The sequence below is a fragment of the Actinomadura sp. 6K520 genome (genome assembly GCF_004349245.1).
Taxonomy (GTDB): domain Bacteria; phylum Actinomycetota; class Actinomycetes; order Streptosporangiales; family Streptosporangiaceae; genus Spirillospora.
Genome location: NZ_SMLC01000011.1, coordinates 1 through 57671, shown reverse-complemented (window position 1 = coordinate 57671; position 57671 = coordinate 1). Strand labels below are relative to the sequence as shown.

The 57671-nt window shown below is 72.6% G+C and carries 49 protein-coding genes (1 of these 49 running past the window's edge); 22 read left to right on the top strand and 27 right to left on the bottom strand.

All coding sequences use genetic code 11. The features are described from left to right. Positions 1-507, bottom strand: partial view of a histidine kinase gene (locus tag E1289_RS05410; RefSeq protein ID WP_131975907.1) — the start only. It extends 606 nt beyond the left edge of the window; only the first 507 of its 1113 coding nucleotides appear in the window; the start codon lies at positions 505-507; the stop codon falls past the left edge of the window. Between the two features lie 127 nt (positions 508-634). On the opposite strand from E1289_RS05410, the gene E1289_RS05405 reads away from it, so the two are divergent. Beyond that, a complete protein-coding gene (locus E1289_RS05405; RefSeq protein ID WP_131975905.1) occupies positions 635-1552 on the top strand; it encodes an ABC transporter ATP-binding protein in 918 nt (305 codons plus the stop codon). Further along, positions 1549-2334 (top strand): ABC transporter permease, encoded by a 786-nt coding sequence (locus E1289_RS05400; protein ID WP_131975903.1) that lies wholly within the window; start codon positions 1549-1551, stop codon positions 2332-2334. Before E1289_RS05405 ends, E1289_RS05400 begins: the two co-directional genes overlap by 4 nt. 77 nt (positions 2335-2411) lie before the next feature. On the opposite strand, the gene E1289_RS05395 is transcribed toward E1289_RS05400, so the two are convergent. Both E1289_RS05395 and E1289_RS05390 read right to left on the bottom strand, forming a co-directional pair. Continuing rightward, on the bottom strand, positions 2412-4103 hold the full coding sequence (locus E1289_RS05395; RefSeq protein ID WP_243712624.1) for a class I SAM-dependent methyltransferase: 1692 nt from the start codon (positions 4101-4103) through the stop codon (positions 2412-2414). A gap of 166 nt (positions 4104-4269) precedes the next feature. Next, the gene (locus E1289_RS05390; RefSeq protein ID WP_131975901.1) at positions 4270-4887 is read right to left on the bottom strand and encodes a TetR/AcrR family transcriptional regulator; all 618 of its coding nucleotides are present in this window, start codon (positions 4885-4887) and stop codon (positions 4270-4272) included. Between the two features lie 89 nt (positions 4888-4976). Between E1289_RS05390 and E1289_RS05385 the strand changes: the two genes are divergently transcribed. After that, positions 4977-5897 (top strand): oxygenase MpaB family protein, encoded by a 921-nt coding sequence (locus E1289_RS05385; RefSeq protein ID WP_243712623.1) that lies wholly within the window; start codon positions 4977-4979, stop codon positions 5895-5897. A 103-nt stretch (positions 5898-6000) separates the two neighbouring features. Further along, the gene (locus E1289_RS05380) at positions 6001-7548 is read left to right on the top strand and encodes an AMP-binding protein (RefSeq protein WP_131975899.1); all 1548 of its coding nucleotides are present in this window, start codon (positions 6001-6003) and stop codon (positions 7546-7548) included. 63 nt (positions 7549-7611) lie between these two features. On the opposite strand, the gene E1289_RS05375 is transcribed toward E1289_RS05380, so the two are convergent. The 3 genes from E1289_RS05375 to E1289_RS05365 all read right to left on the bottom strand — a co-directional run bounded on the left by E1289_RS05375 (position 7612) and on the right by E1289_RS05365 (position 9968). Continuing rightward, a complete protein-coding gene (locus E1289_RS05375; RefSeq protein ID WP_131975897.1) occupies positions 7612-8226 on the bottom strand; it encodes a hypothetical protein in 615 nt (204 codons plus the stop codon). 115 nt (positions 8227-8341) lie between these two features. Next, positions 8342-9487, bottom strand: a complete 1146-nt coding sequence (locus E1289_RS05370) for an NDMA-dependent alcohol dehydrogenase (RefSeq protein ID WP_131975895.1) — start codon at positions 9485-9487, stop codon at positions 8342-8344. A 217-nt stretch (positions 9488-9704) separates the two neighbouring features. After that, the gene (locus E1289_RS05365; RefSeq protein WP_131975893.1) at positions 9705-9968 is read right to left on the bottom strand and encodes a hypothetical protein; all 264 of its coding nucleotides are present in this window, start codon (positions 9966-9968) and stop codon (positions 9705-9707) included. Between the two features lie 210 nt (positions 9969-10178). Here E1289_RS05365 and E1289_RS05360 point away from each other — a divergent pair, with 210 nt between their 5' ends. Next, the gene (locus E1289_RS05360) at positions 10179-12236 is read left to right on the top strand and encodes a serine/threonine-protein kinase (RefSeq protein ID WP_165970351.1); all 2058 of its coding nucleotides are present in this window, start codon (positions 10179-10181) and stop codon (positions 12234-12236) included. 12 nt (positions 12237-12248) lie between these two features. Continuing rightward, positions 12249-14408 carry a PQQ-binding-like beta-propeller repeat protein gene (locus E1289_RS40040; protein WP_131975889.1) on the top strand — a complete coding sequence of 720 codons (2160 nt, stop codon included), beginning with the start codon at positions 12249-12251 and terminating at the stop codon, positions 14406-14408. A gap of 213 nt (positions 14409-14621) precedes the next feature. Here E1289_RS40040 and E1289_RS05350 read toward each other — a convergent pair whose 3' ends face one another. Then, entirely contained in the window at positions 14622-15473 is an 852-nt protein-coding gene (locus tag E1289_RS05350) for a universal stress protein (RefSeq protein ID WP_131975887.1), read from the bottom strand. 421 nt (positions 15474-15894) lie between these two features. On the opposite strand from E1289_RS05350, the gene E1289_RS05345 reads away from it, so the two are divergent. Continuing rightward, on the top strand, positions 15895-17256 hold the full coding sequence (locus E1289_RS05345; protein WP_131975885.1) for a M28 family peptidase: 1362 nt from the start codon (positions 15895-15897) through the stop codon (positions 17254-17256). A gap of 102 nt (positions 17257-17358) precedes the next feature. Here E1289_RS05345 and E1289_RS05340 read toward each other — a convergent pair whose 3' ends face one another. Together E1289_RS05340 and E1289_RS05335 are read right to left on the bottom strand one after the other, a co-directional pair. Next, the gene (locus E1289_RS05340) at positions 17359-17562 is read right to left on the bottom strand and encodes a cold-shock protein (protein ID WP_067460243.1); all 204 of its coding nucleotides are present in this window, start codon (positions 17560-17562) and stop codon (positions 17359-17361) included. Positions 17563-17775: 213 nt separating this feature from the next. After that, positions 17776-18375 carry a hypothetical protein gene (locus E1289_RS05335; RefSeq protein ID WP_131975883.1) on the bottom strand — a complete coding sequence of 200 codons (600 nt, stop codon included), beginning with the start codon at positions 18373-18375 and terminating at the stop codon, positions 17776-17778. 354 nt (positions 18376-18729) lie between these two features. On the opposite strand from E1289_RS05335, the gene E1289_RS05330 reads away from it, so the two are divergent. Continuing rightward, complete coding sequence (locus tag E1289_RS05330) at positions 18730-19263, top strand: DUF5994 family protein (protein WP_131975881.1); 534 nt, start codon at positions 18730-18732, stop codon at positions 19261-19263. A gap of 53 nt (positions 19264-19316) precedes the next feature. Here the strand turns inward: E1289_RS05330 and E1289_RS05325 are convergent, their stop codons facing one another. From E1289_RS05325 to E1289_RS05310, 4 genes are all read right to left on the bottom strand, one after another. Next, complete coding sequence (locus E1289_RS05325) at positions 19317-19613, bottom strand: hypothetical protein (RefSeq protein ID WP_131975879.1); 297 nt, start codon at positions 19611-19613, stop codon at positions 19317-19319. Positions 19614-19785: 172 nt separating this feature from the next. After that, positions 19786-22341, bottom strand: coding sequence for an NACHT domain-containing protein (locus tag E1289_RS05320; RefSeq protein ID WP_131975877.1), 2556 nt, complete (start codon positions 22339-22341; stop codon positions 19786-19788). After that, positions 22338-23009 carry a hypothetical protein gene (locus E1289_RS05315; protein ID WP_131975875.1) on the bottom strand — a complete coding sequence of 224 codons (672 nt, stop codon included), beginning with the start codon at positions 23007-23009 and terminating at the stop codon, positions 22338-22340. The genes E1289_RS05320 and E1289_RS05315 overlap by 4 nt, the downstream gene beginning before the upstream one ends. Before the next feature lie 12 nt (positions 23010-23021). Beyond that, on the bottom strand, positions 23022-26612 hold the full coding sequence (locus E1289_RS05310) for an AAA family ATPase (protein WP_131975873.1): 3591 nt from the start codon (positions 26610-26612) through the stop codon (positions 23022-23024). Positions 26613-26808: 196 nt separating this feature from the next. Between E1289_RS05310 and E1289_RS05305 the strand changes: the two genes are divergently transcribed. Further along, the gene (locus E1289_RS05305; RefSeq protein WP_165970350.1) at positions 26809-27591 is read left to right on the top strand and encodes an AfsR/SARP family transcriptional regulator; all 783 of its coding nucleotides are present in this window, start codon (positions 26809-26811) and stop codon (positions 27589-27591) included. Between the two features lie 174 nt (positions 27592-27765). Next, positions 27766-29331 carry an Nramp family divalent metal transporter gene (locus E1289_RS05300; protein WP_165970349.1) on the top strand — a complete coding sequence of 522 codons (1566 nt, stop codon included), beginning with the start codon at positions 27766-27768 and terminating at the stop codon, positions 29329-29331. A gap of 8 nt (positions 29332-29339) precedes the next feature. Here E1289_RS05300 and E1289_RS05295 read toward each other — a convergent pair whose 3' ends face one another. Further along, complete coding sequence (locus tag E1289_RS05295) at positions 29340-30131, bottom strand: NUDIX domain-containing protein (protein WP_131975869.1); 792 nt, start codon at positions 30129-30131, stop codon at positions 29340-29342. A 225-nt stretch (positions 30132-30356) separates the two neighbouring features. Here E1289_RS05295 and E1289_RS05290 point away from each other — a divergent pair, with 225 nt between their 5' ends. The 3 genes from E1289_RS05290 to E1289_RS05280 all read left to right on the top strand — a co-directional run bounded on the left by E1289_RS05290 (position 30357) and on the right by E1289_RS05280 (position 33125). After that, positions 30357-31637, top strand: coding sequence for a hypothetical protein (locus E1289_RS05290; protein ID WP_131975867.1), 1281 nt, complete (start codon positions 30357-30359; stop codon positions 31635-31637). 433 nt (positions 31638-32070) lie between these two features. Next, positions 32071-32649, top strand: a complete 579-nt coding sequence (locus tag E1289_RS05285) for a DUF5994 family protein (protein ID WP_131975865.1) — start codon at positions 32071-32073, stop codon at positions 32647-32649. A gap of 77 nt (positions 32650-32726) precedes the next feature. After that, positions 32727-33125 carry an STAS domain-containing protein gene (locus tag E1289_RS05280; protein WP_165970348.1) on the top strand — a complete coding sequence of 133 codons (399 nt, stop codon included), beginning with the start codon at positions 32727-32729 and terminating at the stop codon, positions 33123-33125. Positions 33126-33150: 25 nt separating this feature from the next. Here E1289_RS05280 and E1289_RS05275 read toward each other — a convergent pair whose 3' ends face one another. Then, positions 33151-34389, bottom strand: coding sequence for a PP2C family protein-serine/threonine phosphatase (locus tag E1289_RS05275; protein WP_243712622.1), 1239 nt, complete (start codon positions 34387-34389; stop codon positions 33151-33153). Positions 34390-34684: 295 nt separating this feature from the next. Here E1289_RS05275 and E1289_RS05270 point away from each other — a divergent pair, with 295 nt between their 5' ends. Beyond that, entirely contained in the window at positions 34685-35599 is a 915-nt protein-coding gene (locus E1289_RS05270) for a LysR substrate-binding domain-containing protein (RefSeq protein WP_207928800.1), read from the top strand. 72 nt (positions 35600-35671) lie between these two features. On the opposite strand, the gene E1289_RS05265 is transcribed toward E1289_RS05270, so the two are convergent. From E1289_RS05265 to E1289_RS05235, 7 genes are all read right to left on the bottom strand, one after another. Beyond that, a complete protein-coding gene (locus tag E1289_RS05265) occupies positions 35672-36202 on the bottom strand; it encodes a TetR/AcrR family transcriptional regulator (protein WP_243712621.1) in 531 nt (176 codons plus the stop codon). Between the two features lie 98 nt (positions 36203-36300). Then, positions 36301-37884, bottom strand: coding sequence for a GMC oxidoreductase (locus E1289_RS05260; RefSeq protein WP_131975855.1), 1584 nt, complete (start codon positions 37882-37884; stop codon positions 36301-36303). Between the two features lie 186 nt (positions 37885-38070). Then, the gene (locus tag E1289_RS05255) at positions 38071-38886 is read right to left on the bottom strand and encodes a glycerophosphodiester phosphodiesterase family protein (RefSeq protein WP_207928799.1); all 816 of its coding nucleotides are present in this window, start codon (positions 38884-38886) and stop codon (positions 38071-38073) included. 77 nt (positions 38887-38963) lie between these two features. Beyond that, positions 38964-39335, bottom strand: a complete 372-nt coding sequence (locus tag E1289_RS05250; protein WP_131975853.1) for a CBS domain-containing protein — start codon at positions 39333-39335, stop codon at positions 38964-38966. 173 nt (positions 39336-39508) lie between these two features. Continuing rightward, positions 39509-40036 carry a PH domain-containing protein gene (locus tag E1289_RS05245; protein ID WP_131975851.1) on the bottom strand — a complete coding sequence of 176 codons (528 nt, stop codon included), beginning with the start codon at positions 40034-40036 and terminating at the stop codon, positions 39509-39511. Between the two features lie 79 nt (positions 40037-40115). Further along, entirely contained in the window at positions 40116-40688 is a 573-nt protein-coding gene (locus tag E1289_RS05240) for a hypothetical protein (RefSeq protein WP_131975849.1), read from the bottom strand. Then, complete coding sequence (locus E1289_RS05235; RefSeq protein ID WP_131975847.1) at positions 40685-41701, bottom strand: hypothetical protein; 1017 nt, start codon at positions 41699-41701, stop codon at positions 40685-40687. The genes E1289_RS05240 and E1289_RS05235 overlap by 4 nt, the downstream gene beginning before the upstream one ends. 137 nt (positions 41702-41838) lie before the next feature. Here E1289_RS05235 and E1289_RS05230 point away from each other — a divergent pair, with 137 nt between their 5' ends. The 4 genes from E1289_RS05230 (at position 41839) to E1289_RS05215 (ending at position 45089) form a co-directional block, all read left to right on the top strand. Further along, positions 41839-42153: a hypothetical protein gene (locus E1289_RS05230; protein ID WP_131975845.1), complete on the top strand. Its 315-nt coding sequence runs from the start codon at positions 41839-41841 to the stop codon at positions 42151-42153. A gap of 451 nt (positions 42154-42604) precedes the next feature. Continuing rightward, entirely contained in the window at positions 42605-43771 is a 1167-nt protein-coding gene (locus E1289_RS05225; protein WP_131975843.1) for an NAD-dependent epimerase/dehydratase family protein, read from the top strand. Positions 43772-43788: 17 nt separating this feature from the next. Continuing rightward, the gene (locus E1289_RS05220; protein ID WP_243712620.1) at positions 43789-44571 is read left to right on the top strand and encodes a methyltransferase; all 783 of its coding nucleotides are present in this window, start codon (positions 43789-43791) and stop codon (positions 44569-44571) included. Then, entirely contained in the window at positions 44571-45089 is a 519-nt protein-coding gene (locus tag E1289_RS05215) for a GtrA family protein (RefSeq protein WP_131975841.1), read from the top strand. The genes E1289_RS05220 and E1289_RS05215 overlap by 1 nt, the downstream gene beginning before the upstream one ends. Here E1289_RS05215 and E1289_RS05210 read toward each other — a convergent pair. Together E1289_RS05210 and E1289_RS05205 are read right to left on the bottom strand one after the other, a co-directional pair. Next, positions 44987-45805, bottom strand: a complete 819-nt coding sequence (locus E1289_RS05210; RefSeq protein ID WP_131975839.1) for a glycosyltransferase family 2 protein — start codon at positions 45803-45805, stop codon at positions 44987-44989. The two genes, E1289_RS05215 and E1289_RS05210, sit on opposite strands and share 103 nt — an antisense overlap. Continuing rightward, entirely contained in the window at positions 45802-46752 is a 951-nt protein-coding gene (locus tag E1289_RS05205) for an NAD-dependent epimerase/dehydratase family protein (protein ID WP_131975837.1), read from the bottom strand. The genes E1289_RS05210 and E1289_RS05205 overlap by 4 nt, the downstream gene beginning before the upstream one ends. Before the next feature lie 118 nt (positions 46753-46870). Here E1289_RS05205 and E1289_RS05200 point away from each other — a divergent pair, with 118 nt between their 5' ends. Both E1289_RS05200 and E1289_RS05195 read left to right on the top strand, forming a co-directional pair. Continuing rightward, positions 46871-48103 carry a hypothetical protein gene (locus E1289_RS05200; RefSeq protein ID WP_131975835.1) on the top strand — a complete coding sequence of 411 codons (1233 nt, stop codon included), beginning with the start codon at positions 46871-46873 and terminating at the stop codon, positions 48101-48103. Positions 48104-48193: 90 nt separating this feature from the next. Further along, positions 48194-51838: a hydantoinase B/oxoprolinase family protein gene (locus E1289_RS05195; protein ID WP_131975833.1), complete on the top strand. Its 3645-nt coding sequence runs from the start codon at positions 48194-48196 to the stop codon at positions 51836-51838. A 29-nt stretch (positions 51839-51867) separates the two neighbouring features. Here E1289_RS05195 and E1289_RS05190 read toward each other — a convergent pair whose 3' ends face one another. Then, the gene (locus E1289_RS05190) at positions 51868-53259 is read right to left on the bottom strand and encodes an MFS transporter (RefSeq protein WP_131975831.1); all 1392 of its coding nucleotides are present in this window, start codon (positions 53257-53259) and stop codon (positions 51868-51870) included. 147 nt (positions 53260-53406) lie between these two features. Between E1289_RS05190 and E1289_RS05185 the strand changes: the two genes are divergently transcribed. Then, complete coding sequence (locus tag E1289_RS05185; RefSeq protein ID WP_131975829.1) at positions 53407-54540, top strand: DUF1254 domain-containing protein; 1134 nt, start codon at positions 53407-53409, stop codon at positions 54538-54540. Next, positions 54541-55695 carry a serine hydrolase domain-containing protein gene (locus tag E1289_RS05180; RefSeq protein WP_131975827.1) on the top strand — a complete coding sequence of 385 codons (1155 nt, stop codon included), beginning with the start codon at positions 54541-54543 and terminating at the stop codon, positions 55693-55695. Positions 55696-55718: 23 nt separating this feature from the next. On the opposite strand, the gene E1289_RS05175 is transcribed toward E1289_RS05180, so the two are convergent. Together E1289_RS05175 and E1289_RS05170 are read right to left on the bottom strand one after the other, a co-directional pair. Beyond that, entirely contained in the window at positions 55719-56954 is a 1236-nt protein-coding gene (locus E1289_RS05175; RefSeq protein WP_131975825.1) for an alkyl sulfatase dimerization domain-containing protein, read from the bottom strand. Between the two features lie 112 nt (positions 56955-57066). Beyond that, positions 57067-57671, bottom strand: a 605-nt coding sequence (locus E1289_RS05170) for a TetR/AcrR family transcriptional regulator (RefSeq protein WP_207928798.1), incomplete at its 5' end; no start/stop codon positions are given.

Below are 57671 nucleotides of genomic sequence, written 5' to 3'. Positions count from 1 at the left end.
GTTGGCCACGGCGAGACGTCGCCGGGCCGTGGCCTCGCGCTGCTCGCTGCGCACCGCCCACACCGTGCAGACCTGGAGCATCGTGTAGAGGGCCGCGGTGAGCGACACGTCCATGACGCCGCCGTCGCGCAGCAGCGGCGCCGCGCCGGCCACGGCGCTGTTGAACCCGAGCAGCGCGATCGTGTTGCGCAGCGTCGTCCGGTGGGCCGTGACCGCGGTGACGAACACCAGCAGGATCGCGAGCCAGGCGGCCTGCGCGCCCAGCAGGACCGTCGCGGCGCCCGCCGCGGCGAGGGCGAGCAGGAGCGCCCACCGGCCGGTGCGGCGCGGCGCGTCGTCCAGGAGCGCCGACGTGAACAGCGCGAGGAACCCGAGGTAGCAGCCCCACCACAGCCAGGCCGGTCCGATCGTGACGTCTCCCGCGGAGAACGCCACCGGCGCCCCGACCAGCAGGCACACCGCCAGGACGCTCACCGCGCCCCAGACCGCGAGATGGGACTTGGCCATGCTCGAAGGTTACGGGCCTCGCGCCGGGGCGGACCGTGCCGGAAGTCATGGGTGCGGTCCATGACCTCCGGCACGCGCGTGCGGGCGCGGCGGCCGCCTAGCGTTTGCGGCCGGAAGGGGCGTGACGATGGCTGTTGTCGAGGTCGAGGGGCTGTGCAAGCGGTACGGCGAGACGGTCGCCGTGGACGACGTGTCCTTCACGGTCGAGCATGGGGAGATCTTCGGGATCGTCGGTCCCAACGGCGCCGGCAAGACGACCCTGGTCGAGTGCGTCGAGGGGGTGCGGCGGCCCGACCGGGGCCGGATCAGCGTGCTGGGCCTGGACCCGCTGCGGGACCGTGCGCGGCTCAGGCAGGTGATGGGGGCGCAGCTGCAGGGCGGCGGGCTCCCCGAGAAGCTGCGGGTCGGCGAGGCCGTCACGCTGTACCGGTCGTTCTACGCCGACGGCGCCGACCCCTGGCGCCTGCTGGACGAGCTGGGGCTGGCCGGCAAGCGCGACACGGCGTTCGAGGACCTCTCCGGAGGCCAGGCGCAGCGGCTGTCGATCGCGCTCGCGCTGGTCGGCAGGCCCCGGATCGCGGTGCTGGACGAGCTGACCACCGGCCTCGACCCGCGGGCGCGCCGGGACACCTGGGAGCTGATCGAGCAGATCCGCGACACCGGCGTGACGGTGCTGCTCGTCACGCACTTCATGCCCGAGGCGGAGCGCCTGTGCGACCGCGTCGCGGTCATCGACCGGGGGCGGCTCGCCGCGCTGGACACCCCGGGCGGCCTGATCGCGCGGGCGGGCGCGCCGCAGCGCGTCCGGTTCCGGGCGGCGGGCCCGTTCGACGCCGCGCTGCTGGACGGGCTCGACGGGGTCGGCGAGGTGCGCACCGAACGCGGCGAGACGGTGGTCACCGGGACGGGCGACCTGCTGCGGACGGTGAGTTCGGCGCTGGCGCGGCACGGCGTCCCCGCCACCGAGACCCGCCTGGAGACCGCCACCCTCGAAGACGCGTTTCTCGCGCTGACCGGGCGGGCGCCGGAGGAGGAGACCGCATGACGGACCATCGACCGCCCCACCGGACGACCCACCGGCCGCCCGCGCGGGCGTGGGCGATGCTGACCTGGACCGAGGCCAAGCTGGTCGCCCGGGACACCGCCGGGCTGGTCATCCCGCTCGGCCTGCCGATGCTGATCATGGTGATGTACGGGCTCGGCTCCGACGGCGCGGGGACGGAGCGCTTCCGCGGGCTGCCCGCCCTGGACGCCTTCGTCGTCCCGATGGCGATGGTGATGGTGGTGGCGCTCATCGGCCTGGTGAACATGCCGGCCGTCCTCGCCACGTACCGCAGGACGGGCGTGCTGCGGCGGCTGGCGGTGACGCCGGCCCACCCGCTGATGGTCCTGGCCGCCCAGGTGCTGGCGAGCCTCGCCCAGGTCCTGGCCGGCGTGGTGGGCGCCCTCCTGGTGGCGCGGCTGGCGTTCGACGTGTCGATGCCGCGCGGCGCGTTCCCCGCGGTCGGCGTGTTCTGCCTGGTGACGGCCGCGATGTACGCGCTCGGGATGCTGGTCGCGGCGATCGCGCCGTCCGCGAACGCGGCCGTCGCCATCGGTCTCGTGGGGTTCTTCCTGACGATGGCCGTCGGCGGCGGTTTCGGGCCGCGCGACAACCTGCCGGACCCGGTGGCGACGTTCGGCGAGTACCTGCCGTACGGGGCGGGCGTGGAGGCGTTGAGCGACGCCTGGACGGGCGTGTCACCGGACCTGGCGCATCTCGGCGCGCTCGCCGCGACGGCGGTGCTGGCCGGCGCGGTCGCGGCGAAGGTGTTCCGCTGGGACTGACCCCGGGACGCCGGCGGGGCCGGGAGAGGACCGCCCTCTCCCGGCCCGCCGGTGTCGCGCCCGGTCCCGTCGCCGCGTCAGGCCCTACAGCGGAAGATGCCCCACTTGAGGTTGCCGGACTCGCCGCCGCGGACCCAGTTGCCCAGGCCCGCCTTCATGCGCTCCAGGTACTCGGCGCTGATCTGCCCGGAGAACTCCGCCTCCCGTGCCTCGGTCTCCTGGAGGACCCGCCCGTAGTGCGTGGTGAGGTGCGGGGTGAGGTCCTCGAAGGCCGGCGTCAGGCCGAGCCGGGCGATCTCGCGGAGGTAGAAGCCGGGAGACCCCATGGTGTCGAGGTGCAGGCGGTCGAGGATGGGCCGCAGGACATCGCGGGTGCAGTCGTCGGCCGCCATGGGGTCGGTGAAGACGAGCTGACCGCCCGGCTTGAGGACCCGGGCGATCTCCTCCAGTGCCCGGATGCGGTCGCCGCCGTGCAGCAGCGCGTCCTGTGACCACACGACGTGGAACGAGTTGTCGTTGAACGGGAGGGACTCGAAGGACCCGTCGACCACGTCGATGAGGTCGGCGAGGCCCTGCTCCTCGTTCATCGCCCGGTTGCGCTCGTTCTCCACCTCGCTGAGGTTGAGGCAGGTGACGCGGCAGCCGTAGGTGCGGGCGAGATACCTTGCGGAGCCGCCGTATCCCGCGCCGAGGTCGATGACGTGCGAGTACGGCGTCAGGTCCAGGCCGGAGGCCATCCGCTCGACCGTCCGGGCGCTGGCCGCGTCGATCGTGTCGCCGTCCTCGTAGATGCCGACGTGGATGTGCTGCCCGCCCCAGACGGAGTGGTAGAAGGCGTCGGCGTCGCTGGAGTTGTAGTAGTCGCGGGCGGTGTTGACCGCGGTGGAGTAGCCGGTGTTCACATCGTCTTCCAGGTACTTTTTCTCCGCCACGTGGATGAAGAAGTCCGGGTCGTCGTCATCGTAGGTCGACTGGAAGTCCCCATACGTGTCGATCCGCTGGAACCCGACCTCGCGCATGAGCCGCCGCATGTAGTTCTTGCGCAGCGGATACATGTTGAGGCAGTACTCGCTGTCGTCGGGGAACCGGTACCGGAACCGCGCGAGTCCTTCGTCGACGTACTCGGGCTCGGCCGTGACCTCCTCGCCGCAGTAGTAGTAGGAGTGCTTGCTGGAGAAGCCGTTGTCCAGGATCGAGTCGTAGTTGCGCTGGTCGATGATGAGCACGCCGTCGTGCTTGAGCATGGCGTAGAACTCCGCCAGGGCCTTACGCCGGTCGCGTTCCGAGAACAGATGGGTGAACGAGTTGCCCAGGCAGATGATGGCGTCGAACTCGCCGTGGACGTCGCGGTTCAGGAAACGCCAGTCGGCGTGGACCACGCGCAGGATGTGGCCGCCGAACGTGAAGCCGTTCTCGAACGCCTTGCGCAGCATCTGGGGGCTGCCGTCGACGCTGACGGTCTCGAAGCCCTCCTGCAGCAGCCGGACGGAGTGGAAGCCCGTCCCGGTGGCGACGTCGAGCACCTTCCGGACGCCGCGTTCCCTGAGCTGGTCGATGAAGAAGCTGCCTTCGCTCTCGTAGCGCCTCTTCCAGTCGATGAGTTCGTCCCACTTCTCGACGAAGCCTTGGACGTACTCCTCCGTGTAATGGTCGGTGTCGCGAACCTCGGTCGGATTGTCCCCGAACTCTTGGCGCTGAATCGGTCTGCCTCCTGTTGGACGAGCTTCCCGGTGACCGTTCGCGGCTCCGGAGAGACGCACCGTGGTCACCGATGGTCGGTCATATCACCACATTGGGTGATGAACTGGGGCGGACAGGACGGACAGGGCGAACGTTAGCCCTGCGCACGGCCGGGGATAAGGGGTGGGCACGGTAGATCTTGCTAACAGGTGATGTGATCGTCACCACAGTCCGCTTGCGCGGCCGGCCCCCGGCTCAGCCGCGGATGTAGCCGATGACGAGTTCGGCGAGCTCGTCCACCATCCGGTCGTGCGGGATGGCCGGCCGGTCCAGCACGTACTTGATCGACAGCAGCCCGGCGGTCTCGGCGAGGATCCACACCGTCGCCTCGACGTCGAGGTCGTCCCGGAACTCGGCCCGGTTGACCAGCAGGTAGACCCGGACGAGATCGGTCAGCCGGCGCTGGAGCGCGGCGAGCTTGTCGAACGGCCCGAGCCGCGGGATCTGCTCCACGATGATGCGCAGCAGGTCGGCGTTCTCCTCGAACAGCCGGATCTGAACGTCGAGCAGCGCGCGCCCCGCCTCCTGCCACGGCAGCCGCATGGTGGCCTCGATCTCGGCGCCGAGGCGGTCGGCGAGCCGGTCGGCGAAGCGGTCCAGCACCGCGATGACGATCGCGTCCTTGTTGGGGAAGTACTGGTACAGCGACCCGTTGCTGATACCGGCGGCCTTGGCGATCCGGTTGGTCGACGCGCCGTCGTAGCCGCGCTCGGACAGAACGCGAGTGGCGGCCTCCAGGATGCGCTCCACGGTCTGCCGGGAGCGGTCCTGGCGCGGGATTCTCCGGGGTGAAAGCCCAGGTGAGCGGCTCATCGGCGGATCACCTCCGAACGCGACTTGTAAGCGACTCCTTATTCGCGTTTACCTTACAGGGAGAGCCGTGTCGTCAGGAGGTCGCGCACATGACGGTGACCGATGGAATGCCCGAGAGCCCCGCAGCCGGGCAGGAGCGGGAGAGCCCCCCGGAGCCCGTCCCGTTCGGGCCGGGTTCGCTGCTGTGGGACACGATGGGGCTGTACACGTCGGCGATCGCGGGGAACGGCGTGTTCATCCTGCAGGTCATGCACCCCGCGATCGGCACGGTCGTCGACCGGCTGTCCAGCTTCCGCACCGACCCGCTCGGCCGGGCCGCCCGCAGCTTCGCGTCCGTGCAGACCTGGGTGTACGGCGGGCGGACCGCGATCGAGGAGGGCAGGCGGCTGCGCGAGATGCACAAGCCGCTCAGCGCGGTCGACGAGGACGGGAACCGCCACCACGCGCTGTCGGCCGAGCCGTGGGCGTGGGTCCACCTCACCGGCTTCTACGCCGCCGTCACCGCGTCGAAGTACTTCGCGCCCGCGCCGCTGACGCCCGAGGAGGAACAGCGGGTCTTCGACGAGTTCCTGAACCTCGGCCGGATCCTGCGGGTGCCCGAGCGGATGCTGCCCAAGACCATCCCCGACTACTGGGACTACTTCGACGACATGGTCGCGAACACCCTCGTCCCCCACAAGGTGGCGCACGAGGTCCTCGACCAGATGGGCCGGGTGCCGCCCAACGTGCCGGGACCGCTGCGGCCGGCGGTCGCCCCGCTCAGCACGGCCGGCGGGCGGCTCGGCCGGCTGATCACGGTCGGCACCCTCCCGGCGGAGGCGCGCCGGAAGCTCGGGGTGTCGTGGACCGCGTCGGACGAGCGGCGGCTGAAGGTGGCCGGGCAGCTCATCGGGCGGAGCACGCCGCTGCTGCCCGAGCGCGTCCGCTACATGCCGATCGCCTACCGCGCCCGGCAGGCGGCCCGCGCCCAGGAACGGCTGGAGCGCACCCTGGCGGAGCGCCCCATGTGACAGCGGAGCGCCCCATGTGACACCCGAGTGACGGGGACCGCGGCCGCCGCCGGGCGGCCGCCCGAACCGGCCGCCGGAGCGGCCGCCAAGGAGGTCGATCACCGTGACCGCACCGCCCGGGGACCCGCTGTCGCTGCTGGCCGCCGCCGAACCCGCGCGGACCGCGGTCATCGAGGACGGCCGGCACCTGACCTACGCCGAGTTCAACGCGCTGGTGAACCGGTACGCCAACCTGCTGGTGGACCACGACGTCCGGGCGGGCACCAAGGTCGTCTGGTGCGGCCGCAACGGCACCGAGGTCGTCGCCCTGATCGCGGCCCTCCGCAAGTGCGGTGCGGTCGGCGTCCCGCTCAACTACCGGCTGACCCCGGAAGAGGCGTCCTACGTCATCGAGAACGCCGACGCCGCCCTGGTGGTGTTCGATGCCGAGCAGGCGCCCCAGCTGGAACCGGCGTCCTGGCAGGCCCAGGGCGTCCGCAGATGGCTCGCCTTCCGTGGGAACGCGCCGGACTGGGCGTCCTCCCTCGATGCGCTGGCCGCGAAGAGCCCGGTGACCGAGCCCGTCCCCCGCGGCGCCGACCCCGCGGCCGGCAGCTCGATGTTCTACACGTCGGGGACCACGGGCAAGCCGAAGGGCGTGGTGCGAGGCGAGATCGACCAGGCGATCGTGCTCGGGCTCGTCGGGGAGATCGGCTTCCAGCCCGGCGACGTCTACCTCACGACCGGCCCGCTCTACCACTCCGGCCCGCTGAGCTTCATGCTGATCGTCCAGCTCATGGGCGGAACCGTGGTCGTCCTGCGCGACTTCGACCCCGAACGCTGGCTGGACCTCGTCGAACGCCACCGGGTGACCACCACGTTCTCCGCCCCGACACCGATCCGCCGGGTGCTGGACCTGCCGGACGAGGTGATCGAACGCCGGGACCTGTCCTCGCTGCGGCGCATGATCGCCAACGCGGCGCCGTGGCCGTTCGAGCTGAAGCGCCGCTACGTCGACAGGATCGGCGAGGGGTCGCTGTTCGAGGTGTACGGCTCCACCGAACTCGGCGTGGACACCGTGCTGCGGCCCGAGGACCAGCTCCGCAAGCCCGGCAGTTGCGGCCGGGCGGCCCCCGGCGTCGAGATCGCGCTGTTCGACGCGGAGGGCCGGCCCGTCGAGGAGCCGCACGTGCCCGGCGACCTGTACGTGCGCGGCGCCGCCGTCTTCCGCGACTACTACAAGGCCGAGGGCAAGTACCGCGACGCCAGCCGCGGCGAGTGGCTGACGGTCGGCGACATCGCCTACCGCGACGAGGAGGGCTTCTACTACATCTGCGACCGCCGCACCGACATGATCATCTCGGGCGGGGTGAACGTCTATCCGGCCGAGATCGAGGCGGTGCTGACCGCGCACCCGGCGGTGGCGGACGCGGCCGTGTTCGGCGTCCCGTCCGAGGAGTGGGGCGAGGCCGTGCACGCCGCGGTCGTGCTGCGCGACGACGCCGTCACCGACGAGGAGCTGCGCGACTTCTGCCGGGAGCACCTCGCCGCGTACAAGACGCCGCGGGGCTTCGACCGCATCGCGGAGATCCCCCGCAACCCCTCGGGCAAGACGCTGAAACGCCGCCTCCGCGACCCCTACTGGGCGAACCGGGACACCCGGATCGGCTGATCTCCCGGCCGGTGCCCACACGGACCGGTGCCCACACGGACCGCTGCTAACGCGGACCGGTGCTCACACGGAGAGGAGCCCGCTCGCCGAGAGGAGGCGCGTCCAGCGGTCCCTGTGCCGCCCCTTCCGGTCGGTCGCGGTGACGGCGTGCGCGCCGAGCACGCCTTCGACCAGCCGCGGGTAGCGCTCGCCGAGGACGTAGTGGTTGAAGAACGTGACGACGTCGTCCGCGAAGTCCTCGCTGTCGATCTCCTCCACGTCGACGTGCTTGTACATGAAGACGTAGTCGTCCGGGTCGACGTAGTAGACGCTTCCGTCGTTCAGGTCCAGCCGGATGGGGGCGCCGCCGTCGATGTCCTCAAGGGAGGCGGCCGGAATCCCTTTGATCTCCCAGCCGATGACGAGGGGATCGCCCAGCGGGCAGTTCTCGATCCACCGCCGCTTCGCCCAGGCTTCCGGGTTCTGGATCTCCTCGGGCTGCCGGAAGCGGAAATAGTCGCCGGCCAGGTGGGAGAACAACCGGAACACGTCTGTCACCCCGGCGGGCAGCTCCGGGACGTCCGACAGCTCCCGGGGCCGCTCGATGGTCGCCCCGAAGCCGTGCTCGGCCTCCGTCCGCCGCAACAACTCCAGCTTGGCCTCGATCTCGGCCAGCCCCGCGCGCATGTCGTCGTTCATCAGGCCCCCGGATCAACGTCGGTGTCGCCGGAGATGATGCCCGGACGGTCTGACGTTCCGCCCTCGCCCGCACCGCGGCGGGCGCCGGCCGGAACCCGGCCGGCGCCCGGACGGGTCAGTACTTGATCATGCCGCGGATGTTCTTGCCGTCGCGCATGTCCTGGTAGCCCTGGTTGACCTCGTCGAGGGTGTAGGTCTTGGTGACCAGCTCGTCCAGCTTGAGCTTGCCCTCGTCGTAGAGGCGCAGCAGGCGCGGGATGTCGCGGCGCGGGTTGGCGTTGCCGAAGATGCAGCCGACCAGCTCCTTGCGCTGCATCGCCAGGTCGAACAGGTTCAGCTTGACGTCTTCCTGGGCGATCGGCGCGACCGCGACGACGACGCCCCGGCCGCCCTTGGCGACCAGGCCCATCATCGGGCCGACGAGGTCGCCGGTGGCGACGCCGGTGGTGAGGATGGCCTTGTCGGCGTTGGCGCCCCAGGTGAGCTCGCCGACCTGGGCCGTGGCCTCCTCGATGGACGCGGCGGTGTGCGTGGCGCCGAAGACACCGGCCTTCTCCCGCTTCCAGTCGACCGGGTCGACGGCGATGACGTGCCGGGCGCCCGCCATGGCCGCGCCCTGCACCGCGTTCATGCCGATGCCGCCGAGGCCGATGACCACCACCGTCTCGCCCGCCTGCACGTCGGCGGCGTTGACGGCCGCGCCCCAGCCGGTGGTCACGCCGCAGCCGACCAGCGCGGCCTTGTCGAGCGGGATCCAGTCGTCGATCTTGACGGCGGACGCCTCGTTGACCACGCTGTACGGCGAGAAGGTCCCGGTGCAGCACATGATGCCGAGGTCCTTGCCGCTCTTGGAGCGGTGCCGGCTCGTCATGTCGCCGATCTGCCGTCCGGCCAGCAGGACGGCGCCCATGTCGCAGATGTGCTGGCGGCCCCTGGCGCACGAGGGGCAGCGGCCGCAGGCCGGGATGAACGACAGGACGACGTGGTCGCCCTCCTGCAGGCTGGTGACGCCGGGACCGACCGCGACGACCTCGCCGGCGCCCTCGTGCCCGCCGATGACCGGGAACTGCTCGAGTTGCAGCAGCGCAGCGATCTCGGGGTCGAGCACCATGTCCCCGGTGACGAGGTGCTCGTCGGAGTGACACAGCCCGGACGCCGCGAACTTGACCTTGACCTCGCCCGCCTTGGGATCGTCGAGCTCGATGTCTTCGATGCTCCAGTCGGTGTGCGGTTCCCACAGGACCGCCGCTCGAGTCTGCACTGATGCCTCCTGATGGACGTACTGGAGCCAGTTGTGCTCTCTTGAATACTAGAACTTGATTCGGAACTCCAGGGTTCGGCGGATGTCGATCCGTCCCTGACCGCATTCGGTTTCCCCTGGTCGGACGCTCCGCCGGGCCGTCCACGGGCGCGAGGCGCCGCCCTGACCGGCTGAACGCCGTGCCGTCCCGCCTGAACGGGAGGCGGGCCGCGCGGTCCTACCGGCCTTCGGCCGCGGCCGCGGCGGCGCGGCGTTCGGCGGCGGCCGCGGCGGCGCGGCGTTCGGCGCCGGTCTCCTCGTAGTAGCCGATGTCGTCACCGGCGATGCGCCCCACGAAGGTCTCGTTGGGCGTGGTCCCGGTGGTGCTGTGCTGGTCGGGATGGGAGGGGTTGGACTCCCCGCCCACGGCTCGCGTCCACGCCACCGCCTTGTCGAGCGGTACGTCGGACTCCGGGCCGTTGCGGTGGACGAAGGTTCCCATGGCCGTCCTCACGATCGCTTCGCCCCCGGCCTACCCCCGCCTGCGCGGACCATGCGTCCGGGACGCGGTGCCGGGACGCGGTGCCGGGACGCAGGTCGCCGCCGTGGCGGCGGCCGGAAGTGCCGGCGGTTGGATCAAAATCCCGCGCAAGATCGGAACTCCGTGTTCGATTGGTCCTGGCAGAGGGGTCCGGGACGGGGAGGCGGTGCCATGGAGGCTCTGCGGTCCGGTGATCCCCGGCGCGTCGGCGGCCACCGGCTCCTGGGCAGGCTCGGCGCCGGGGGCATGGGCCTGGTGTACCTGGGGCGCTCGCCCGGGGGGATGCTGGTCGCGGTCAAGGTCGTCCATCCGCACCTGGTCGAGGACCCCGACTTCCGGGCGCGGTTCCGGCGGGAGGTCGGGGCGGCGCGGGCCGTCAGCGGCGCCTTCACCGCGCCCGTCGTGGACGCCGACCCCGAGGCCGCCCTGCCGTGGCTGGCCACCGCCTACCTGCCGGGCGTGCCGTTGGACCAGGCCGTCCCGCTGCCGGTGCCCGCCGTCCTCGCGCTGGGCGCGGGGCTCGCCGAGGCGCTCGTGTCGATCCATCGCGCGGGGGTCGTGCACCGCGACCTCAAGCCGTCCAACGTCATCCTGGGGCCGGACGGCCCACGGGTGATCGACTTCGGCATCGCGCACGCCGCGGACGCCGCCGTTGTGACCCGGGCGGGCTCCACCGTCGGGTCGCCCGGCTTCATCGCCCCCGAGCAGGCCCGGGGTGCGCCGGCCGGGCCCGCCGCCGACGTGTTCTCGCTCGGCGCGGTCCTGGTCTTCGCCGCGACGGGCGCCGGCCCGTACGGGCAGGGGCCGCCGCACGTCCTCATCTACCGGGCCGTCCACGAACGGCCGCGGCTCGACGGCGTCACCGACCCGGCGCTGCGGGCCGTCGCCGAGGCGTGCCTGGACCCGGACCCGGGCCGCCGCCCGAGCCCCGACGAACTGCTGCGGAGGCTCGCCCCCCACGTGCCGGCGAGCACCGGCCTGCACGGCGTCGACTGGCTGCCCGCTCCCCTGGGAGAGCGCATCGCCCAGGCGGGCACCGACATCCCGGAGCCGCCGCCCACCGGGATCGGGGCGGTCGCGGCGCCGGGCCGCCGGCGCTTCCTCGTCGTGGGCGGCGCCGCCGCGGCCGTCGCGCTCGGCACCGGGGGAGTCGCGGCGCTGGTCCGGGTGCTGGGCGGACCGGACGCCGAGCCCGCCGCGCGGACCCCCGCCGCGTCGCCCGCCGCGTCCGCCGCGCCCCCGCCGATGCGGGACGGCAAGGTCCTGTGGAAGCGCCCGTCCGGCGACGAGTACCTCGTCTCCAGCCCCGTGGTGGCCGGAGGGGCGGTCTTCGTCGGCAGCGAGAAGGGGAACCTGCTGGCGTTCGACGCCGAGACCGGCAGGCCGCGGTGGACGTACCGGGCCGCGCGGCGGATCGTCACGGGCCCGGCCGCCGCGTCGGGCCTCGTCTACGCCCTCTCCCAGGACGGCGTCCTGCACGCGGTCGACGCCCGCACGGGCCGGCTGAGATGGCGGCGGACGGTCGGAGGCACCCAGGCGGACCCCATCGTCGCGGACGGCCTCGTCTACTGCGGCGGCGACGCCGTCAACGCGCTCGACGCGGCCGGCGGTTCGGTCCGCTGGCGGGGGAGCGGCGCCGCCCGGACCCCGGCCGCCGCCGGCGGCACCGTCTACGTCCCGGGCGAGAAGAAGCTCGTCGCCTACGACGCGTCCACCGGCCGGGCCCGCTGGAGCTACCGGTCGCCCGGGGGCGTCCAGGACACCGCGGCGGCCGGCGGCCTGGTCTGCTTCGCCGACTTCCAGGGCGAGCGGGTCCACGCGGTCGACGCCCGCACCGGCAGGCGCCGCTGGACGTTCGACATCGGCGAGACCGCCACGTCCCGGCCCGTGATCACGGACCGGCTGGTGTACGCCGCCGACTACGGCGGCAAGGTGTCCGCCCTCGACCCGGCGACCGGGACCATGCGCTGGCAGGTCCAGCTCGAAGGCCAGATCCAGGACAACCCCGTCGTGGCGGGCGGCACGCTGTACGTCCCGAGCGGGATCTACTCCGGCGGCGGCGTGTACGCGCTGGACGCCGCCACCGGCCGCAAGGTGTGGCGGTTCCAGGCCGGCGAGGGCGTCGAGTCGAGCCCGGCCGTCGCCGGCGGGATCGTGTACACCGGCTGCAAGGACGGCTACCTGTACGCCCTCGACGCACGCGGTGGCTCGGGCACCGCGACCGGCTGAGAACGGAGAGCGATGTCCGCGACACGTCCGGGAGATCCGCGGCAGGTCGGGCCCTACCGCGTCGCGGGGCGGCTGGGCGCGGGCGGGATGGGCCAGGTCTTCCTCGGCCGGTCGCCCGCCGGCCGCACGGTCGCCATCAAGGTCATCCACCCGGCCATGGCGGAGGACGGCGACTTCCGGGCACGGTTCCGGCGCGAGATCACCGCGGCCCGCGCCGTCGGCGGTGTGTACACCGCCCCGGTGGTCGACGCCGACCCCGACGCGTCGCCGCCCTGGCTGGCGACGACCTACCTGCGCGGCATGTCCCTCCAGGAGGCCGTCGCGACGCACGGGCCGCTGCCCCCGCCCGCGGTGCGGGCGCTCGGCGCCGGGCTCGCCGAGGCGCTGCGGTCCATCCACGCCGCCGGGATCGTGCACCGCGACCTGAAGCCGTCCAACGTGATGCTCACGCCCGAGGGGCCGCGCGTCATCGACTTCGGCATCGCCCGCCCGAGCGAGGCCACGACGCTCACCCGGACCGGTGCGACCCTCGGCACCCCCGCCTACATGTCCCCCGAGCAGGCGTCCGGCCTCCCGGCCGGCACGCCGACCGACGTCTTCTCGTTCGGCTCGGTCCTGACCTACGCCGCCACCGGTACCGGTCCGTTCGGGGTGGGCGCCCTGCACGAGATGGTGTACCGCGTCATGCACCTGCCGCCCTACCTGGACGCCGTGCCCGACCCCGGCCTGCGCGCCCTGATCGCGGCGTGCATGGAGAAGGACCCGGACCGCCGTCCCGGCACCGACCGGCTGCTGGCGGAGCTGTCCGCCGACCCCGCCGCCGCCCCGCAGGGCACGCGGTGGCTCCCGCCGCACGTCGCGCAGGACGTCGGCCGGCGGGGGGAGGCGACCGTCCCCGGCGGCCCGAGCCGCCGCCGGCTCCTCGCCATCGGCACGGCCGGCGTCGCCTTCACCGCGCTGGCGGCGGGCGGCACCGGCGCCAGCCTCCTCCTGCGCCGCGGCGACGACCCCGTCCGCTGGACGTTCACGCTGCCCGACGAGATGTACGTCAGGGCGCGGCTGGTCGCGCACGGCGGCACCGTGTACGCGTTCGGCTCCGCCAGGCTCACCGGCGCGACGTTCGCGATCGACGCCCGGACCGGGAAGCAGCGGTGGCGCGGGAGCTTCACGGCCGCCCGCGACTCGTCGGCGGCCCTGCTCGACGGCAGGGGCTTCCTCTACGACTCGTCCGGCGACCTGCTGACCGGGTTCGACCTGGCGACGGGCAAGACCCTGTGGACCGAGCGGCTGCGGACATTCGGGCTCGCGCCCGCCCCGGTCGCCGGCGCCGGCGTCGTCTGCCTCACCGGCAGCTCCGGCACCGGCGAGTACGGCCTGTACGGGTACGACGCGGCGACCGGCCGGGCCCGCTGGCGGTACCGCTCGGACGATCTGCTGCAGAGCCGGGCGGTGCTGTCGGGGAACACGTGCTTCTTCGGGACGCGGGAAGGGTTCGTCTACGGGATCGACGTCACCACCGGCAACGCCCGCTGGCAGCGGCGGACGGGCGCGCCCGCCACCACGACGCCCATGGTGGCGGGCGACGTGGTGGCGGTGCTCACCGGGAGCGGCTCCGTCCTCGGCCTCGACGCGGCCACCGGGCGGCAGCGGTGGCGCACCGACCTGGGGGACGGCGCGGCGGCCGACGCCCCCGAAGGGCTGCCGGTCGGCGTCGCCGGCGGCCTCGCCTTCGTCGGCGGCCTGAACGGCACCCTGCACGCCATCGAACCGGCGACCGGACGCGTCCGGTGGAAGCGGCAGGGGGCGGGCGCCTCCGAGCGCGGCGGGCAGCGCGGCTTCTCGATCCCGGCCGTGGGCGGCGGGCTGGCCGTGGTCACCGACAACGAGGGACGGGTCGCCGCCCTGGACGCCGCCACCGGCGAACCCCGCTGGGAACGCGACGTCGACCGGGGCCTCGGCGAACGACCGCTGATCTCCGGCTCCCTGGTGTACTACGGCGCCGTGGGCGGCATGTCAGTCTTCGACCTGGCGACCGGCCGCACCCGCCACCGGTTCGAATTCGAGGACGTCCAGCGCGTGGTGGGTTCTACGCAGCACTACACCGCGGCGGGCGGAACGGTGTACTGCGTCGTGGACAGCGTCGTTGTGCAGGCGATCCGCCTCAGCGCGTAACGCGAATTCCGGATCCCGCGACTACCCCCGCCATTCGAATTCGCGAGTCCATTCCGGCGGGCACGCTGTGCTGGATCTGCGCGACCGTGTCCAGGCGGTCGTCTACGCCTACCGCAACGGACTGGTGATCTGAGTCGCGGGCGGAACCGGTAAGCCGTTGACGCGATGAAGGAGCGGAGGCCCCGCCCCTTCATCGCAGAGACGAACCGGGCGTCATGTGTAGGAGCGGACGACGGCGACCGGGCCGCGGGCGTGGTGGAGCACGCCGTGGCTCACCGATCCCAGCGGGATGTTGCGCTCCCGGGAGCCGACGACTACGAGGCCCGCGTTCGCGGACGCGGTCGCCAGCGCGTCGACGGGGTGGCCGACGAACACCTCTTCGGCGACCTTGACGTCCGGGTAGCGGTCCCGCCAGGGCGCCAGGACGGAAGTCAGGTGCTCGCGGGTGGTCTCTTCCGCGTTCCGCCGGTCCACCCGCGCCTCGACGGCGAGCGGTGCGGGCTGGCGGGCGTGCACCACGCGCAGCGGGGCTTCGCGGGCGGCGGCGGTGGCGAACGCGTAGTCGAGCACGGGCGCGGGGTCCTCGACCAGGTCGACGCCCGCCACGACCTCGTCGGCCGTGATGTCGGCCCGGTCGCGGACCACGACCACCGGGCCGGGGTAGGTGCCGGTCAGGCGCAGGCCGGTGGAGCCGAGCAGCAGCCCCGTGAAGCCGCCCCGGCCGCGATGGCCGACGACCACCGCCGCGGACTCGCCGGCGAACCGCCGCAGCCCGCTCGGTACGTCCGGCTCGTGGACGGCCTCGGTCTCGACGACGAGCCGCGGCTGCCGGCGCAGCGCGAGGGCCTCGGCGTCCCGCAGGATCCGGCTGCCCGCCTCGGTGAGTTCCGCGACGATGCCGTCGGTCGTGCGGGCGGGGACGTCCAGCATGGCCGTCTCCACGACGTGGACGAGGCGCAGGGACCTGCCGGTCCGCGCCGCTTCGTCCGCGGCCCAGGCGACGGCGAGGTCGGAGGGGGCGGAGCCGTCGGCTCCGACGAGGACGGCTCTTCGTTCCGTTGACATTTTCTCCTCCTTTATGAGGCGTATACGGTTAGTCTCCGTAATGGACGGCAGTGCGGCTCATCCGGCCACTGAACCTGTCAATATGAGGGTCCATTGGATATTCGCGGGCGAATAGCGACCTTGGTCCCGCGGCCGGCCGCCGTTGGTCCCTTTCCGGGTCTCCGGGTCAACGGGAAGGCCCGCACATGATCACGCCGTGCGGCCCCCGGCCGTGCGGCGGCGACCCGCGGTCGAACCCGGCGTGATCATCCCGACCGGTCTTGATCACGATTGAGTTGCGGAACGGTATGCCTTTCTTGCCGCTATAGGGCCCTTTTCGTAGGTTCGTGCAAACGGGGGCAAAGATCCTTGTCAGGTCGTCGCCCGGCACGCTTGAGACCCGAGCGGACGGGCACGGCCCCTATCTCCATGAGGAGACGCCATGTCCGAGGTCAAACGCCGCGACCTGCTGGCCGGAGCCGCGGCCTTCGCCGGGTTCGCGACCGTCGGCCTGCTCCCCGGCACCGCCGCCGCCGCGACCCGGCAGCGCCCCGGCGCCGCGCTGCCGCCCTCCCTCACCGTCGGCGACCGGGCCGTGGTCGCCCGGGTCGACGCCCGCCGCGCGCTGCGGCACCTCAGGGTGCTCAGCGACGAGATCGGCTGGCGTATCGCCGGCACCCGGTCCGAGCACCGCGCCGCCCGCTACATCGCCGGGACGCTGCGCGAACTCGGCTACCAGGTCGAACTGCAGCCGTTCCCGGTCGCCGACAAGTACCTCGCGGAGATCCGCGCCCGCGGTGAGCGGCTCTGGCAGTGCAGCGCCGCGCCACAGGGCGCCGTCGGCTCGGTGGACGGCAAGGTGGTGGACGTCGGCCGGGTCACCGAGATCACCGGCGACGTGCGGGGCAGGCTGGTGCTGTTCGACCGCGTGACCGGCATGGAGACCGAGCAGGCCAAGGCCGCCGCGGCCGCGGGCGCCAAGGCGGCGCTCATCGTCAACGCCCGCTCGGAGACCTACCCGGAGCGCAAGCCCGGCTCGTTCACCCCGAACCTGGGGGAGCAGGTCGCGATCCCGGTGCTGGGCCTGGCCGAGTACCACGGCGAGCGGATCCGCGCGGGCGCCCGGCGGCTGTCGTTCGAGGTCACGCACTACTCGGGGCTGACCTCGTACAACGTCCTGGCCGAGCGGAAGGCGACGCTGCCCAACCCCGAGGGCAAGGCCGTCATCGTCAGCGCGCACTACGACAGCGTCCCGGGCTCGCCCGGCGCCAACGACGACGGCAGCGGGACCGTGCTGTGCCTGGAGCTGGCGCGCGTCCTGCGGCGGCTGCCCACCCAGCAGGCGATCCGCATCTGCCTGTGGGGCTCGGAGGAGTACGGCCTGATCGGTGCCCGCCACTACGTGCGGGAACTCGACGAGGCGGGCGTCGCGCAGATCACCGGCTGCTTCCAGAACGACATGGTCGCCACCAGCCACCCGCCCGCGGACACCTACTGGCTGCTGTCCGTGGACGGCGCCGACAACACCACCACGGCCGCGGTGAACGCCGCCGCGGGCCGGCTCGGCTACGCCGGGCAGGTCCAGGGCCCCACCGCCCGCGGCTCCAGCGACCACGAGGCGTTCTACGAGCGCGGCATCGCGGCGGGCAACTTCAGCTGGCGCGGCGGTGAGGCGCCGAGCCAGCTCGAACCGCTCTACCACACCCCCGAGGACACGATCGCCCAGAACATCAGCCTGAAGCGGCTCCAGGTGTCGCTCGAACTGGTCGGCTGCGCCGCGTACGACGTGGCGCGCCGCCGGTAGCGGACGGACACCGGCCGGCGAAAGGACACCGCGGGCGAAAACGAGCGTGCCCGCCGCTCCGGGGAGACCCCGGGGCGGCGGGCACGCCCGCGCTGTCGCCGGTCAGGCGGGAACGATGTTCTCCGCCTGCAGGCCCTTCTGGCCCTGGGTGACGTCGAACGACACCTTCTGGCCCTCCTGGAGCTCACGGAAGCCCTGGGCAGCGATGTTGGAGTAGTGGGCGAAGACGTCGGCGCCGCCGCCGTCCTGCTCGATGAAGCCGAAGCCCTTTTCCGCGTTGAACCACTTAACGGTACCGGTGGCCATATTCGTTTCCTTCTGGGTCTATCCCGACCGCACACCGTGCGCGACCGAAACGCCGCGATGGCCCCATCCGGAAGATCCAGAACAACAAAAAATGCGCCTGAGGTCAGATCCGACAGGCGCACGAGAATGTCTATGGGAACCGCAACTACTCGTCACGGTATCACATGCTTCGCGGTACGGACCGGGGCGTGTCGGATTTCCGCCCCGTCCGGGTCACGAACGCGGGGTGTGCGGCGGCTGGAGCGGGATGACGTCCGCGTCCACCGGGCCCCGGGGGACGGCCGCGCGCCGGTCCTCGGCGAGCTGGATGAGGCGGGCGGCGGTGTCGGCGAACAGCAGCAACTGCCGGGCGGTGGACGGGCTGCACGGCGCCGCCCCGGGCGGCCCGAGCGCGGCGAGCACCCCGCGCGTCGCCTCCCCGGTGTCCAGCGGCAGGATCAGGATCGGGCCGGGCGGCAGCGTGCTGAGGGTCTGGTCGGCGACGATCCGGGCGGACAGCGCCCGGTGGGAGCTGAACACCCGGCCGAGCATCGACCGCCCGCGCCGCACCGTCAGCCCGCGCACCCGCTCGCTCCCGGCGCCGACCGCGATCTCGATGCGCAGCATGAGGGCGTCTTCGGCGGGCAGGGCGATGAACGCCAGCGGAACGGCCGCCATGGCGCGGGCCTGCTCCGCCACCAGGGTCAGCAGGCCGTGCAGCGGGGTCCCGTCGAGGACCGCCGTCATCAGGTCGAACGAGGCCGCGAGGCGCCGGGCGTCCGCCGCGCCGCTGGGCGGCCCCCAGGCGTCCGGCCGCAGGTCGTCACCGGTCATGCCGCACCCCGTCCCCCTGCTGCTCGGAGCCAGGGTCCCGGCGCGGGTCCGCACGGCCGGCCGAAGGGCCGCGCCGCCGGCGTTCGGCGGGGGAGGGCGGGGAGGTGCGGTGGCGTCACGGAGGCGGACCCGTCTGGCCCGGTAGCGAGCCGAGTGGCGAGATACCAGGGAGACGCGGGCTCGGCCGCCCGCGATGAGAACTCCTGGTCACCGCGAGTCTACGCCCTGAGCCGTGCACGTCGCGTGACGTAGACTGGCGGGCGCCGTGGGCATTCCCGCGCGCCGGCCGTCCTGCCGCGCCGTCCCCGGCGGTATACGTACCGGTCCCGTACGGACCGAGAATGGGGCCCGTCCATGGCCCGAGAAGCAGCGCAGCTCGCCTCCCCGGGCGCACCGCTCGAAACCGCACTCTCCGTAGCCGCGCTCCCTGCCACCGCACAGCCCGGCACGGCGCCCCCGGAAACCGCGACACCGCTGCGGCCGCGCCTGCGCCTCGTCCCGAGCGGCACCGGCCGCGGGGTCCTGGACGGCGGCTGGTGGCCCCGGTCCCGCGACACCGCCACCGAGCTCACCGACCTCCTGACCGCGCTGACCGGGCCGGACGGCGTCCCGGTGGCCCGGGTGACCATCGACTTCTACGACTGGGACGAGATCCCCCTCCGCATCACCGTCCAGGGGCGTGAGGTCCGGGTGGGCTGGCTGGCCCACCTCGACCACGTCGTCGCGGTCACCCACGGCCAGGCGGACCCGATCCTGCTTCTCGTCGTCCCGCCCGGCACGGCGTCCGCGTCGGCCGAGGCCGCGCTGGCCAGGTCCGCGATCGAGACCGGGGACATGATGCCGCAGGAGATCCTGGCCTCCTGCGACATCTCCACCGACCGCGTCTGAGACCGGGGAGCCGCCCGGGCGGGGACGGCGCCCGGTGGTGCGGCGGCGCGTTCCTACACGGGTTCGCTGGCCCAGTGCCAGCCGTCGCCGTCGTGCCGCGCGAAGACGAGCTGCGCACCGCCGGTGCGGCCGAGCTCGGCGACGGTCCGGATCAGCCGGCGGTGGAAGTCATCGGGCGGGCGCGGGTCGGTCGAGCCCTCCAGGAGGGTCACGCTGACCCGGGCCTCGTCGCGGAGCTGCGCGGTCAGCCGCCCGGTCTCGTCCAGGCGGACCACCACGATCATGTCGGCGCGGACCATGTCCTGACCCCCGCCGGCCTCGATCCAGACCTCGGGGACCGTCCCGCTCATCGGCCTCATCTCCTCGGCCACGACCGTCCGCGGCGGCCGCGCCACTCGACGTAGAGGGTTCGTCCTGCCCCGTGCCGCGCCGGTGGAAACCTCGGCCGGCCGGGCACGGTGGCGGACATCGCGCACGGGATCGCCCCCGGTGCGGCCACGGTGGCGTGCCGGGCCGGGTGGCTCAGCGGCCGTCGCCGGGTGCGCGCCGGTGCGGGGCGGGCGGGGTGAGGTACTCCTGGAGCTCGCGGTGGCGGAACTGGTAGGTGGCGCCGCTGACGCGCAGCAGCCGCGCCTCGCAGGCCCAGTCGAGGAAGGTCCACAGCCGGAGCGGGAGCAGGCCGCGTGCAGCCGCCACGAGTAGGCCGAGCATGGTGCGGCACCAGGCGACCGCGCCGAACGCCAGGCCGAAGGCCACCCCGCCGACGACCGCGCACGCGAGCGACACCGCGACGTCCTGGTTCTGGACGAACACGAGGAAGGCGGCGACCCCGCCGGTGAGGCCGAACGCCACACCGAGCGTGGGGTTGCGGTGGAGGGCCTCGCGCGGGTGCGCCAGCTCCGTCTCCTTGCTCCAGCCACCGGTGGCGATCTTGAAGACGACGCCGAGCGCGCAGGCCAGCGCGAAGGCTCCCGCGACCCCCGCGGCCAGCGGGAGCGGGCCCGCGCCGGCGAGCCGCAGCGGCGGCAGGCCGGTCAGCGCCCCGCACAGGCCGAAGCCGAGCAGCGTCACGGGCTCGGCCCGGACGGCCCCGGACACGGCCCCGGACAGGGTCACCCGCTCGGCGCCCTGCCGCCCGGCGGCGGTCACCCCGATCACCGCGCCGAGCGCCGCGCCCCCGGCCGCGCCCGCGGCGACGGCGAATCCGGGACCGAAGACCTCGCCCCCCGTCAGCGCCAACCCGGCCAGGCCGCCGAGGACGCCGACCGGGCCGGCCGCCAGGGCACCGAGGAGACCGCCCAGCAGGCGCCGCCTGAGGGGGACGTCGCTGCGTCCGCCGGTGGCGGTCGGCCACGGTGAGAGCGACAGGCCGGTGGCGATGTCCACCCAGGAGACCATGAGCGCGAGCGTGAGCCATGCTCCGACGTCGGGCCCGTCGCGCAGGCCACCGGGCCGGTCGACGGCCGAGCCCGTCCAGAACGCCAGCATCGCGAGGACGGCGAGGGCCGCGCCGCACAGGGCGTGCAGCGCCAGGACCCGGCGCCGCCCACCCAGCGGCCACAGCAGATGGGGGACGATGTCGATCCCCGTCAAGCCCGGCACCGGACGCTTCGTCCGGGCGGCGCAGTCCGCCTGCCAGCGCAGCTGGCCGGCCAGGTTCTCCAGCCACGACCGCACCTGCTCGGGACGGTACCGGGCCCCGTGGGCGGTGCGCGGCGCGAGCCGGGTCGCGGCGGGGACGTAGGCGTCGAGGAGCCGCCGGGCGATCGCGGCGGCGGCCTCGCCGGTGCCGCCGCCGGGCCGGGCTCGGAGCAGCTCGCCCGGATCGGCGCCGGACTCGACCGCGGTCGCGAGCAGCAGCAGCCGCCACGGGGTCGCGAGGGCGATGTGCACGGCCGTCCCCGACGGGCCGGCCAGCACCGCGAGGACGGCGTCGCGGTGCGCCTCGCACGGATTCCCGTCCGGCCAGCGGGCGTGCAGGTAGGCGCTGATCTGGTCGAGGGTCAGGTCGCGGAGATGGACCCGCGTGGCGTCGTCGAGCCCGGCCCGGGCGGCGGCCAGTTCCCGGTGCCGGTCGGACCGGCAGGTCACGACGACCGGCCCCGGCCGCCGTCCGGAGAGGTCGCTGTAGAGGTTCAGCTCGGCCAGCAGGCCGATCGCGTGGCGCGGCGGGCCCGTGGACGGGTCGGGGTCCAGTTCGTCCAGGCCGTCCACCACCGGCAGCACCCGGCGGTCCCGCACCAGCCGCGTGGCGTCCGCGGCCGTGAGCCCGTACTCGTGCACCAGCCGCTCGGCCAGCCAGGTCTCGAACGGGCTGCCCGGCCGCCAGCGGGCCGCGTCCAGGAGGACGGGCACCATCGGCCGGCCGCCGGGACGCCCGCCCGCCGCCACGATGGGCTCCACCAGCCGCAGCACCAGCTCGATGGCGAGCACGGTCTTCCCCGCGCCCGGATCGCCCACCACCATCAGGCGCTGCGGCCGCAGCCCGGCGAAGAAGCGGCCGATCGAGCGCGGGCCGTCCTCCGTCCCGCCGGGCGCGGCGCCGTCCGGCCCGAAGGAGACCGGCGCGACGGTGTAGCCGCCGAGCAGGCCCTTGCGCGTCCGGTCCTCCTCCCGCGCGACCCGCCGGGCGAGCAGTTCGACGGCCGGATCGGCCTCGGGAGGGCCGGGGTCCGGTGCGGCGGGTGCGTCCGGCTCCGCGGCGGCCACGGGCTCCGCCGCGGCCCGCTGGGGCGGCGCGTCCGGGGCCAGGGCGGTCCTGGCGGAGCGCCAGCGTTCGAGCTCCGCGGGGATCAGCTCGTCCGGATGGTCGCCGTAGCGGAGGCAGGCCGTGACGAACGCCTTCACGAAGTCCCACCGGGGGAGCCGGTCGGGCTGCCGCAGCACGTGCGAGGTCGTGCTCTTGGGCAGCGCGTCGACCTTGACCCCGTCCGGGGTGACGGTCTGGCCGCCGAGTGCCCGGAGCCTGCTCAGCGGCGGCTCGCCCGCCCACCGCCGGAGCCGGACCAGCGCCCCGACGAAGTCGGCGACGGTGTCCGCCTCCAGGGGGTCGGGCCGGTCCGGGCGGCCTCCGGTCACGGGCGGGCCGCCTTCACCAGCGACCACTCGAACCTCGCGCGGCCCCTCCGGGGCCACCGGCCGTCCCGGCAGGTGCCCGTCAGCGTCTGGACGTGGCGGCACTCCATGAGGAAGTTACGCGCCTCGTCGGACTCGACCAGTTCCCGCCCCACCGAGATGGGCACGAACCCGTGCCGGGGGATGAAGACCCACCGGCCGCGGTCCCAGTCGTAAGGGTCGAACCAGTGGTGCCGCACCGTGCCGGACACCCGCACCTCAGCCCCCGCCCGGGTGAGGATGAACGACCCCTGGGAACGCAGCAGGCTCATCCTGCTGACGTAGAAGAGCTCCGTGCCGATGAACGCGTTGATACCCGCGTCCCAGTGGTCGCGAAGCCAGGTGGAGGCGCCGTCGTCCAGGAGCCGCGCCTCCCGCGCGAGCTGCTTCTCGAACCGGCGGTGGTTCTTCCGCTCGGCCTTCCTGATCACCTTGAACGAGCGCAGCCACCGCTGCGACATCGTCCTGGAGGCGCCGGCACCGTCCATGAAGTGGTCCAGGACGTCGGCCGCCATCGGGTAGACGTCCCGGCTCTGGGTGACGATCGAGCGGAACAGCGCGGCCAGCTCCGGGACGGGCCGCCCGGTCCGGCGCCGGAAGCCTTGCAGGAACCCGCGAAGGAGCATCGTCATCGGCGCGCGTCGTCAATCGCATACGCGGCGGAAATCCTCGTGCGGCACATAGGTCTCCCACTCGGCGGGGGTGAGTGAACGGCCGGCGTTGGCGCAGGCCGCGTCAACAGGATCGGCCGGAGGTGCGACATTCCACAGTCTGGCGGTCCCGTCGCCGCTCACCGAGGCCACGGCCGCGCCGTCCGGGGTGTAGGCGACGTCGAGCACGGCCCGGGTGTGGCCGGTCAGCGGGGTCCCGATCTGGCGGTGGGTGGCGAGGTCCCACAGCCGCACGGTGTCGTCGGCGGAGCCGCTGGCGAGCGCCGTGTCGTCCGGACTGAACGCGATCGCGTTGATGGCGCCGGTGTGGCCGGTCAGCGCGGCGCCGAGGGGGCGGCGGCCCGGCACGTCCCACAGCCGCACGGCCTGGTCGGCGGCGGTGACGGCCAGGGTCCGGCCGTCGTGGCTGAACGCCAGGTCGTCGACGAACCCGCCGGTCCGGATGGGAAGCGGCGCCCCGGTCTGCCGGCCGGTCGCCACGTCGAAGAGCCGCACCCGGCGCTCCGCGCCCGCGATGGCCAGCGTGGAGCCGTCCGGGCTGAACGCCAGCGCCGAGACGCCTTCGGTGTGGCCGGGGACGTGGATGCGGGGCCCCTTCTCGCGCCGTGCCTCGACGTCCAGGAACAGGACCGACCCGCCGTGCGGGACGGCGAGGAGCCGCCCGTCCGGGCTGAGCTCCGCCGGACCGCCGGGCTTCTCCGCGAGGACGGGGGAGCCGATCCGCCGCCCGCTCGCCGCGTCCAGTATCCGCACGTCGTCCGAGGTCGCCACCAGGAGTGTCCGGCCCCCGGGACCGAAGCGGATCATGGAGACGCCGGTGTCCGCGGGCCCGAGGGGGCGGCCGATGAGGCGCTGCGTGCGCACGTCCCACAGCCGGACCGCCGCGTCGCTCCGGCCGCCGGTGGCCAGAATCCGCCCGTCGTGGCGGAGAGCCAGGGTCGCCGCCCCGTCCATGTCCATCCGCCCGCCGATCTGCTGGTGCGCCGCGGGGTCCCCCAGCCGCACCACACCGTCGTCGCCGCCGGCGGCGACGAGCGACCCGTCGGGGCTGAACCCGACCGCCCTGACGGGGAAGTCGGTGTCGCGCAGCGGGGCGCCCACCTGCTGGTGGCTGACGGGGTCCCAGAAACGGGTACTTCCGTCGCCTCCGGCGGTGGCGATCCTCGTACCGTCGGGGCTGACGTCGATTCCCAACAGCGGCGCCCTGCTCTCGGATCTGAGAACCGCTCCCGCCTGCCGGGCTCCGGCCACGTCCCACAGCCGGGCGGTGCCGTCCGAGCCCGCCGTCGCGAGGGTCGCGCCGTCCGGGGTGAAGGAGACGTCCGTGACGTCGCCGCCGTGCCCGGTCAGGGGATCTCCGGCCTGCTCGTAGGTTCCGGTGTCCCAGAGCCGGGCGGTGTCGTCCGTGCTCGCGGTGGCCAGGCGCGTGCCGTCCGGGCTGAAGGCAACCGCGTTGACGGCGCGGCCCAGCTTCCGGTCGGTGCGGCCCATGAGGTCCCCGCGTGGCCTGCGTGTGGCCACGTCCCACAGCTGGACGGTCCCGTAGAGGCTTCCGGTCGCCAGGGTGCCGTCCGGGCCGAACGCGATCGCCGACACGGCACCCTCGCTCCGCAGCGGCGTTCCCACCTGCCGGCGGGCGGCCACGTCCCAGAACCGGACGGTGTCCAGGCACGCCATGGCCAGCAGCCGGGCGTCGGGGCTGAACGCCACGGTGGCGTGGGAGCCGCATTCGTCCCGCCGGAAGCGGATCGGGGGGCCGAGCTGCCTGCGGGATGCGGGGTCCCACAGCCGCACCGTCTTGTCGAAGCCCCCGGTCGCGATCATCCGTCCGTCCGGGCTGAACGCCAGCGACCGGACGAAGCCGTCGTGGCCGGTGAGGTGCCCCCGGCCGGTGCGCGCCGCCGTGGCCAGCAGGCGGTGCCGGGCCTCGGCGGTGGGTGCGATCCGCCACGCCGCCACGGCCAGCAGCGCGGAGAGCGCTGGGTCGCCGGCGACCTCGCTCTGCGCCGCGAGCTGGCGTGACAGCGCGAGCCTGCGCTGCTCGTCCGCGCGGTCCGCCGCCCTGACCGCCGCGCCGGCGGCGGTCAGGGCGAGCACGGACAGCACCGCCAGGCCGGAGATGACGAGCCGCCGGCGCCGCCCGGCCCGCCGCGCCGCCGCCGTGGACGCGGCGACGAAGTCCGTCACCGTCGAGCCGGCCAGCGGGAAACCGGCGGGGTCGCGTTCCCAGCGGGGCCTGCTGTCGTCGACCGCCAGCAGCCGCGCGCCCCGGTACAGGAACGCCGGGTCCCGATGGTGCCCGGCCCACTCCGCGGCGTCCTCGATGAGCCGGTCGTACACCGCCTGCGCGGTCAGGTCGGGGCCGATCCACCGCCGGAGCGCCGGCCAGGCCGTCAGCAGGACGTCGTGCGCGATCTCGACGCCGTCCTCGTGCAGGGTGAGCAGGCGGCGGTCGGCGAACGCGGAGAGCAGCGCCCCGACCCGCGCCCGCCGCTCCGCCGTGTCCGCGGACGCGGCGGCGTGCACCTCGGCCAGCGTCGCCTTGCGCCGGACGATCTGCCCGCCCGGCGTGATCAGGGTCATCCGCCGGTGGACGCGGAGCGCGGTCTTGCGGTCCTCCGGCGGCAGACCGTCCAGGACGGCGTCGGCCGTCCGCCGCACCGAGTCGTGCACCCGGCCCGTCTCCTCGTAGCCGCGGATGGTGAGCCGACCGTCCGCGCGCCTCTCCCAGGTGTTGCGCAGCGCCTGCGAGAGCAGAGGCAGGGCACCGGCCTCGTACCCGTCGCCGCCGCGTAACTCGCCGAGGATGGTCTCCACCAGGCCGGGCTCAAGCTCCAGACCCGCCGCGGCCGCCGGGCCCGTGATGGCCAGCCGCAGATCGGACTCCGTCATCGGCTCGACGATGACCTGGCCGTCCTGGATGGCCTCGGCGAACCGCGGGTAGGCCGCGCACCGGTCCCAGTAGTCCGCGCGCACGCCGATGACGACCGCCGCGCCGGGCGGGCCCTCCGCCAGGGTGTGCAGCGTCTCGACGAACGCCTGGCGCTCCGCCTCGTCGGTCACCAGCGTGAACAGTTCCTCGAACTGGTCGACCACCAGGACCAGGCGGCCGCCTTCCGCGCGGACGCGCTGCGGCTCCTCCCGCAGCCGCCGGCGGAGCGCTTCGGGCCTCCCCCCGAACTCCCGCGCCCACGCCGCGGCCAGCGCCCGGAACGGCCGCGCGGTCGGCGTGACCAGCAGCCGCGGCCAGTGCCGCGACCCGGCGACCGGCAGTTCCCCCTCGGCGAGCGCGGGCAGCAGCCCCGCCCGCAGCAGCGACGACTTGCCCACCCCGGAGGCGCCCGAGACCAGCAGGACGGACCCGCGCTCCCCCAGCCGCGGGGCCAGCCGGCCGAGGAGGGCACGGGTGGTCCGCACGCGCCCGAAGAACAGCTCCGACCGCTCGGTCTCGAACGGCGCCAGGCCCTGGTAGGGGCAGACGTCACCGGACGGCGGGGAATCCGCGGGCGCGTCCGGCGGTGCGGGGGCCCGCGGCCGGTGGCCGTCCCGCTCCGCCTCGCTCATGGCGTTCATTGTGAACAACGGCGACCACGCTGATCAACGCGTCCGGGCGTTCCGGTGGACCGGGGACGCCCCCACCAGGCCGTCCGATCCCGTACGAATCCGTCCGACCGGTTGCCGGAACGCCCGGGACGAGCTTTCGATTGACCGGCGGGCCCCCGCGTGGCCGGGAGCCCGGCACACACTTCACGGGGGCAGGATGATGGAGATCAGTGAGCACTCGATCGCCGACCTGGGAGAACGGGGCCGGGGGGCGCTCTCCGTCCGGCTGCTGGGGCCGCTGGACGTCTCGGTGGACGGCGCTCCCGTCGCGCTGACGCCCGGCCGGCTGCGGACCCTGCTGGCCGTCCTGGCGCTCTCGGCGGGCCGTACCGTGTCCATCGAGAGCCTGGCCGCGGTGCTGTGGGCGCACGACGACCCGCCCCGCAACGTCCGCCGCAGCGTGCAGACCTACATCGCGCGACTGAGGTGCGCGCTCGGCGAGGACGCGATCTGTTCGGGGCCGGCCGGATACGTCCTCGCCACCGACCCGGAACGCGTCGACGCCCTGATGTTCCTCAGGCTGCTGAACATGGCCTCCGCCGCCCCGGACCCCGCCACGGAACGGACCCGGCTGGGCGAGGCCCTCAACCTGTGGCGGGGCCGCCCGTTCGACGGCGTGCCGTCGACCTGGCTCGCGGAGTCGAAGGCCCCCTGGCTCGTCGAGCGGTACCTCACCGCGCTCGAATCCCGGCTCGACCTCGACATCGCCGCCGGCAGGCACGCGGAACTCGTCGTGGAGCTGAGCGAGCTCACCGCGCGCCACCCGCTGCGCGAGTCATTGTGGGCCCGGCTGCTCATCGTCCTCGGCCGTTCGGGACGCCGCGCCGAGGCCCTGGCACGCTACGAGACCATCCGGACCCGGATAGCCGGCGAACTCGGCGTGGACCCCGACCCCGCCCTGCAGCGCCTCCACGCGGACCTCCTGACCAGGTGTCCTTAGCAGCCGATCCGGCAGTCGGGCGGCTGGAGGCCGGCGGTGACCGGGACGGCGACCCGCGCCGTCCCGCGACCGCCGAAAGCCGGGGCCGGAGGGGCCTTGCCGAAGCCGCGTCCCGGGCGGATCATGCAGGCAGCCGAGGAAGAGTCGGGGGCATGTTCCGCCGGGAGGCGCCCCATGACCGAGACCCCCGATCCCACCGGCAAGGGCCCCGAAGACCACGGCAGGGCACCCGTGGAAGGGACGGCGGAGGCCGCCGTCACCGGAACGTACAAGCTGGGGGTGAGCCGCCCCGACCTGCCGGTCACCGACCTGCCCACCCCCGAGGAGGTCTTCAACGTCCGGCGGATCGGCCCCAAGGAGCTGGTCAAGTACGCGCTCGGCCCGAGCCTGATCGCGCTCGGCATCTCCATCGGCAGCGGCGAGTGGCTGCTCGGCCCGCAGGCGGTCGGCCAGTTCGGGTTCGAGGGCGTCGGCTGGGTCATCCTCGTCTCGGCCCTGCTCCAGACCCTCTACAACATCGAGTGCTCGCGCTACGTGGTCGCGACCGGCGAGGCGCCGGTGGTGGGCTGGGGACGCGTACCGCCCGGCTGGTTCCTGTGGGTGCCGGTCTCGGTGTTCCTCATCCTGTTCGCGTTCATCGCCGGCGGCTGGGCGGCCTCCGCCGGGGAGGGGCTGTACGCCCTCGTCCACGCCGAGCTGCCGCCCGAGGGCGCCGAGGAACCGCGCATCTGGGCGATCGCGCTGCTGGTCGTGGTGTTCCTGATGGCCGCCGCGGCCCGCCGGGTCTCCCGCACGCTGGAACTGGCCAACTGGATCATGATCGGCGTCATCCTGGTCACGCTGCTGGTGCTGTGCGTCGTCCTGGTGCCGTTCGGCGTCTGGTGGGACGGCATCACCGGCTTCGTCACCCCCGCCGCCCCGCCGGAGGGCATCACCGCCACCCAGATCGGCGGGCTCGCCGGGTTCACCGCGCTCGCGTCCGGCCTCAACTGGTACGTGATGGGCCACTACCGGGACAAGGGCTACGGGATGGGCTACCGGGTCGGGTTCATCGCGGGCCTGCGCGGCCGCCGCGTCGAGATGCGGCCCAGCGGCGTGACCTTCCCCGACGACGAGAAGAACCGGGGCCTGTGGCGGCGCTGGTACCGGCTGCTGCTCACCGACATGTGGGCCGTCTTCTTCGCCGGCGCGATCATCGGCATGCTGCTGCCGACCATCCTGATGGCCCACGCGGTCGAGATCTCCGGCCAGGAGGTCACCCAGGGGAACGTCCCGACCTTCATCGCCGGCGCCCTGGACGCCGAGTACGGCCGCTGGCTGTTCTACATCGCGCTGATCCTGGGCGTGCTGATCCTGTTCACCACCCAGCTCGGCATCTTCGAGGCGATGGTGCGCGTCACCACCGACGCCGCGCACGCCACCAGCCCCCGGCTGCGCACCCTCCTCGAAGGCGACCCGCGGCGCTTCTACTACCCGTTCATGCTGCTGCTACTGGTGGTCATCGGGGTCATCCTGCACCTCGCGCTGCCGGTCAGCCTGGTGCAGTGGTCGGCGAACATGTCGAACCTGGGCGCGCTGATCTTCCCGTTCATGCTCATGTACCTGAACAGCAGACTCCCGCGCCCGGCCCGTCCCCGCCCCTGGCACTACGTCATCCTGGTGCTGAACTTCCTGTTCTTCGGATTCTTCTTCCTCAACTTCATAGCCGACTTCATCGGCGACCCCCTGGTCACCTTCTGAGGCGGGGGCTATGCCCAGCCGTCGACGCTGAACGCCTCGCCGCGCGTGATCGCGGCGAGGACCAGCGCGCAGTGGGGAATCACGTCGTCGGGCGGGGCCGCCGGGTCGATCCACAGGGCCTCCGACGCCCTGTCCGGTTCGGCGGCGTGCGGCTCGCCCTCCCAGCGGTCGAAGCGGAACCAGAAGTCGCTGACCGCATGGCAGGGGCCGGGCAGCGTCCTGGCGGTCCGGTGCATGACGTGGACGAACCGGGCGTCCTCCCGCCGCAGCCGCACACCGGTCTCCTCCGCGGCCTCGCGGATGGCCGCCGCGAGAACGTCCTCGCCGGGCTCGATCCGTCCCGCCGGAGGGGAGAGCCACCCGTCGCGGTAACCGGTGTTGGCGCGGCGCAGCATCATGACCTTGCCGTCCTGGCGCCGCAGCAGCACGTGCGGCGCGACGAAGGACCCGAACCAGCCGCCGGACGGCGGGGCCGCGACCTCCCGGGCAGAGACGATCTCCAGCCGCTCGGCCATATGCCGTTCGGCCTGCTCGGGCCCGCCCGCGAGATCGAGCATGGGCGCCGCCGCGGCGAACATGACATCGGTCAGCTCGTCGAGGACGTCGGACCTGTCCTTGTGGCGGCCCTTGCGCGGGTTCCCGCCGATCATCCCGATGTAGGCTTCCGCGACCTCACCGACCTCCTCGGCGATCTTCAACACCAGCGTCTGCGTCGGCACCTCGGCCAGGTAACCGTTCCGGATGCGCGCGGCATCGTCCCAGAATCCACGGCAGGGCTCAGCACTCTCGAAGTCGACCACCACGCGACCCTAAAGCCCGCGACGCCACCCCACCCCCACTTCCCGAACGTGTGGTCGGGGTGCCGGATGACATGGACCTCGGCCTTCGGGGGTCTACCTCGGGTTATGTCGGTCGTTTGTGCCGGAGGGCTAAAAAACGCCTGCCGGATGCTCTGTTCCGGGCATTGGCGGCGGGGCGGACGGGGCTTACTGTGGCGCGACCCGGGTTCGCAGGAGGTACCTGCCGTGGTCCACCACCTTTCCAAGTCCTGGCGCGGCCTCGCCGCCGCGTGCCTTGCCGGGGCGGCGCTGAGCGCCGTGCCCGCGGGGGCCGCTCACGCCGCCCCGCCTGCCGAAGACCGGGTCACGGTCACCGCGGCCGGGTCGCCTGCGTACGACCTGACCGGGGAGCTGTCCTCGGGGGCCATTGCCGTCCTCGACAACGTCGCCACGTTCGAGACCGACAAGATCCAGGGGACGGGTTCGCTCCCCGGCGCCGACGGCGGGACGGCGAACGTCTCCTTCCGGATCGCCCGCACCCTGTTCGGGTTGAAGGGCGACTTCACCCTCAAGGATCCCGGCGCGGGTGTGGAGATCTCCGCCAGGATCAACGGCGGGGTCACGGCCCCGGGCCAGGCGACGGTGAGGTGGGAGGGGAACGGCACCGTCCGGCGCGGAGACTCGTCCGCGACACGGCCGGTCACGTTCACGGTCGAGGATCGCCGGCCCGACCCGGGTGACCACGCCATCCGCATCACCCATGCCGGGCAGGCCAGGAACGCCATCCTCCGCCTGCCCGACGACTACGACGGCACCCCGCGGCCCGTGCTGTTCCACTTCCCCGGGCTTCTGGAGTCGCCGGGTGCCGCCGAGTACTTCGGCCGCATGGCCGACTACGCCCAGACCCGCGGCTTCATCATGATCACGCCGGAGCACCACGGAATCGGCTGGCAGGGCGTCCCGGGCGGGACGTCCTCCCCGGACGTGGACGACCCCGGCTTCGTGCGGCGTCTCCAGGATATCCTCGTCGAGCGCTTCAACGCCGATCCCGCGCGCCTGTACGCCTCGGGCATGAGCAACGGCGGCTTCTTCACCCACAGGATGGCCTGCGAGAACGACCGGTTCGCGGCCTATGTCGCCGTCGCGGGCCAGCTGACCGGCACCGCCTCCTGCCGCCCGGGACGGCATGTCCCGATCGTCATGATCCACGGCGACGGCGACTTCGTCGTTCCCTACGCGACGGTGCAGCCGGCGCTCGACTTCTGGACGAGCCACAACGGCTGCGGCACCAGGAGTGTCGCCACGCAGCTGCCCGACATCGCCCCTGACGACAACACCACCGTCGTCCGTCACGATTATCCGGACTGCGCGGCCGACGGGCCCGTGATCCTTTACCAGATCAAGGGCGGCGGTCACAACTGGCCCGGCGGCCTCCCGTTCCTCGGCCCGTTTCTGGGCGGGACGACCTATGACATCGAAGCCAACGCCGTGATCTGGGACTTCGTCTCCCAATACCACCTCCCCTGAGGGGACCGGTGGTGCGCGAAGGGGGCGGCGCCGGACGTGGGCCTGCCGTCTTCGGGTGCCGGCGACGCCGCCAGTGAGCAGGGTAGGCAGGCACCGCCCAAGGCCGCCCGCTCGGGGAGGAGCGGACGGCCCTGGAGCATACCGGTGCAGCCCCGCGATGACCGGTCGCTCCCAGTCGACAGCTGCGACCCGATTGTGGAAACAGGCAATCTATGCATATGCCATCACTTGTGCTGATGACCGTCGCCCAGCAGACGATGGAACGTGATTCTGCGTTTTGGTATATCGCCCAAAACTCGTTTTTGAATTTTCGGGATATTGTCAATTAATCGGGTAGACTCAAATTATCCGGCGACGACGACATCCTCGTTCTGAGGTTGCTCCGCCACACCGGCTCCCCGCGTCACCCGAACTCCGACGGAAGGCGCCGGCCATGTGGAACACCATCGAACGTCGCACGACGATCAGCTTGTCGCCACCCTCCACGCCACGGTTGCGGCTGCGCGCCGAGGCCCTTCCCGGCTCGGCACGAACCGCCCTGGACGGCGCCTGGTGGCCCCGGTCGACCGACCCGGTCGCGGAACTGCCGGGCCTGATCCTGGCACTGCAGGACCACGGCCCCATCGACGGTCGCCGGCCCATCACGCACGTCATGCTCCGGATCGACGACTGGGACGGCAGACCCCGCCGGCTGCGCGTCGACGGCCCGGCCGGCACCCGGGTGGTCCGGCTGAGCTGGTTCGACTCCCTTCCGTCCGGGCTGCTCACCGCGATCCACGCCGGCGGCCGGCGCGTCGACCTGTTCACCGTCCCCGTCTCCACCCCGCACGCCGAAGCCGAGGCGTCGATGGAACTGGCGTCCCACCCTCGCAACCAGATCCACACCCCGGGCCTGCTGGCCGCCCTGCCCCCACCACGGGGCGGGACGGGCCGGGCCGGCGCCCCGGACGACTCGGTGGGCGCCTGGGAGTCCGAGGGCGGGCGACTGCGCACAGAACTCGCGGCACGTTGACCGGGCGATCCGCCCCGGCGCGCCGGTCCGGCCCGGGGCGGCCGGGCACCATGGCCCCACTGCGATCGGAGATCGCCATGAGCAGTTCCCCCACCATCCCCGCGTCGGCTACGGGGAGCCTGGTCTCCGTCCCCGACGAAGTGAGGATGCCCAACCACCAGCGCCCCGGTCACACCATCGTCGCGTTGACGGGCGCCCTGGACGCCACCGCCGCACCGGCGCTGCGCGAGCACCTGATCGGAGTGCTGCGGCGCAGCGGCCGGCTGCTGATTCTCGACCTGCGGGAGGTGGCGTCCGCCGACGCGGCCGGGCTGACCGTGCTGATCGGCATCCGGCGCCGCGCCGCCGGACTGGGCATCGTCGTGCGGCTGGCCGCTCCCGCCCCGCAGGTCGCCGCGCTGCTCCGCATCACCGGGCTCGACCGCGCACTCACCGTCCGCCCCGCCCAGGACCGCTACGCCGAACCCGCCGCATGACGGCTATCGCGCCGGCGGCTCGCGGTCACAGGAATGCGTGAGCGAGGTGGTCGGCGCTTCCGCCGCGCCATTCGATGAGGAAGAGGCTGGCGTCGTCGCTGGTGATTCCGCCTCTTTCCCGCAGGAGTGTATGGGAGAGCATTCGCGCCATCTGCTGGACGGTCGCGCAGGCGGGGCCGACGCGTTCGATGGTGGCGACCAGGCGTTCCTCGCCGAACAGCCTCCCGCCGGTGGTGTGCTCTTCGACGAGGCCGTCGGTGTAGGCCAGGACCCGGTCGCCGCGGCGGAGCCGCACACTGTTGATCTCCGGGTTCGCGCCGCCGAAGCCGACGGGCAGCGTGCCGGAGCCTTCCAGCGCGCCGATGACGTGGTGATCACGGATCAGCATCGGCGCCGGATGTCCGGCATTGACCCATTCCAGGCGGCCGGTGCCGGTGTTGAGGCGCATCATCTGTGCGGTGAGGAAGTGGTCGGGGCCGAACTGGGCGTCGATGGCGGTGTCCATGAACGAGTACAGCTCGGCGAGGCCGGCGTTCGCGCGTCTGGCGTGCCGGTAGGCGCCCACGGCGACGGTGGCCAGCACCGCGGCGTTGAGGCCGTGGCCCATCGCGTCGATCATGGCGAGGTGCAGGATGTCGTCGTTGAGGGCGTAGTCGAGGCTGTCGCCGGCGACGTTGTAGGCGGGTTCCAGGATGCCGGCGACGGCGACCTGCGGCGTGGTCATGGTGAGCGGGGGCAGCAAGGACCACTGGATCTCCGCGGCCACGCTCATCGGTTCGCGGCGCCGTGCCCGGACGAACTGGTCGGTGTAGTTGTTCTTGGTCACCAGCATGTCGGCGACCAGGCCCGCGAGCCGTCGCAGCAGGCGGCGGTCGTCATCGCTGACGTCGTCCAGGGTCACGGCCATGACGCCGATCTCGTCGCTGCCGTCCAGCAGCGGCAGGAACATGCGCACACCGTCGTCCAGCGGATGTTCGACGGCGGTCTCCGACAGGAACGCGCGTCCGGCCGGAGACCCCTCCAGCGGTATCGGTTCACCGTCGGTGAGGCCCCTGCCCGGTAGCGGCACCAGGGAGTGCTGGGCGTAGTCCTGCAGCAGGATCGAGATGTCCCGGCCGCCGACCGCGCGTACCTCCTCGGCCACCAGGGGGGCGATGAGCTGCGGCGGCATCTCGTGCGCCCGGTCCAGCAACTGTCCCAGCAGCCGCTCGCCGAAGCCTTCGCTGCGGTCGACCGCGTCCCCCGGCCCGATCGGTTCCCCCACAGCCGTCTATGTGCCCTCCGGCGCATACGGTAACGCCAAGTATCTAGGACCGTCCGGAATCGTGACCGTTCTGGTGGGCCCCGGCCGGTGCGGAGCGCCGCCGGATCCGTCAGACCAGGAGGTCGTGGACGTAGCACCGGCTCCAGCCGGATTCCGGTTCCATGGCGGCGGCGAGTGGGTGATCGGCCTCTTGGCAGCGCGCTCGGGCCCCGGGTCGGTGAACCTCTCCCGGCGCACGCCGCCATGTAGGCTGCTTGACGCAGGTCTCGCCGTTCCAGCTCAGAAAGTGGGAGATGTGGAACTGCGCCAGCTCCGCTATTTCGTCGCCGTTTCCGAGGAGCTGAACTTCGGCCGTGCGGCGGCCCGTGAGCACATCGTGCAGTCGGCGCTGAGCCAGCAGGTGCAGCGGCTGGAGCGGGAGCTGGGGGTGCGTCTGCTGGAGCGCACCACGCACTATGTGGCCCTGACCTCGGCGGGGGCGGCGTTCCTGGTGGAGGCGCGGCAGATCCTCGCCCATGTGGAGCGCGCCGCCCAGGTGGCCCGGACCGCGCAGGGCACCTCGCCGGCGTTGCGGGTCGGCATCATCGATGCGAGCTACGATTCCATGCCGCAGATCTTGCACGAGGCCCAGGCGCTCTACCCGGACCTGGTGATCCACCAGGTGGAGGCCGGCGTCCCGGAGCAGTACCAGCAGCTCGTGGACGGGCGCCTCGACGTGGGCATCGGCCGTGCCGCGCTGGCACCGAGCGGGGTCGCCTCGCAGCTGTTCCGCCGGGACCGTCTCGGGGTCCTGGTCCCGCGCGGGCACCGGTTCGCCGACCTGGACGCGGTGCCGGTCGAGGCCCTCGCCCGCGAACCGCTGCTCCTGGCCGAGGAGATGAAGGCGCCGGAGTTCAACCAGTTCACCGTCGAGATGTGCCGGGCCGCCGGCTTCACCCCGACGGTGTACCAGGGCACGGTCGACAGCATCCGTGCCGCATCGACCCTGGTCGCCCAGGGCCGCTGCCTGTACTGCGTGCCCGCCTCCTGCATCTCCGCGCTGCCGGGAACGATCTGGCGCCCGCTCACCGAACCCGCCTCGTTCTACCCCTGGTCGATCCTGTGGCGCGCGGACGACGACTCCGACCATGTCCGCGCCGTCGTCGCCTGCGCCCGCGGCATGTCCGAGCGGCTCGGCTGGCTGGTCACCGCCGACCAGCCGGCCGAATGACCGCCGGAGGCCAACGCCGTGATCTGGGGGTTCGGCTCCCGGTACCGCCTTCCCTGAAGGGGCGGAAGACGCTCAGGAGGTCGCGCGCGGCCGCAGGCGGAGCATGCGGAAGACGGTGGCGGTGAGGTGGCGGCGCAGCGTTTCGTCGTCCAGGCCGGCCAGCCGCGGGTCCATGCCGGCGACCAGCAGGGCGCCGCTGACCATGGCGCTGTTCACGAGCGTCTCGGCGTCGGGCTCCGGGCCGGTCAGCACGGCCTCGATGCGCTCCTCCAGCCCGCGCAGCGGCGGCCGGCTCCGGACGAGCCGGCCCACCTGCGGATCGGTCATGATCATGGCGAACAGCCCGCGGTGCCGCACCACGAGGTCGACCACGCCCTCCAGTGCGACGCGAAGCCGGTCGTTGCGGTGCCGCCGCGCCTCGGCCGCGGCCGCCACGGTCTCCAGCTCGGCCAGCGCGGGCGCGATCACGGCCTCGACGATGTCCTCCTTGGAATGGAACTGGTGGTAGACGGCGGCCTTGGTCACGCCCAGCTCGTCCGCGATCATCTGCAGCGAGGTGCCGCTGACCCCGTGCCGCATGAACAGCTCCAAGGCGGCCGCCAACAGCCGGCTCCGAGCCGTTCCCACCCGCAAACCCCCTCCGCCGGTCCGCGGGCGACGCCGCCCCGCGGACCACGCAGCCTACCCAGTGGCGGGGACGGTCAGAACACCGTTCCGACGTCCCGGGCGACGAGTTCGTCGGTGGCCCGCTCGGCCACGGCGGCGATGGTCATGGACGGGTTGCAGGCCGCGGTGGTGCCCGGCATGAGCGCCCCGTCCAGCACGTAGAGGCCGCGGTGGCCGAGGACGCGCCCGGCGAGGTCGCAGACCACGCCCATCGAGGCGCCGCCGAGGGGATGCCAGGTGGACGGCACGATCGCGTTGGTGTCGAGGAGCAGCGCGGCCGCCCCGGTGATCCTGCGGGCGCGCTCCTGGAGCCGGTCGTACAGGGGGCCGTCGCCGCCGCGGGGCCAGCGCAGGACGGCGTCGTCCGTCCGGGCGTCGTAGACGAAGCGTCCGCGCCCCTGGCTCACGCCATAGCCGACCAGCATCGTGGAGCGCAGGTTGGCGGGCAGCGGCGGGAGGGAAGCCTGGATGACGGTGTTCGCGGTGGCGGGGTCGTCCCATTCCCTGCTGCCGTAGACGACCGGACCGCCCTGCGGGACGCCGAAGTCGTCGGCGAAGTCGGTCCAGACGTAGATCCGGTCCCCGTTGGTGCCCCAGTTGGTGCCCAGGCCATCGGGCATGTCCGGAATCTGGCCCTTGCCGGCCGCGCGCATCAGCAGTTTCGTGGTGTTGGCGGTGCCGGCCGCCATGACCAGGGCCCCGGCCGTGATGATCTTCTTCTCCAGGACGGTCCCGTCGGTGCCGATGCGGTCGACGAGGACCTGCCAGCGGCCGTCCGCCGCCATGGCCACATCGGTGACGTTGTGCTGCGTCGCGACCGTGACGAGGCCGGTGGCCTGGGCGGCGGCGATGTAGGTGACGTCGACCGAGTGTTTGCCGCCGTTGTTCACGCCCAGGGAGCAGTCACCGTTGGTGTAGGACGGCTTCATCTCGCCCTTGAGCTCACGCAACGCGAAGGACCAGTCGATCGGCATCGGGATCTTCGAGACCTCGTAGCCGGCGCGCTCGGCGTTGCGGGCGAAGACGCGGGACGGCCGGTAGGTGTCGCTCGCGATCAGTTCGTCCGGCGCGGTCTCCACCCTGAGCATGCGGGCCACCCGGGGGTAGTGCACCCGCTGCATCCGGGCGAAGTCGAGCCCGTCGGGCATGGTCGCGTTGAAGACGTCCTCGGTCGGCTGGAGGGTCATGCCCTGGTACACCAGCGACCCGCCGCCGACGCCCGCGGCGCACATGATGTTCATCCCGTCGCCCTTCACCAGTTCCAGGAGACCGGTGTACGGGTCGTGGACGGGCATCGGGACACCGAAGAGCTCGGGGTCGAGCCCCATCCACATCGCCCGCTTGTCCGGGCCGGTGGCGTGCGGGAACGTCTCGGCGTTCGGGCCGGTGGGCCACCAGATGCCCCGTTCGAGGACCAGCGACGGCACCCCGGCCCGCGCGAACCGCAGCGCCGCGACCCCGCCCCCGAATCCCGATCCGACGATCACGAGGCGGTGCTCCTCGCGGGTCACCCGGACGCGCCTGCGCGCACCCGCGCGGGCCCGCGGCGTGCCGAGGACGGTGAGCCCCGCGGCCGCCGTGGCACCGGCGAGCAGGGAGCGACGGCTGATCTCGGCCATGGGACTCCAGAGCATCGGGGGACCGGCGAGCCCGCGGATCAGAAGTGGTTACTTACCGGTGGAGTCCGAGGCTAATGATCAAGAGTCGTCATGTCTAGCCGTTCGGCTATCTTTTTGATAGCCGAACGGCTAGCTACTTTCCGGTGTGAGCACGGTCTTCCGGCTCAATGCGTTGCCGGGACTCGTTCAGGCCCGGCCGCGGCGCGGCTTGTACGACTTCGGCAGGCGCATGCCGCGGTCGGCCATGATCTGGCGGACGCGGTCCGGATAGTCGGTGATGATGCCGTCGACACCCATGTCCATGAGCGCTTCGACGGTGGCGGGATCGTTGGTGGTCCAGGGAATCACCTTCAGCTTCCGGGCGTGCGCCTGGCGGACCATCGCCACGGAGACGTAGAAGCGGAAACCCGGGTCTCCGATCTTGCCGTTCTGCGGGAATCCGTAGACGGGCGACAGCGCCTTCACCCCGGGAACGGCGGCGGCGGCCTTGACGAAGTCGCCGTCATAGTCGTCGGCGTCGATCCCGCCGAGCCAGGGGGACGCGCCGGGCAGGCCCACCTGCAGGAAGTCGTAGTTCGTCAGTGCCACCAGCGGGTAGGACGGCGCGAGCCTGTGCATCTCCTTCAGTGCCCCCCAGTCGAAGGACTGGACGGTGACCTGCTTCTGGATGCCTGACGCGCGGATCTCCTCGAAGACCCGGCGGACGAACAGCTTCCGCGGCGCCGTCTCCTCGGGCGCCCCCGCCTCGACCTTGGTCTCGATGTTCAGCTTGACCCGCTTGGCGCGGTAGCTCTTGACCAGGTCGAAGACGTCCCTGAGCTCCACCATCCGGAAGCCCTTGATCTGCTCCTGCCCGGGGTGCCCGGGCAACTGCTGGTATCCGCAGTCCATGGTCTTGATCTGGGCCAGCGTCAGGTCCTTGATGTACTTGCCGACATACGGGTACATCGGGTCTCCGGGCCGCGCCGGCGCGGTGTCACGGCACTTCTGCGCGGCGCCCATGGTTGCGATTCAAGAGGCAGCGGAGGAACCCATGGCCGGCGGACCCGGTGTCGCTCCACGGCCGGGGCGGCCGGACGTCAAAGCGCCCATGTCTCCAGGGCCAGCAGGTCCCGCATCGAGACCATGCCGACGAGGCGCCCGTGGTCGTCGACCGGCAGGTGGCGGATGCCCTCGTCCAGCATCCGGCGGGCGACCTCGCGCGAGTCCTCGTCCAGCGCGGCGGTCTTGAGCCTGGTCGACGCGTACGCCGTGGCCCGGGAGGCCGGATCCGCGAGTGCGGCCAACGCGCCGAGGAGGTCCCGCTCGGTGATGATCCCGGCGACCCGCTCACCGTCGAGCACGGCGAGGGCGCCGACGTCCTCCTCCACCATCTGCCGCGCCACCTGGTCCAGCCGGTCCTCGGCCCGGCAGCTCAGGACCCCCGGCCGGTACACGTTGCTGATCAGCATGTTCCCTCCCCCGATCGGTTTGCCCGACAGAGGGTGACATGTCCCCTCCACTCCGCCGGAAACGCCGAAAGGGCTGGAGAGCCGGTTCGCATCGCGCCCCGCCTGGAGCGGCGACCGCCTCCGGCGTCAGCGCCCAGCGGACGGCCTCGTGGGCGGCGCCGCGCCGCCGGGGCTCACCTGTAGTCGGCCATGCCCGGGCCCGCCTGCCGCTGACGCTCGGCGTCCACGGCCTGGTAGATCTTGGACTTGAGCCCCTCGGGGTCGGGGACGCGCTTCAGCCGCAGCATCCCGTGTTCGGACGCGGACTGGATGTCGAGCGTCCCGTACCGCCAGATCCGCTCCCACAGCGTCACCCGGAACGCCACGTCGTTGACGCGGATCAGCGGGATGCTGTGCCCGGTCTTGGTCAGGAACCCGCTGCGCTTGTAGACCCGCTTGGTCGTGATGATGTAGACGGTGCCGCGCCACCGCAGCAACGGGACCAGCCAGAACCACAACGACAGGGCCGCGGCCGCACCGAGGACGACGAAGTCGGCGATCCGTCCCCAGTCCTCGCCGGCCGGGATGACCCACAGCAGTGCCCCGGCGACGATCCAGACGAGGCAGAGGATCACGAACTCCCCGACCAGCTCCGTCCAGTGCTGGCGCGTCGCGTGCACCAGGGACTCGTCTTCGGCGAGGTAACGGTCAGCGAAGCCCATGCCGCGCATACTGGCACATCCTTCGAAAAACGCATATGGACCTCCGCGAAGACCACATGCGAGCAGACCGACCCCGGGGTCAACGCCCCTTCGGCGGCAGCAGCCGCAGCAGCTCGACGGCGGCCTCCTTCGCCTTGCCGGCGACGTCCGTTCCCTTGCCGGGCACGCGGTAGGTGACCTGGGCGACGAGGAGGCCGTCCCGCACGATGACGTGGGCCTGGGTGTAACCGGATTCGTGCCGGACGCTGACCGTGCTCGCCTCACCGATCCCGGCCGGCTCGCCGTTGCCCGACGGCGCTCGGGCGTTGTGGAAGTCCTGCACCTCGATGGACTCCTTCTCGGCGGTCAGCGCCCCGGAAGGGCGGTAGGCGCTCAAGCTCAACTGGGTGCGGTCGTCGACGCTGATCCAGTCGCACTGCACCTCCCCGTAGAAGATGGCCTGCGAGACGGGAGCGCGCGCCTTGGGCACCAGTTGCGCAGCCTTGGCGGGCGGGAACCAGATGCACAGATCCGCCAGCGGTGTCCGCTGCGGGACGAGTTCGTCCCCGTCCGACCGGGCGGCGGCCATGACCGTCAGAAACGGCGCACACAGGAACGCCGAAAGGAGCAGCGCTCCCATGAGCAGCCCGCTCTCGCGCCTGTTCAGCCTCATGCCAGCTTCTCCGTCACCGCGCGCAGGACGGCACCTGCCTGCCGCCCGGCCTCGTCCGCCGAGGCCGCTCGCCGGCTGTGGAGCGCGACGATCACCAGGTACCCGTTCACGTGCGCCCTTCCCTGAGCGGTGAAGCCCCAGCCGTCCTGCCAGGCCACGGTGTAGGCGTCGCCGTCACGCAGCATGTTCGGCGTGCGCCCGGCATTCCGCATCGCCTTCAAGGTCTCCCTGTACGACCGCTCGGCATAGGAGCGCGACCAGGCGCCGATGTGAAAGTCGATCCAAGTGCCGTTCTCCGAGGTCGAATCGGTGCTCCACCGGCAGGCCGCCTGATGGCCGTAACCGTGGACACGCCCTTCCGGCAGCACCCGGGCGGCGACATCCCGGGGTATCTGGTCGCAGGCGACGACCGCGCCGGGGGACCCGCCTCCGCCGGTCTCCGCGACGATCCACGTCAGTGGCCCGACCACGCTCGCGATGGGGAGCGCGGCCGCCGTCACCCGCACCCAGGGGCGCAGCCGCCGCCAGGGGAGCGGGGCCCGATCGATCACCGGCGGCGTCCCGCCGCAGGCCGCCAGGTGCTGCCGTTGCATGAACGCGACGGCGTCCTGCACCTGCCGGCCGTTCGGGTGCTGGAGGACGATCCGGCCCCCGTCCGTCAGCCGGAGCGCGACGAACATGCGGCGGCCCCGCTGCCGGACGCCGATCCGCGCGATCGCCGTCCAGGGCACGAACTGCCGCCGCAACTGGACCGAGAAGACCGCGTGGCAGCGGATGCCGTCCTCGGCCACCACCGTCGGCGCCCGCATCCGCCCGACGATCCCGCCGACCGCGAAGGGGGCGAGCGGGGACAGCGACACCAGCGGGATCAGGAGCGCATTGGGGACGAGCAGGGCGTACGCCGCGACGCCTCCGGCCAGTAGCAGGCCGGCGAGCCCCCACGACCGGCGCCGCGCCGTGCCCGGCCCGAACTCGACGGGCTCCGGCCCGGCCACCACTTGGTTCGTACGCACGATCAGCATTATTGGCCACTCGCCAACCAGCGGCGCGCCCGGCCTGCCGCACGAGCAAGATCGAACCTCTGGTCTCCGGGCCGGGTCATACGTGCTGACAACGCATCATCGGAACACGGGCGAGCCGGAGGTCGCGCATGGACTACTACCTGATCCTGATGATCGCGGGAAGCGGTGTGCTCGCGGGGGGCGCCGCCTATGCGGTCACCGGCCGCGATCTCGGCGGCGGCGGGAGGGCGGCGGTCGCGCTGGCCTGCGGCCTCCTGGTGGCCGCCGCATCGCTGTTCGTCCCGTACCTTCCCGTACTCGTCCTCCTGGGCGCCGCGGCGGCACATCTCGTCCTGCGGCGCCTGTTCACGGCGGGGGCGGCCCTCGTCGCCTCGGGAACCGCGCTCGTCGCCGGGTGCTCGTTCTCCGTGCTGCTCATGATGGCCGCCCTGGAGACCATGTAACGCACCTCCGTCCGCAGCCGGTGTGCGGTCCCGCCGGACGGGACCGCACGCCGAAAGGGCAGGAGGACCGTGAGAGTCAGACCGCCCACTCGGGGGTCGGCCCCCACCGCCGGTTCCCCGCGTTGCCGGCGATGTCGCCGTGATAGATGCGACCCGGCCGCAAGGGCCGGTAGGGTGACCGCCAGGTGAGCCGGGAAACCCGGTCGGCATGGGAGACGACGCGGCTCATGAAGGAACCCGTGCCGACGGTTCGAGGCCACATCTCCGGCCTGCTTCGCCCGGTCGGATGTGCCGTCGGCGGCGGGCAGGGGGTGGGTGTTGATCGTACGGATGCTCACCGGGGTGCCGGTTCGAGTGCGCCGAATCCAAGCGCTGCGCCCGCGGACGCGCTGTGGTTGCGAAGCGGTCCAGGCTCTCCCTGGACGATCCCGTACAACTGCAGGAGAGATCCATGCGTGTTCTAGTTCTCGGCGGCGACGGGTACCTCGGCTGGCCGACCGCCCTGCATCTCTCGCGGTGCGGTCACCAGGTCGCGGTCGCCGACAACTTCGTCCGGCGGCAGTACGACTTCGAGCTCGGTGTGGAGAGCCTGGTGCCCATCGAGTCGCTGCAGACCCGCGTCGCGGCCTGGCGCGATCTGACGGGTGACGCGATGGGCGTGTACGTCGGCGACCTGACGGACGCCGACTTCACGTACGGGATGCTGCGCGACTTCCGCCCGGAGGCCGTCGTGCACTTCGCCGAGCAGCGGGCCGCGCCGTACTCGATGATCGACCGCAAGCACGCCGTGTACACGCAGGTCAACAACGTCGTCGGGACACTGAACCTGCTGTACGCGATCGCGGAGGTGGACCGCGACATCCACCTGGTCAAGCTCGGCACGATGGGCGAGTACGGAACGCCCGAGATCGACATCGAGGAGGGCTGGCTGGAGGTGGAGCACAAGGGCCGCACCGACCGGGTGCTGTACCCGAAGCGGCCCGGCTCCTTCTACCATCTGTCGAAGGTCCACGACAGCCACAACATCGAGTTCACCTGCCGGGTGTGGGGGCTGCGCGCGACCGACCTCAACCAGGGCGTGGTGTACGGCCAGCAGACCCCCGAAACCCTGCTGGACGACCGGCTGGCGACCAGGTTCGACTACGACGCCGTCTTCGGCACCGTGCTCAACCGGTTCGTCATCCAGGCGGTGCTCGGCCATCCGCTGACCGTGTACGGGCGCGGTGGCCAGCGCCGAGGGATCATCGACATCCGCGACACGGTCCAGTGCGTGCAGCTGGCTTGCGAGAACCCCGCCGAGCGGGGCGAGTTCCGGGTGTTCAACCAGATGACCGAGGCGATGTCGGTCCAGGAGCTCGCGGACACCGTCGCCCGGTGCTATCCCGGCGACGTCCGGATCGAGCATCTCGACAATCCCCGTGTCGAGCGCGAGGAGCACTACTACAACGTGGTGCACACGCGGCTGCTCGACCTCGGGCTGTCCCCGCACCTGCTCTCCGATACGCTGATCACTTCGCTGTTCGACGTCGCCAAGCGGTACGCGGACCGGGTCCAGCCGGAGGCCCTGCGGCCCAAGGTCAACTGGCGGGACCAGGCCAGCCCCGTGCAGGAGACGTGACCGCCGGGGAGCCTTCGATGAACGATGCGCCCATGGAACAGGGCCAGGGTGCGTTCACCCGCGCCACCGGACGCGCCCTCGGCGACCGTGCCGCCGAGGGCGCAGGCCCGGACAAGCCCCGCTACCGGCGCTACCAGTTCGACCTGATCGCGCCGCACTGCGGCGCCGCCGTGCTGGAGGTCGGGGCGGGGCTAGGCGAGTTCTCCGCGCAGTTCTCGGGTCTGCGCCGCCTCGTCGCCACCGATGTCGACCCGGACGCGGTCGCGGTGATGGACGAGCGGTTCGCCGGTGATCGGACGATCGCCGCCGAGATCGAGACCCGCGAGTTCGACCTGGCGGCGGGCGACCGGCTGGACCGGCCGGTCGACTCGGTGGTGGCGATCAACGTCCTGGAGCACTTCGAGGACGACGCCGCGGTGCTCGCGTCGCTGGCGCGCTCGGTCGTCCCGGGCGGCACGATCGTGCTGTGGGTACCGGGATACCAGAGCCTGTACAGCGACTTCGACCGCGGGGTCGGGCACTTCCGCCGCTACACGCCGCGGACGCTGCGGGACGCGATCCTGCGGGCGGGGCTCGGCTGCGAGCTGGCGCGTCCGGTCAACCTCCTCGGCGGCCTCGCCTGGTGGGCGGCCATGCGGCTGCGGCGCGCGGAGAAGCCGAACAGCGGGGCCGTCGGCGTGTACGACCGGGTGATCGTCCCGGTGACCCGGGTGCTGGACCGCGTCGTCCCGGTGCCGTTCGGGCAGTCGATCCTCGCGGTCGCCCGGGTCCCCGCCGAGCCGGGGACAGCGCGGCCCTGATGCCCGCCGAGCCCGCCCCGTCCCGGGGCCGCCGCGCCCTCCGGCTCATCTTCACCCGGTACACGATCGGCTCCGTGCTGGCGGCCGTGGCGAGCGAGGCGACGCTGCTGCTGACCTATGGGACCGGCCTGCTCGGCCCCCGCGCGGCGTCCGTCGCCGCCTGGAGCACCGGCGCCGCCCTGAACTACGTCCTCAACCGGTGGTGGGCGTGGGGGCGGCGCGGACGAGCGTCGGTGTGGCGCGAGCTGGTCCCGTACTGGGCGATCGCCGTGGCGAGCATGCTCCTCTCAGCGTGGGCGACGGGCGTCGCCGACCGCCTGGGGCCCGAGGCCGCAGGCCCGCGGATGGTCTTCGTCGGCGGCGTGTTCCTCGCCGTCTACGGGGTGATGTTCGTGGTGAAGTTCTGCCTGTTCCACTACTTCGTCTTCGCCGGCGGCCGGGGCACGCGCGCGGAGGCGGACGCGGTGGGCGCGGACCGGCGTTCCCGCAACCAGGTCCCGACGACGACGCGGGAGTAGCGGTAGCCGTAGACCAGGTTCCCGCCCTTCTTGGTGGTACCGGCCGCGCGGAGCCGCATCGTGGCCGGCACCTCCCGCACGCGGTACCCCTTGGAGATCACGCCGATGAGCAGTTCGGACGACTGGTACTGCGGCTGCCTGAGGGTGACGGCGCCGGTGACCTCCGCCCGCATGGCGCGCATGCCGAACGAGGTGTCGGTGATGCGCTGCCCGGTCATCCGGCTCACCAGCCAGGCGAACACGTGTACGCCGGCCCGGCGGACGCGGTCGTAGGTCTCCTGCCGGCCCAGCCGCCGCGACCCGGTGACGAAGTCGGCCTCCCCGTCCAGCACCGGGCCGAGGATCCGGGGGATCTGGGCGGAGTCGTACTGGCCGTCGGCGTCGGTCGTCACGATGAACTCGGCGCCGCCTTCGCGGGCGATGCGGTAGCCGAGGCGCAGCGCGGCGCCCTGCCCGCGGTTCACCGGCACGTCGCACACCAGCGCGCCGTGCTCGCGTGCGACGGCGGCGGTGCGGTCGGTCGCCCCGTCCGCCACCACGACCACCGCGGTCTCGCGCCCGGCGACGGACGAGGGGATCGAGCGCACGACGTCGCCGATGCCGCGTTCCTCGTCGTAGGCGGCGATGACGACCGCGATCGGAGGCAGGCCGGTGCCGTGCTCGGCGGCGAAGGCCGCCAGCGCCCGCTCGTCGACGGCGTCGTCCGCCGCGCTCATGCCGCCCCCACCGGTGCGAAGTCGGGCCAGACGGTCGCCATGCCGGAGCGGAGGTCGTGCCGCGGCTCGTACCCCAGGGACCGCGCCTCGGAGATGTCCAGGACGACCGCGGGCATCTCACCCGCCTTGGCCTCGACGTGCTCGGCGGGGATGGGCGCGCCGGTGACCGCCCGGGCCGTCTCGATCAGGTCGTTGACGCTGGTCGAACGGCCCGATCCGACGACGAGCGGGCCGGTGCGGCCGGTGCGCCAGGCGAGCAGCACCGCCTGGACCACGTCGTCCACGTGCACGTAGTCGCGCAACTGGGTGCCGTCGCCGTACACCTGGACGCCCTCCGCGGACGCCGCCGCCCGCATCAGCCGGGGCACGAAGCTGTCCTTGCGGCGCATCCCCGGGCCGTAGACGTTCGCGAAACGCAGCGCGCATGTCCGCATGCCGTACACGCCGGTGTAGGCGCTGAGCAGCATCTCGGCCGCGGCCTTCGTCGCGCCGTAGGGGGTGAGCGGACGGAGCGGCATCCGCTCGTTGATCGGGGTCCCGCCGACATCGCCCGTCACCGCGTTGGTCGAGGCGAACACCATCCGCGGCACACCGCGTTCGCGGCACAGTTCCAGCAGGCCGGCCGTCGCGTCGACGTTCAGCCGGTACACCCCGGCCGGGTCCTCGATCGACCGCAGGACCGAGGTCGCCGCGGCCAGGTGCACCACCCCGTCGAGTCCGGGGCGGACCGCCGCCCGGCGCACCGCCGGATCGCACAGGTCGCCGACCACCGACTCGACGCCGGGGCCGGGATGCGGCCGCTCGTCGGCGACGACGACGTCCGCGCCCGCGTCCAGCAGGGCGCCGACCAGGCGGCCGCCTATGAACCCCGCGCCTCCCGTCACCAGCACCCGCGCGCCCGCCAAGCCGGCGGGGTCCCCCCGCCGGTCGGTCGCTGTTCCTGACATTCAGCCACCCGCCGTACGCTCGTGGATCGTATGATCGCCGACCCTAACGGAAGCTCGGCCGCGACACCGACCGAGCCGGCGTCCTCCGGCGCGACGACGGCCGAACGAAAGGACAGCGGTGATCCACATTCTGGTCATGGGCCTGCCGCCGGCGGCGGGCCTCGCCCTCGCCCTGCTCGCCGGGCGCCGGCGGTGGGCGCCCCCGGCGGCGGTGGCGCTGGCCGTCGGCGCGACGCTGCGGCTGGCGGTGCTGCTGATCGCCGCGAACGATCCCTGGCAGCCCTATGACCTGGACAAGGACTTCCGCGACACCGCCGACGCCGTCCTCGGCGGCCGCGACCCGCTGGTCGAACTGCGCGAGGGCGGCTGGCACTTCCTGCCCATGCTGGCGTACGTCCTGGCCGGGGTGCGGGGCCTGGGGAACCTGCTGGGCGTGCCCTGGGAGGTCACGTCACGCGTCGTCCCCGTCCTGGCCGACCTCGCCCTGATCCCGCTGGTGGCGAGGCTCAGCACGGACCCGTCCCCGAGAACACAGGCCCTGCGCGGCTTCCAGTACGCGTGTGCGCCGCCGGTGCTGATGGTGAGCGCCCTGCACGGCCAGTTCGCGCCCATCACCCTGGTGCTCGGCGCAGCCGCCCTCCTGGCCGCCCGCAACGGCCGCGTCCACACGGCGGGGATCCTGGTCGGGCTTTCCGTGACGTCGGCGAGCTGGGCGGCGCTGCTGCTGCCCGGCGTCGTGCTCGCCCTCCCCGGCCTGCGGCCCCGGATCGCCGTCCTCGCGTGGACCGCCGCGGTCCCGTCCGCGTTCCTGCTCAGCAGCGTCCCGATCTTCGGCACCCCGGTGGACCGGCTCCCCGCGACCGTGTCGGCGGTGATGTCGGCGCGCCCGGTCGCGGGCGACTGGGGCTGGTCGGCGATCGTCACCGGCGGCCACCAGGTCGTGTCCGCCGGCTTCGGCACCGTCGGCACGCCGCTCCTCGCGGCGGCGCTGCTCGCCGCCGGCTGGTGGTGGCGCAAGGCGGACCCGGTCGCCCTCACGCTGGCCCTGCTCCTGGTCTTCCTCATCGTCACCTACCGGTTCGGCGCCCAGTACCTGGCCTGGCCGGTGCCCTACCTGATCATGTGGTCGGGCCGCGGGACCTGGCCCGCGATCGGCGCCGCCTTCTTCTGGGGCGCGTTCGGCTACATCTACATGACCCGCCTGGATCCCGCCGCCTGGGGGGAGGCGCATGTCTGGTGGGCGCTGTCATCGATCGCCGTCATCGTCCTGTTGGTCCGCGCGCTGCCGGAACGACGCCGGCCGCCGACGGGTCCGATGGCCTCGGACGACGCTCTGGCGAGGCAGGCATGAGCCATTCAGGCCGTTTGCCAGGATTTGCCGTGTCGTGGACGTTGCTCGTCGACCTTGAATGAGAAGCTCGTGGTAGGAGGTAAATCCCGCTTGGACCACGGGGGTGGGGCCGGGGCTCCCGGCTGGGAATTCTGGATCGACCGCGGCGGCACGTTCACCGACGTGGTCGGCAGGCGGCCGGACGGCGCGCTCGTCACCCACAAGCTCCTCTCGCGGGACGAGGAGCGCTACCGGGACGCGGCCCTCGCCGGAATCAGGCACCTCCTCGGGGTGGCGCCCGGCGAGCCGATCCCGGCGGACCGGATCGCGGGCGTGCGGCTCGGGACGACGGTGGCGACGAACGCCCTGCTCGAACGCCGGGGTGAACCGACCGTGCTGGTCATCACCGAGGGCTTCCGCGACGCGCTGCGGATCGCGTACCAGAACCGGCCGCGCATCTTCGCCCGGCGGATCGTGCTGCCCGAGCCGCTGTACGCGCGGGTGATCGAGGCGAGGGAGCGCGTCGACGCGCACGGGCGGGTGGTGGTGCCCCTGGACGAGGACGCGGTCGAACGCGACCTCAGCGCGGCCTACGACGAGGGCTTTCGCTCGGTCGCGATCGTGTGCATGCACGGCTATCGTCACGCCGCGCACGAGATCGCCATCGGCGAGATCGCGCGCCGGACCGGCTTCACCCAGGTCTCGGAGTCCCATGCGACGAGCCCGCTGATGAAGCTGGTCCCGCGCGGCGACACCACCGTCGTCGACGCCTACCTCTCGCCGATCCTGGACCGGTACGTCGCCCAGGTGTCCGGGGAGCTGGGCGGCGTGCCGCTGATGTTCATGCAGTCCAACGGCGGGCTCACCGACGCCCACGGGTTCCGCGGCAAGGACTCGATCCTGTCCGGCCCGGCGGGCGGCATCGTGGGGATGGCGCGCACGTCCGCCGCCGCGGGCTTCCAGCGGGTCATCGGTTTCGACATGGGCGGCACCTCCACCGACGTCTCGCACTACGCGGGCGAGTTCGAGCGCCGCTACGAGACGCAGGTGGCGGGGGTGCGGATGCGGGCGCCGATGCTGAGCATCCACACGGTCGCGGCCGGCGGCGGGTCGGTGCTGCGCTTCGACGGGGGCCGGTACCGGGCGGGCCCCGACTCGGCGGGCGCCGACCCGGGTCCGGCCTGCTACCGCCGCGGCGGCCCGCTCACCCTCACCGACGCGAACGTGCTGCTGGGACGGATCCGGCCCGAGCACTTCCCCCGCGTCTTCGGCCCCGCGGGCGACCGGCCCCTCGACGCCGCCGTCGTCCGGGACCGCTTCGCCGCCCTGGCGGCGGAGATCGGCGACGGCCGCACGCCCGAGGAGGTCGCGGCCGGATTCCTGGAGGTCGCGGTCACCGGCATGGCCAACGCGATCAAGAAGATCTCCGTCCAGCGCGGCCACGACGTCACCGGATACGTGCTGACCACCTTCGGCGGCGCCGGCGGCCAGCACGCCTGCGCGGTCGCCGACGCCCTCGGCATGCGGCAGGTGCTCGTCCATCCGATGGCCGGGGTGCTGTCGGCGTACGGCATGGGACTGGCCGACGTCACCGCCATGCGGGAGTCCGCGGTGGAGGCCGCGCTGAGCGAGGAACTGCTGCCCGAGCTGAGCGCGGTCCTGGGGAGGCTGGAACGCGACGCACGCGATGAGCTCCGGGACGAGGGGATGGGCGCGAAGCACGTCCTGCGGCGGGCCCACCTGCGGTACGCGGGCACCGACACCGCCCTGCTGGTACGGGCCGGCACCGTGGCGTCGATGGTCGCCGAGTTCGAGGAGACCTACCGGCGCCGGTTCTCCTTCCTCATGCGGGACAAGCAGATCGTTGTGGAGGCGGTGTCGGTCGAGGCCGTCGGTGACCTGCCGCGGGCCGCCGAGGCGCCGGTCCGGGGCGGCCGCCGGAGGCCCGCCGAGCCGGAGCCCGTCCGGACGTACACCGGCGGCGCCTGGCGGGACGTCGGCCTCTACCGGCGCGACGGGCTGCGGCCGGGGGACACCGTGGCCGGCCCGGTGATCATCGCTGAGGCCGACACGACGACCGTCGTCGACCCGGGCTGGCGCGCGGCGGTGAACGAGCTCGGCCACCTGCTGCTCACCCGGGTGGCGCCCAGGCCCGGCGGGCACGGAGTCAGTGGGCACGGGGTCGGCACCGGCGCCGACCCCGTCATGCTGGAGATCTTCAACAACCTGTTCATGTCCATCGCCGAGCAGATGGGCGTCCGGCTGCGGAGCACCGCGCACTCGGTCAACATCAAGGAACGCCTCGACTTCTCCTGCGCGATCTTCGATGCGGGCGGCGACCTCATCGCCAACGCGCCGCACATCCCCGTGCACCTCGGCTCGATGGGGGCCTCCATCAAGGAACTGCTCAGGCGGCGGCGGGCCGCCGGCGGCATGCGGCCGGGCGAGGTCTACGTGCTCAACGACCCCTACCACGGCGGCACCCATCTGCCCGACGTCACCGTCGTCACACCGGTCTTCGCCGGGGACGTGGAGCCCGCCCCCGGCGGAGGCGGGGAGGGCGAGATCTCGTTCTTCGTCGCGTCCAGGGGCCACCACGCCGAGATCGGCGGCATCACGCCGGGGTCCATGCCGGCCTTCAGCCGGCGGGTGGAGGAGGAAGGCGTCCTGATCGACAACTGGCTGCTCGTCGAGGGCGGCAGGATGCGGGAGGCGGAGACGGTCGAGCTGCTGCGCTCGGCCGCCCACCCGTCCCGCAACCCGCTCGACAACGTCGCCGACCTGCGCGCCCAGGTCGCCGCCAACGAGAAGGGCGTGCGGGAACTGCGCGAGATGGTCCGGCACTACGGCCTGGACGTCGTGCACGCCTACATGCGCCACGTCCAGGACAACGCCGAGGAGGCGGTCCGCCGGGTGATCAGTGCGCTGCGCGACGGCTCGTACGCCTACGAGCTCGACGGCGGGGCACGGATCGCGGTCGCGGTCCGCGTCGACCGCCGCGCCCGGACGGCGGAGATCGACTTCACCGGCACGTCCCCCCAGTCGGCCGGGAACTTCAACGCGCCGTCGTCGGTGGTGATGGCGGCGGTGCTGTACGTGTTCCGCACGCTGGTGGCCGAGGACATCCCGCTGAACGCCGGCTGCCTCGAACCGCTCCACGTCACGATCCCGCCGGGCACGATGCTCTCGCCGGAGTACCCGGCGGCCGTGGCCGCGGGCAACGTCGAGACCTCGCAGGCCGTGACCGGCGCGCTGTACGCCGCGCTCGGAGTGATGGCGGAGGGCTCCGGCACGATGAACAACGTCACTTTCGGCAACGAGCACCACCAGTACTACGAGACGGTGGCGAGCGGCTCCGGCGCGGGGGACGGCTTCGACGGCGCCGATGCCGTCCAGACCCACATGACCAACTCCCGGCTCACCGACCCGGAGGTGCTGGAGTCGCGCTATCCCGTGCTGCTGGAAGGCCACGAGATCCGCCGGGGCAGCGGCGGGGCGGGACGCCGGCGCGGCGGGGAGGGCGCCCGGCGGCGCATCCGCTTCCTCGAACCGATGACGGTGACGACGCTGAGCGGCCACCGGCGCGTCCCGCCGTACGGCATGGCGGGCGGCGGACCCGGCGCGCTGGGGCGGCAGTGGGTGGAGCACACCGACGGGTCCGTGACGCCGATGGCTGGCTGCGACTCGCTGCCCGCGGGTGCCGGCGACGTCTTCGTCATCGAGACCCCCGGGGGCGGCGGCTACGGCGCGGAGTGAGGCGCGCCCCCGCCGCCGGGGCGGGCGCGTCAGCGTGCCAGCGCGCGGTCCCGGTCACTTTCGAAGGACAGGCGTGCCGCGATCGTGAGCAGTCCGCCGAGCAGCAGGGGGACGGCCAGCGCGTACATGGCCGTGACCATCGAGCCGGTCGCGTCCGAGACCGCCCCGACCACGAACGGTCCGAAGGCGACGCCGAACGCGCCGAACACGTGCACCATGGCGAAGCCGAGACCGCGGGAGGTCGCGTCCAGCACGTCGGCTATGGAGGCGGTGAGGTTGGGGATCGCCATCGCCATGGCCGCCTTCGACAGCAGGAGCAGTGCCGCGAAGGCCCAGAGCGAGGGCATCGAGATCGCCGCGACGAGGATGGCGCCGCCGGCCACGATCCCGCTCCCTCCGGCCAGCAGCCGGCCGCCGCTGTGCCGGTCGCCCCAGTGCCGGCCGAGCCGGGTTCCGGCCAGCACGCCCGCCACGACTCCGACGACCGTCACCGCCCCGCTCACCGACGCCGCGAGCCCTTCGCTGACGCCGTGGTCGCGGTGGATCAGGGTGGGCGTCCAGTAGGAGATCCCGGAGAGCCCGAACGCCAGGGCGGCCAGGCCGGCCGAGAGCAGGGCGATCGTCGGGGTCGCCATGACCTGCCGGAGCTGCCGCCGGAACTTCGGGTGCGCGCGTCGCCGGGAGGGAGCGACGTCCGAGGGGGCCTCCGGTACGGGGCCGGGATCGTCGTCGCGCGCGATCGTGCCGAGCGGGTCCGGCGGAGTGCCGGTCATCCGGTCGAGCAGGCCGCGCGGCGGTTCCGGCAGGCGCGCGCAGAACGCGGCGACGATCAGGCCGGGGACGGCGGCGATGACGAAGGCGGCGCGCCAGCCGAAATGGTGCGCCAGCACACCGCCCACCACCACGCCGACGCCCGCGAGATAGGGCGTCAGCCCCCGCCACCCGTAGACCTTCGCCCGGCTCCTCGGAGCGTAGAAGTCGGCCAGCAGGCTCCCGGAGAGGGGGCCGTAGAAGCCCTCGGAACTCGCCAGCAGCAGCCGGATCACGAAGAACATCCCGAACCCGGTCGCGAGGCTGGAGGCGAGTGTGGCGACCGCCCAGCACAGGACGATGACGGTGAGGATGCGGGTGCGGCGGTACCGGTCGGTGAGGTACCCGGCCAGCGGTGTCAGCGTGATCGCGGCCAGCGCGCCGCCCAGCGGCAGCAGCCCGGCGGCGGTGTCGCTGAATCCCCACTCGTCCTGGATGAAGGGGAGCACGCCGGGGAGCAATTGATGCTCGAAACGGTCGATGAATCCGGCTGCCGCGACGACCGCCAGGGGTTTCCAGCCGTAGGGTGCGTGGTCGTCCGGCGAGCGGGGGGTGCGCCGCTTCGGCAACAGGTTCACCCCTCGGCGGCCGTCGGAGTAGTCCTTGGTCATTTGCCTTTCCCATACTCCGCGGGCATGGCGATCAGGCACCTTCCTCCCCGCCTTCGAGCCGGGCCGGGCCGGGCTTGGGAGATGTTCCGGTAGCCGTCCTCCGCTGAATGGTGGCGCATTTGCACTTGGAGTGCAATAGTCGGTCCCATGTCGAGATGCGAGCTCACGGCCACGGACCGCCCCCACCCGCTCGAAAGCGTCGCGGCCTGGCGGGAACTCCTGGACGCGCTCGCCGAGGCGGGCGGGACGGTGGCGGACCTGGCGGACGGCGCACCGGCCGTCGACGTGGCGGAGGGATTCGGCTACATCCTCAACGTCCTGACCGATCAGTTCGAACGGGCGGCGCTGCGGCGCTCGCGGCATCCGGTGTTCCTGCCGGGCGTCACACCGGTGCGCAAGTTCTTCTTCGACAATCCCGACACCGACTACGGCATCGCCGCGCTCGGCGGCGCCAGGCGTTACCGCATCTGGGGGAACCGGGGGACCTCCGCCTATCTCGCGTTCTGCGTGTACTCCGCGATGAACCGGGACGGGGAGACCCGGCTGGTCAACCTGTCCGACCGGGACATCGGCTTCTCGCCCGGCGGCGACTTCGAGGTGATCCTCTCGCCCGAGGAGGTGCCGGGCGACTGGCTCCGCGTCGACGCCGACTCGCGGGCGGTGATCGCCCGGGAGTACTTCCTCGACCGCGAGACGGAGGTGCCCGCCGAGTACCGGATCGAGGCGGTGGACGAGACGGCGCCCGACCCGCCATTGGACGACCACGGCTTCGCCCGCGCCGCACGCGCGACGGCGACGTTCGTCCAGGCGGCGGCGAAGCTGGCGGCGCAACGGGTGGAGACGATGCGCGCCACGCCTAACCGCTTCGTCGAGACCGGCGGGCACGGCCCATACCGCACACCGGACAACGACTACGTCGTCTGCTGGTACAGACTCGACGAGGGGGAGGCGCTCGTGATCGACGTGCGGCCTCCGGAATGCCGCTACTGGGGGGTTCACTTGGCGAACCGATGGGGACAGTCACTCGATCACCGAACGCGGCGGACGTCGCTCAACGCCCGCACCGCGGTGGCCGGACCGGACGGGAACGTCCGTGTCGTCGTGGCCGGAACCGATCCCGGCCTCCCGAACTGGCTGGACACCGCCGGGCATTCCGAGGGGTGGGTCCTGTTCCGCTGGCTGCTCGCGGACGGCGCCGCCATGCCCGCCGTCGAACGGGTCCGGCTCGCCGGTCCGCGGGACGGTCAAGCCGCGGCGCCGCGCACCGGCGGGGTGAGTTAGATGCCGGAACGGCCGAATCGCCTCCTCGGAGCCGCCCTCACCGCCACCCTCCTCACCGGGGCGTGCTCGGCCGGATCCGGCGGCGAGGACGCGGGACCGCCCGCCGGCCCGTCGCGGAAGGCGGCCGATCCGTCCCCCTGGGAGACGACGGCGCCCGCGGCCGCGGGCATGGACGCGGCGAAGCTCAAGAGCGTGGCGGCACAGGCGGAGAAGGGAAAGTCGGACTGCCTGGCCGTCGCACGCAACGGAAAACTGGCCGGCGAATGGTATTTCGGCCGGGGCGGCCGGGACACCCCGCAGCCGGTCTGGTCCGCCACCAAGTCGTTCACGAGCGTCCTCGTCGGGATCGCCCAGGACGACGGCGCGCTGAGCCTGGACGACAAGGCGGCGAAATGGATCGACGAGTGGAAGGGGACCCCGTCCGAGGACGTGACGGTCCGCGACCTTCTCAGCAACGGCTCCGGCCGGGAATGGAGCTTCCAGACCGACTACCAGCGGCTGATCCAGGCCCGGGACCGTACGAAGTTCGCCATCGGCCTGAAACAGCAGCACGAACCCGGCACGGTCTGGGCGTACAACAACTCCGCGATCCAGACGTTGCAGCATGTGCTGCGGGAGGCCACCGGAAAGGAGGTCTCCCGGTACGCCGAGGAGCGCCTGTTCGCTCCGCTGGGCATGGAGCACACCACCATGAGCGCGGACCGCGCCGGTAACACGCAGACCTTCATGGGGATCAATTCCACCTGCCGGGACATGGCCCGGTTCGGCCAGATGATGCTCGACAACGGGAAATGGCGGGGACAGCAGATCGTGTCCGCCGGCTATGTCGAGGCGGCCACCGGCCGGCCGTCGACGAAACTGAACGCGGCCTACGGATACCTCTGGTGGCTCAACCGGCCCGGTGTCGTCCGGGGCCCGGTCGCGGCGACCGACCTCGGCGGAGCGCGGAGCGCCGCGGCTTCGCGGGGACAGCTGGTGCCGGACGCGCCACGCCGGCTGTACTGGGCGCTGGGGCTCGGCAACCAGCTCGTCCAGGTCGATCCGGCGTCCAGGACCGTCGTGGTGCGCCTCGGGAAGACCGAGCCGCGGCCCAAGCCGCCGACGTTCGGCCCGGCCGAGGCCGCCAGGGTCGTCACCGAGGCCGTCATCCGGTAGCCCCGCCGGAGAGTGGGCGGTGGTCAGCCGTTGGCGGCCGCCAGATAGATACCGCGCGCCATCAGGGAAGTGGCCGACTCGGAGAGCGCGGTGAAGATCTGGCGGTACGCGTCCTTGACGTCCTCGTCCTCCGGCGCGGCCTGGTGTGCCAGTTCGATGAGACGCGCCGCGACCCGCGGCTCGGCCTCGTCCAGCGCGCGGCGGGCCCGGTCGGCGAGCGGCCGCGGGCCGCCCGCGAGCTCCGCCAGCACCGCGGCGAGCCGGTCCGCCCGCGGCGGCTTGAGCGCGGCCGGATCGCCGTCCCACCAGCCCCCGTACAGGCGCCAGATGTTGCGGACGATGAACTCCGGCTCGTCGTACGCGGCGCGCAGGTAAGGCTTGGCGGCCAGACGTTCCGGGACGTGCACGGCATGGATGATCTCGTCCAGGCGCCGACCGGCGTTCATCAGCTCCAGGGTCTGGGACACCAGTGACTCCAGATACTCCGCCACATCGGTCAGCGCCGTGCGGACACGGTCGCTCCCGGCGATGGGGACGCCGTGCCCCGGGATCAGCAGCGCCGCGTCCAGTTCGGCCATGGTCCGCAGGGCGGCCGCCCAGTCGGCCGGATACCGCTGGACCTTCTGGGGGTTGCCGCAGTTGGGCGAGTTCCAGATGAACAGGTCACCGGCCAGCAGGATGTTCCGCTCGGGGACGTAGGCCCAGGTGTGATCGTCGGTCTCTCCACGTGCGTGCCGCAGCTCGAACGTGAGCTCTCCGACGCGCAACCGGTAGTCGTCGCGATAGGTGAGGTCGGGGTACCGGAAGTTCTCCGGCCAGCGGAACTTCGGGTGGGCGAACTGCCGCGCGTTGACCGCCTGGTTGTAGTCCTTGGTCAGGGCGTAGCGTTCGAACCTGGCCTTGACGGCCTCGTGCGCGATGACGACGGGGCGTTCCCCGTTGTTCCGGTCGGCCTCCTCGTCGAAGGGGCCGACACCGAAGACATGGTCGATGTGCCCGTGCGAGTAGACGGCATATCGGACCGGGTCGGGGCTCCACTTCCGAATGGCCTCGTGATTGCGCCTGGCCGTGTTCGGCGCCCCGGTGTCGAAGAGCACCAGACCTTCGCTCGTCCGGAACACGGTGACGTTCGCGAACGCCGGCAGCACGGCGACGCCACTGGCGATCTCGAATGCCACTCCCGCGGGGACGTCGCCGTTGAACAACCCTTCCATCCGGGCTTCGCCGTGCCACATTCGCTCCGCATATCGCATCAGCATGACCACACTATTGCACTCAGAGTGCAAAACCGCCAGTGCGTGCCGCGAACAGGTTCGGCAGGGGGCGCGGGCCGAGGCCCGAGAAGCCGTCGGGGTCGGGGCTGCCGGCCGGTCAGGCGGCTATCAGCGTGCCGAGCAGTTCGCGGAAGCAGCGGCGCCTGTCGTCCGCGCTGAGCCGCCGCAGGTGATACCAGGCACCCCAGCTGACGGCGGCGTCCACGATGTCGGGAAGCAGCGGGTCCCGCCCGGCGAACTCCGCCTCGAACACCTCGCCGAGCATCCCCCGCAGCCACTCGTCGGCCTCGTTGATCAACCCGGACACCACCCCTGAGGCGGAGGCCGCGAGGGCCACGCGCCGGACCGGTGTCATGGTCTCGTAGACACGCTCAAGCTGGCCGACGAACCGGCTGATGCGCTCGGGAAGCGGGAGGTCGGGGCTGATCGTCTCGACCGTGGCGAGCAACCGCTCGGCCTGGCTCTGCCCGGCCGCCACATACAGTTCGTCCATATCGGAGAAATGGACGAAGACGCTGCGGCGGGACACCCCGGCCCTGGTGGCGATGGTGGCGGCGGTCGGCACTCGACCGGACTCGCGCAGAAGATCGAGAAGAGCCTCGGTGATCGCTCGCCGGGTCTGCTCCGGACCTCGCGATGGCTGAGCTGAGCCGACCGTCCCCATGACCCCGCCAGTAGACCAGCCCCCCGCTCCCCGGTGCA

Coding starts and splice junctions, on each gene's coding strand:
- E1289_RS05405 (WP_131975905.1), top strand. CDS start 635: ATGGCTGTTGTCGAGGTCGAGGGGCTGTGCAAGCGGTACGGCGAGACG.
- E1289_RS05400 (WP_131975903.1), top strand. CDS start 1,549: ATGACGGACCATCGACCGCCCCACCGGACGACCCACCGGCCGCCCGCG.
- E1289_RS05390 (WP_131975901.1), bottom strand. CDS start 4,887: ATGAGCCGCTCACCTGGGCTTTCACCCCGGAGAATCCCGCGCCAGGAC.
- E1289_RS05385 (WP_243712623.1), top strand. CDS start 4,977: ATGACGGTGACCGATGGAATGCCCGAGAGCCCCGCAGCCGGGCAGGAG.
- E1289_RS05375 (WP_131975897.1), bottom strand. CDS start 8,226: ATGAACGACGACATGCGCGCGGGGCTGGCCGAGATCGAGGCCAAGCTG.
- E1289_RS05365 (WP_131975893.1), bottom strand. CDS start 9,968: ATGGGAACCTTCGTCCACCGCAACGGCCCGGAGTCCGACGTACCGCTC.
- E1289_RS05360 (WP_165970351.1), top strand. CDS start 10,179: ATGGAGGCTCTGCGGTCCGGTGATCCCCGGCGCGTCGGCGGCCACCGG.
- E1289_RS40040 (WP_131975889.1), top strand. CDS start 12,249: ATGTCCGCGACACGTCCGGGAGATCCGCGGCAGGTCGGGCCCTACCGC.
- E1289_RS05350 (WP_131975887.1), bottom strand. CDS start 15,473: ATGTCAACGGAACGAAGAGCCGTCCTCGTCGGAGCCGACGGCTCCGCC.
- E1289_RS05345 (WP_131975885.1), top strand. CDS start 15,895: ATGTCCGAGGTCAAACGCCGCGACCTGCTGGCCGGAGCCGCGGCCTTC.
- E1289_RS05340 (WP_067460243.1), bottom strand. CDS start 17,562: ATGGCCACCGGTACCGTTAAGTGGTTCAACGCGGAAAAGGGCTTCGGC.
- E1289_RS05335 (WP_131975883.1), bottom strand. CDS start 18,375: ATGACCGGTGACGACCTGCGGCCGGACGCCTGGGGGCCGCCCAGCGGC.
- E1289_RS05330 (WP_131975881.1), top strand. CDS start 18,730: ATGGCCCGAGAAGCAGCGCAGCTCGCCTCCCCGGGCGCACCGCTCGAA.
- E1289_RS05325 (WP_131975879.1), bottom strand. CDS start 19,613: ATGAGCGGGACGGTCCCCGAGGTCTGGATCGAGGCCGGCGGGGGTCAG.
- E1289_RS05315 (WP_131975875.1), bottom strand. CDS start 23,009: ATGACGATGCTCCTTCGCGGGTTCCTGCAAGGCTTCCGGCGCCGGACC.
- E1289_RS05310 (WP_131975873.1), bottom strand. CDS start 26,612: ATGAGCGAGGCGGAGCGGGACGGCCACCGGCCGCGGGCCCCCGCACCG.
- E1289_RS05305 (WP_165970350.1), top strand. CDS start 26,809: ATGATGGAGATCAGTGAGCACTCGATCGCCGACCTGGGAGAACGGGGC.
- E1289_RS05300 (WP_165970349.1), top strand. CDS start 27,766: ATGACCGAGACCCCCGATCCCACCGGCAAGGGCCCCGAAGACCACGGC.
- E1289_RS05285 (WP_131975865.1), top strand. CDS start 32,071: ATGTGGAACACCATCGAACGTCGCACGACGATCAGCTTGTCGCCACCC.
- E1289_RS05280 (WP_165970348.1), top strand. CDS start 32,727: ATGAGCAGTTCCCCCACCATCCCCGCGTCGGCTACGGGGAGCCTGGTC.
- E1289_RS05260 (WP_131975855.1), bottom strand. CDS start 37,884: ATGGCCGAGATCAGCCGTCGCTCCCTGCTCGCCGGTGCCACGGCGGCC.
- E1289_RS05255 (WP_207928799.1), bottom strand. CDS start 38,886: ATGGGCGCCGCGCAGAAGTGCCGTGACACCGCGCCGGCGCGGCCCGGA.
- E1289_RS05250 (WP_131975853.1), bottom strand. CDS start 39,335: ATGCTGATCAGCAACGTGTACCGGCCGGGGGTCCTGAGCTGCCGGGCC.
- E1289_RS05245 (WP_131975851.1), bottom strand. CDS start 40,036: ATGGGCTTCGCTGACCGTTACCTCGCCGAAGACGAGTCCCTGGTGCAC.
- E1289_RS05240 (WP_131975849.1), bottom strand. CDS start 40,688: ATGAGGCTGAACAGGCGCGAGAGCGGGCTGCTCATGGGAGCGCTGCTC.
- E1289_RS05230 (WP_131975845.1), top strand. CDS start 41,839: ATGGACTACTACCTGATCCTGATGATCGCGGGAAGCGGTGTGCTCGCG.
- E1289_RS05225 (WP_131975843.1), top strand. CDS start 42,605: ATGCGTGTTCTAGTTCTCGGCGGCGACGGGTACCTCGGCTGGCCGACC.
- E1289_RS05220 (WP_243712620.1), top strand. CDS start 43,789: ATGAACGATGCGCCCATGGAACAGGGCCAGGGTGCGTTCACCCGCGCC.
- E1289_RS05215 (WP_131975841.1), top strand. CDS start 44,571: ATGCCCGCCGAGCCCGCCCCGTCCCGGGGCCGCCGCGCCCTCCGGCTC.
- E1289_RS05210 (WP_131975839.1), bottom strand. CDS start 45,805: ATGAGCGCGGCGGACGACGCCGTCGACGAGCGGGCGCTGGCGGCCTTC.
- E1289_RS05205 (WP_131975837.1), bottom strand. CDS start 46,752: ATGTCAGGAACAGCGACCGACCGGCGGGGGGACCCCGCCGGCTTGGCG.
- E1289_RS05190 (WP_131975831.1), bottom strand. CDS start 53,259: ATGACCAAGGACTACTCCGACGGCCGCCGAGGGGTGAACCTGTTGCCG.
- E1289_RS05185 (WP_131975829.1), top strand. CDS start 53,407: ATGTCGAGATGCGAGCTCACGGCCACGGACCGCCCCCACCCGCTCGAA.
- E1289_RS05180 (WP_131975827.1), top strand. CDS start 54,541: ATGCCGGAACGGCCGAATCGCCTCCTCGGAGCCGCCCTCACCGCCACC.
- E1289_RS05175 (WP_131975825.1), bottom strand. CDS start 56,954: ATGCTGATGCGATATGCGGAGCGAATGTGGCACGGCGAAGCCCGGATG.